The following is a 57,315-nucleotide window of genomic DNA, read 5'->3' on the forward strand; positions in this document are numbered from 1 at the left end:
GGCTGATCCGGTGCGGTTGTCGGAGGACCAGGAGAAGTTGATCGTGGGGTGGCGTCGTGGTGTCGGCGGGAAGGATTTCCTGGTCGACTACATCAGCCACATCCTGACCCCGGAGGGGTTCGCTGCATTCACGCTCCGCGGCGGAAAGGGTGGTCTGAAGTCCGACAGGGCTCGGGAGGTGCTCTCGAAGTGGGCGGAAGGCCTGAACGGCCTCTCGCGGCGGGACGCAGGCCTGAACAACAACGACGGATCCCCGCTCATCCAACCGGATGTTGTCACGTTGTCCGGCATAACCCCTTCCGACAAGAAACCACTGATCACTGAGAGCTCGGTCAAAAGATCGTGGCTTGGGAGCGATCCGGTGGTGTTGTCGGAGGACGAGGAGAAGTCGATCATCGGGTGGCGTCGTGGTGTCGGCGAGAAGGATTTCCTGGCCGACTACATCAAACACATCCTGGACCCGGTCATGTACGCGAAATTCATTATCCGCGACGGAAATGGTCGCCTGAAGTCCCTGGTGGCTTGGGCCGTGGTCCGGCGGTGGGCGGCAGGTATGAAGGGCCAGAACGACGACGAAAGATTTCCGCTCACCGAACCGGATGTTGTCAGGTTGTCCGGCACAACCTCTGATGACCGCAAACCACTGATCGGTGAGCACGCGGTCAGGAGCTCGTGGGCTGGGAGCGATCCGATGTCGTTGTCGGAGGAACAGGAGGAGTCGATCATCGGGTGGCGTCGCGGTGTCGACGAGAAGGATTTCCTGGCCGACTACATCGAACACATCCTGGACCCGGTCATGTACGCGAAATTCATTATCCGCGACAGAACGGGTGGCCTGAAGTCCGGCAGGGCTCGGGAGGTGCTCTCGCGGTGGGCGAGAGGCCTGAACGGCCTCTCGCGGCGGCAGGCAGGCCTGGACGGCGTGAGCGGCAACGACGGATCCCCGCTCACCGGTCCGGATGTTGTCGAGTTGTCCGGTAAAACCCCCGATGGCACGTCCCCTGATGACAAGAAAGACCTGATCAGTAGGAGTGCGGTCAAGAAATGGTGGACCGGGACCGATCCGGTGGTGTTGTCGGAGAACCAGGAGAAGTCGATCGTCGGGTGGCGTCGCGGTGTCGGCGGGAAGGATTTCCTGGTCGACTACATCGAACACATCCTGAGCCCGGACATGTTCGCGAAATTCATTCTCCGCAACGGCGCCGGTCGCCTGAAGTCCCCGGTGGCTTGGGCCGTGGTGTGTCGGTGGGCAGCAGGCTTGAACGGCCTCCTGCGGTGTGAGGCGGGCCTGTACGGCAAGAATGGCACTGACGCATTCCGGCTCACCATAGCGGATGTTGCCAGGTTGTCCGGAATGACCTCCGGCAAGAAACCGCTGATTGGTGAAATCTCGGTCAAGGATTTGTGGGATAGGGCTGATCCGGTGTTGTTGTCGGACGAGGAGGAGGAGTCGATCGCCGGGTGGCGTCGCGGTGACGACGGGTCGGGCACCCTGGTGGAGCACATCGAAAAAATCCTGGGCGAGGTCAGGTTCGCGGTATTCACGCTCCGCGACGAAGACGGTGTTCTGAAGTCGCGGGTGGCCCGGGACGTGGTCTGGCGGTGGGCGGCACGCCTGAACGGCAAGCACGACACCGACGAATCCCGGTTCACCGCACCGGTTGTCGCCGCGTTGTCCGGCACAACCCTCAACGACGAAGCACTGATCAGCGAGGACACGGTAGACACAACGTGGAGTGCGGACCCGGTGCGGTTGTCGGAGTACGAGGAGGAGTCGATCGTCGGGTGGCGTCGCGGTGACGACGGGCCGGACACCCTGGTCGGGCACATCAAGAACCTCCTGAGCAAGGAGAGGTTCGCGGTATTCACGCTCCGCAATATAAAATTGAAGCATGCCCTGAAGTCCTGGGTGGCACGGGACGTGGTCTGGCGGTGGGCGGCAGGCATGAACGGCGAGAACGACCACAAGGGATCTCCGCTCACCCAACTGGCTGTCGCCGAGTTGTCCGGCAAACCCCCCTCCGACGCCAGAACACTGATCAGTGAGAATATGGTCAAGAAGTCGTGGATTCGGGCTGATCCGGTGCGGTTGTCGGAGGACCAGGAGGAGTCGATCATCAGGTGGCGTCGCGGTGACGACGGGAAGGATTTCCTGGTCGACCACATCAAAGACATCCTGGACCCGGTCATGTTCGCGAAATTCATTATCCGCGACAGAACGGGTGGCCTGAGGTCCGGCATGGCACGGGACGTGGTCTGGCGGTGGGCGGCAGGCCTGAACGGCGAGAATGGCAACGACGGATCCCCACTCACTGCAGATGATGTCGCCGCGTTGTCCGGCAAACCCCCCTCTGACGACAAAACGCTGATTAGCAGAGACATTTTCTATAAAGCGTGGGTTCGGGTGAAGCGCCGTGAGGTCGACGTCGGCCGCGGTGACCATCCGGTGTCGTCAGGAAGCGAGCCCGGACTCCATCCGGCGTCAGCGCCGGTGGGGGCCGAGGAGCCTGCGAGCTGGTCTGGACCGTCTCAGACGCCGATGTTCCCGGTGGGAACGTACGGTGATCCTTCTGCAGATCAGCTGATGATGGACGCTGTCGACGGGCCAAGTGAACCCGGCGCAGACCCCGGCATGGATCCCAGGCCAGACGGGCAGGACACGGACGCCTTCTTCTCCGTCCCGGCCGAACTGGCCGGCGGCCTGGCCAGTGAAGTCCTCACCGGAAACCACCCGACCGGCAATCACCAAAACAACGATTACCTGAAGGACGATTACCTGATTGGTGACGGCTCGGCTGGTGATGGTCTGAGCGATAGCGGTCCAGGTGTGGTTGGTGATGGCCTGGTCGATGGGTATTCCGGGTCGGGGCGGGGTGGTCTGGATGTCGGGGGCACGCCGATGAGCTGGTATGGGGAGGCAGGGCCGGATGGTGTGGTGGAGCCGGTTTCCGGGGGCGGGGTTCCTGATGGCCATGTGCGGGTGCTGGAGCAGTTCATCGGTGATCTGGAGGCGTTGGCCGGGCCGTCGTCGGGCGTGGTCACTCCTGCGGTTCCTGGGGGTTCGGCAGTTCCCGCGGTTCCCTTGGCCGGGGAGAACACGCACCAGGCTGAGACCGGTGTCGTCATGGGAGGAAACGATGGCACACCCCAGGAACGGGTTTTCTCGCCGGCGCTGGATCTGCTGCAACAGCAATGGGTGAGCCAGTTCTACTTCGGAGGGGATGGCGCCGAGGGGGTATTTCTTGATGCGGGATTGGGAGCGGTCAGTGCTCGTGTTCTTCTCGCGGGGACGGCGGACGCCGGCCGTGTCGGCGCATCCAATGTGTCCGATGTGGACTCTGGATGGGCGGCTGGGGCTGATGACGGAATCGGGATCGGCAACTCTTTTCCGAGCCGCGGGGGTGATGCACCGGTTGATGGTGCTGTGGGGATGGTGGGCGGAGGTGGCCTGATCGGCCTTGACGTGGCTGTTCACCCGGAAATGGGTGAACAGCCCGGCTTGGAGAACGGTGCTTGGTGGTGGCTCGGTGATCGATCGGCGATGTTTCCGCCGGGTGATGGTGGCATGCAGGTGGAGGGCGGGGCGTTGTTCGCCGGTGCGGTGGGTTCGATCGAGTTTCCCGCTCAGTGGGAGGAAGTGGTGGCCCTGGGCGGGTTCCCTGCGTCCGGGATGGACTTGTTCTCCCCGTTCGCCGGGCATGTGGGGGTTTCTTTCCCCGCGATGGGCGAACTGTCTGGCAGTGAGGAGGTGGGGCGGTCTGGCCTGGAACACAGCGACGGTGATGTGGAGAGAGCGGGTCTGGGTGAGAGGGAGCTCCGTCCGGTCGGTGGTGTGCCGTGGACGGAGAACGAGGGCAACCAGGATGAGGGAGCGGATGAGATCGGCTTTGGCGAGGTCGATCTCGGGGAGTTGCCCCTCGGTTTACCTGGTTCGTCCGGTGTGGACTCTTATGGCTGGGTTGGGACTGATGTCGAGATCGGTGGCGCTCTTCTCCCGTGGCAGGGGCCGGGGCAGGGTGGTGAGCTGGTTGATGGTGGTGAGGTGGCTGAGGGGGATCATCTGTGGGTTGCTGCTGGTGGGGATGTGGGGTTCGGCAGCGTGGTGGGGTGGGATGGTCCGGAGCCGTTGCCTTCGCACGTGGGCTTTGTCATTGGTGAGACCGAGGTACCGGTCCAGGTGGTGCCTGAGGTGGAAGGGGACGAGCCCGACGGTGTCGCGGGCGATGCCCGGTTGGAGTCGTTCGACTCTGCTGCGTCTTCTGTACGGGTGATCGGGCCGAACGCCCGGTGGGTCTCGTCGGAGTTGCCGATTCCGTTGGCGAACTCCGTGTTGTACGTCGGTGATGGTGGTGAGTTGTTGGTGGCTGAGGGGACGGGGCGCGTTTTGCAGATGCGGGGGCATGGAGGGCTGGTCCGGAGCGGGGCGCGGCGGCTGACGCGTGATGCTGCGACGTCGCTGTGGGATGGTTATCGAATGGTTGCCTTCGAGTCTGCCAAGCGCTATCGGTTGCGTGAGGGGGAGTTGGGCGCTCTTGTCGGTGAGATTGCCGAGTTGGCTGCGGAGCGCGTGGTAGCGGGGGGAGATTCCAGGTGGTTGCCGTTGGATGTTCGCATGCATGTTCGTGGCTGGTCTGGTTTGTCGTTGCGGGACGTCGTCGCGGTGTGGGGTCAGGCTGGGATGGCCATGCGGGCCGCGTTCGTGAGCCGGGGGCTCGACCTGGCTGAGGCGGTGGTGATCACGGTCTTTCCCCACTATTCCCAAAAAGGCTCTCGAGGGGTCGATTTCGAGGTGTACGAGCCGTTGTCGGCGGAGTATCGCGCTGGTGAGTCGCTGCGGTTGCCGTTCGTGGATTCCGCGAGGGGACGTTGGGGGCTGTCGGGAGCAGAGCGGGCGGAGCTGCGGTTGTGGTTCGAGTGGTACGTGGGGCGGTTGACCAGTGCGGCGAACCATGATCGGCCCCGTGCCGTCGTCCACACGCGGACCCGGAATGAATCGTTGGACAGGCGGGCGCGGTCGGTCGGTGATCTGGTTTGGGAGGCGGTGGAGTCGGCACTGGTGAAGGTGGCAGCGGGTCCTGAATGGAATGTGGAGCGGGTGATCCGGGATTACGTCCAGTTCTACGGTGGCACCATTGACGGGTTCGCGGGGGTTTTCCTCATCGCGGAAGAGAATGTGGATGTCAGGATGGAATCGTTCGACTCTGCTGCGCCTTCTGCGCGGCTGATCGGTCCGACTGTCCGGTCTGTCCCATCGCAATCACGGAGGTCGCTGGCGAGGACCGTGCTGTACCTCGGTGACGGCGGGGAGATGTTGGTAGCAGGGGAAGGCGGGCATGTTCTGCCGCAGGCCGGGGGCGAAGAGCTGACCTGGAGGGAGATCCAACGGTCGGTTTTGGCTGGACGCGGCAGGCCGGTTGGTGTGCATCGGACGGTTGCCTTCGATTCTGACCCGGCTTATCGGTTGCCTGAGGGAGAGTTGGACGCTCTTGTGGGTGACGTGGTCGAGTTGGTGGTGACGCGTGCGGCGGAGAGGGGGGACGTCGGATGGCTGCCGTTGGACGTTCGCGTGCACGTTCGTGGCTGGTCTGATTTGTCTTTACGGAACGTCGTCGCGTTGTGGGGCCAAATGGAGACGGTGATGCGCGCCGCGTTTGTGAGCAGGGGGCTTGATATGGCCAGGGAGGTGGCGATCACGATTCTTCCCTACAACGGGCAGCGGACAGGACGTCCTCGTCGAGGGGTTGATATCGAGGTGTTCGAGCTGTCGCCGGTGGAGTACCGCGATGGCGATCCTCTGTTGTTGCCGTTCCTGCCGGGCAGGATAGGACTGTCGGGGTTGGCGCGGGCGGACCTCGAGTCGTGGTCAGTGATGTTCGTGGGCAAATTGACGAGCGTGGTTGAGCCCGATGGGTGGAATGTGGTTGTCCACACGCGGGGCACGGACGAGCGGGCCGGGAGGGCAGTCGCGGATCTGGTGTGGAAGGCGGTGGAGTCGGCGCTGGTAAAGGTAGCGGCAGGTCCTGAATGGACGGTGGAGCGGGTGGTCGGTCGGCACGTCCGACACCAGGTCAGTGTGGTTGAGTCCGCTTTCGGGGTCCGCCTCGTCGAGTCCCATGATGGCTGGGCGGCGAGTGTGGGAAGGGCTGGTGGTGTAGGTGGGCCGCGTGAGGTGTTGTCGGGGCGGGGGCGAGAAGAGTTCTCCGATTCGGGCATAGGCCTGACCGACGCCCAGGGGGACGGGCAGCGGCTGGAGACCGGGTTGTTCGGTCCCGCGCCCTTCACCTCGTCCGAGCCGCGCACGCGGACCGCTGATTCCGCAGTCCCGACCCAGGGCGGCGCTCAAACCTGGGGCGCTCGTCCTGACGTGGTGGAGTCGTCCTCGCGCGAGGCGGTGGCAAGCCATGGCCCTGTACTTCTCGGTGCCGACGGCGATGCTCATGCGGTAGTCGCGGCCCGCGGTGGTTCTGGGGATTCTGCGGCTGGCAGGGGGGCGCCGTCGGGTGCGGTGCCGATTGTTGGCAGGGATGGGCGTGAGGTTGGTGCGTTCTATCCGGAGTCGGCGTGGGATCGCGAGATGGTGGCGGATGGAGTGGTGAGGGTTGCGGAGGATTTTGTGTCCAGGGTGGCGGTGATGGGTGGAGATGGTTTCATACCGGATGCATTCGGCTCCATGGACGGGGACTGATACCTGGGTGGAGGTGTCGCACGGTGGTGGGCTGGGAGTGAGTGAGCGGGATCCGGTTGCGAGGGATGAGATGATGCGGTCGGTGGTGGCGCGGTTCGATGTCGCGTTGCCGGATGGCGCGTCGTTGGTGTGTGTTGGTTGTGACAGTGCGGATTCGTGGTTGGTGCATGGTGTTGCTGAGGGGTTGGGAGCGCGGCGTGGGGCTGGAGTCGCGGTGTATGCGTTCACGGGTGAGGTGTACTTCCACCCGTCGTTACGGGTCGTGACGTCGGCGGAGGCCCAGGTTGTACGGATGGGTATGAACGGTGTGGTGCCGGTGATGCCGGGTGCGGTGGGGGCTCTGGTTCTGCCCGCGATCTGCCGGAAGGGTTGGCGGACAACCCGTTGATGCGGCGTCGGGTGTCCTCATTGGCTGACAAGGTGAAGCATCGGCTCAGCGGAGGCGAGTCCTTGTCCGCTGAGCCACCCCTGATCGGTGTGCCGATGCCTGTTCGGTCTTCCCGAACGTGATGTGGTCTCGCAGCGTTTCGTGCCCTCCGGGGCTGATCTCGCTGTTGCTGGTCTTCTTCTCGATGGCAGTGACTGGCGTGCGTACGTGATGCGGCGGCACAGCGAGTTGCGGGCCGGACTCGCCGGTAATGCGAACAATCCACGCTTGTCCGCGATCATCCTGCATCAGCTCGACCGGTTGGCTGAGGATGAGCGTGTGCTCGCCGCGCTGGACGCACGGGCGGAGTGGGCGGTGTTGCGGCCGTCGGAGATGGCGGCGATCGTGCTGGCGGCACGTCAGTCACCCGTCGACAGGGAAAGCGGCCTGCCGTTGCTCGATTCCCACCGCGTCGCGGCACGCCGGAACATCATCGAGGTCTTCGAGAGGAACAAGTTCACGCCGCCGGATGAGCGGCGTGCCGACGAGCTGCTGCTGCGGATTCGAGACAAGTTGTTCCAGGACGCGAGAGTTCTGGTCAACATCGGATTGCATGCTCGGTTCGGCGACGAGCCGGGGCAGTCACAGACAGTTCTCGACCGGTTCCTCGCCGATCACACCTTCAAGACCGTGTGGCAGACGGGCCGGGCGCAGGTCAGCACACAGGCGCGACAGGGCCCGGTCGCGGAGATGCTCGGGCACGTCTGGGCTGTCGGCCGTCACGGCGAGGACACAGGAACGGGGCCGCAGTTCACACCCCGCGATCCCGATTCCCTGCCCAAGTTCGGCTCGCTGGGATTCCCGCTGTTGGAGCGGGAGGGAACGATGCGTGGCGCAGGGCCTTTCGTCGCGGTGCTGAAACCTCATGTCAGGGAGCGAGCAACGTTGACCGGAGCGGACAGCCTTCTGCTGGGCACGACGAAAGCTGACGAGTTCCGTACCGCTACCTGGGAGGCGATCATCACCGCTCTGCCCCATGTCGAACATGACAGGATGGCGATGTTGCTCGGTCTCGCCCAGGAGCCTCAGTTCGCTCGGTTCGTCGAGGTGGAAGATCCGCTTTACTCGGTGTTCGAGGCCCAGATGTACGGTCCCGTGACCCTGGCGGACGTCGAAGAGTGGATCATCACTTGGCAGCTCGTCACTCCCAGGGCATTGATGCGAGCAGAGATGATGAGCAAGTCGAAACCCCGCAAGATCGAACTTCTCGACCACGACACCGCACTCCGGATGAAGACCCGGCTTGAAGAGGTCGCGGCTGAGCACGGTTACGACTACCACGTCATACTCAGGCAAAAGGACGTCCCGTCCGCTTCGAGGTGGCACGGTCACGAGCGAGGGCCGTTCACTGATCCTGGTTTGCCCAGGGACAAGGCAGTCGCGGACCTGCGTGTGGCAGGGCTCTTGCCAGATGCCGATGAGTTCTATGGCGCCGAGCGAGAGCTTGTCGACTACACGGCCTGGTTGATCAGCACGCGCAAGCAGAGCGACGAGTTCATCGCCGAGTTGTTCCACCAGTCGCGGCGGCTTCTCGCCCGACGAGGACTGGTGCCCAAGGTTGCGACCGCGCCGTTGTCCGCGGAGCAGCTGAAGCAGGTCCGCAGGGTGGCTCTCGCCTTGTTCGGCAGCCGGAAGCTGGAGAGCGGGTCGCGGAGAGCTATACCCGTTCCCCGATCGATTCCCCGGTTTCAGCTGGTGGTACGGCTTTGTAGGAGAGCCGAGGGCGGAGGAGAGCTCTGCCCGTCCGGTGCAAGAAGATCCGCCTCGCCGACAGGCCTTGGGCTTGGACGAGACAGAGCAGATTGACGATCTGTGGGGCAAGCTGCTGCCATCTGAGGTGAACGCGCTGCTCAGCGAAGGCCGTCGGGTCGTAGACCGGCACCTGCACCGGCCTTCGGTGTACGTCGAGGTGCGCGATCAGGTGAACATCGATTATGACGACATCGTGCGGACCGCGGTCTATCGTAGATGCCCGGAGCTGCGCGGCTTTTCTGGCAGATGTCGAGGGCGGCAAGTGTGGCCGCACGGCCGCGCCGCCGTCCAGACCGCCCGACGGCGCCAGCCAGTCGTCCTCGTCGTCGCCTACCGTTGTCACCTACCCACCTACCGGGTCGTCGCGTGGCAGGTTCGCAGTGGTGTCCGTGCCGGCTGTGCGAAACGGGTGGCCGACGCGCCGCACCACCGAGGCGGTCGCGCCCGCATGCACTCGTTCGCGTGCCAGTCGAGTTGAGCGAGTTCGCGACGGACCACATCAGGCCGGCGGCATCCGATCCCGGAGAATCACAGCCCGAGTCAACAACGACTCCGAAGCCAACCTCTGGCGGTTCGCACGCGCTGTAGCGCTACCGTAGTTTTCTGCGCCGGAAATCCGTCGATAAAATCGGGCGAGAAACTCGAGAATCTCTTCGACGGTCTTGGTTCAGACGGGCGGAGGTGGGTGGGTGTTCCAGTCGGTGATCCAGGCGCTGATGTCTTTCTCCAGCGCCTCAACGCTCTTGTGCGCGCCGCTGATGGCGCTCTGTGAATAGGGTCCTGGCGCAGACTGCGTGATCAACATTTGTTGGGTCAGACTCGGCAGAGGACCTTCTTGCGGAGCAGGTCGAACTTCGCGCGCCCGTACATGCTTCTCTTGAGCGATTTCAAACGCGACACGCGCCTTCCACTGGTCCGGAGTTGTGCTTCATGGTGAGTCCGTTGACAACCGCGGCGCGGTCGCGTGTGAGTCCAGCGGTGAACGAGTGCAACTGCGGGAGGTCATCTGCTTCCACTGCGGCGATCCATGCGTCGAGGCGTTCACCGTGCAGGCCCGTCATCATCTCCGCGAAGGACGTGACGTGGTAGGCCAACCTCTCCAAGGCTGAGCTTCGGGCCAGGATCTCGTTGAGCCGAGCGCCGTCATGATCGTCGAGGTTGTCTGGACGTTGCAGCATCCAGCGGGTCACGTCTCGGACCTTAGGTGGGGCTGGGGTGGCAGGTGGCGCGGCGCCGACTGTCCGAAAGAGACGGAGGTAGCGGTTCAGAGCCGGATAGCTGCCCGTGTAGCCCTGCTCGCGGATCTCGGCCAGCAGGACCGTCGCGGTCGTGCACCCCTGGTTCCACCGCTCGCGCAGGTACGGCTTGAACCGCTCCAGGACGACCATCCCGCTGCTTGATCAGCAGCTCCTCAACGCTCGCGGCCCGTGCGAATCGCCGCACGGTCTTGCGATCCAGCCGCAACGACCGGGAGATACCGCTGATCGACTCGCCCTGGGCCAGCAACTGCCGCACTGCCTCGTGGTGCTCACGGATGCGGACGACCACGGCCTGCGCCTCGACGCGGTCGATATCCGCGGCGATCGCGATCTGCTCGACGTCCAGCGAGGCAACAGGATTTGAGGCAGGCTCGACGATGTCGTGATCGGGATCGCGAAGGTCATGGCGATGCTGCCTGATCGTTTTCTCGACATAGCCGGCCAGGCCATGCCAGAGGTGCCAGCGGTCGGCTACTTGCTGCGCGCCGGGTGCGCCCAGGCGCGCGCCTTCGGAGTATGCGCCGGCACGATCACGACAGATGATGGTCACGCCAGGGTTCGAGCGGAGCCAATCGGCGAGGCTGTCCGCGGTGCGGTCGACGAGCAGTTCAATCGGGCGGCGGGTGGCCATGTCCAGCAGGATGGTTCCGTAGCTGCGGCGACGTTTGAAGGCGAAGTCATCGACGCCTAGCAATGTGACCGGCCCACTCGGCGGGTCAGGAACGGCGCGGATCAAGCGCAGCAACGTGTCCCGGCCGGTGACCAGGCCGAGGCGACCGGCCAGCCGAGCTCCGGCACGAGCGGCCACCGCCAGTCCGATCGTTTGCAACATCCCGCGTAGCTGTGGGCTGCGCCGCGCGTGCGGGCTGGTCACGCCGTCTACCTGTTCGGCGAATGTCTTAGTCGGGCAGGTCTGGTTATCGCAGAAGAACCGGCGCATGCGCAGTCACAGCACCACCGGCAGTCCCGCCACCGGCACGTCAGCCACGCGACGGTGGTAGCGGCTATGAACCCGGTGCGCCGCGACACCACATGATGAACAGGCATTCGCGCTCGCCTTGGCACACGCCCAGATCCGCACGCCAGCCTGAACCTGCTCGACCTTCTCGACCGCCACTCCGGCCAAGTGCGGCAACAGGTTCGCTAACCAACCATGATCACACCCAGGTCATGATCACAGATCGGTGGAACGACGTTCGAACGGACCCCGCAGATGTTGATCACGCAGTCTGCGACAGGACCCTTTTTACAGAGCGTCATCACCGCGGTTGGTCTTCCGCTCGGCCGGTAACCCGGAGGCCGTGCTCGGCTCCTGGCGTGCCCTCGGTTCGTCACAATGAGTGAATGCTCGGCAGCGTGGAAAGTGGTCTGCCGCGTTCGAGTGAGGGCGTCGAGCGGGGGGCGGTCAACATGTTTGGAGGCAAATAATTGCGGTGTTCCATCAGGTGGCACCGCGCGTTGTCGCCGATCTTCAGGGCTGTGACAGTGATTGAAGATGCGAATGACAGCTGCTACAACCATTGGCGCAGGAGCCTCCGATCGCCACGTCGCTCATGCGGGGCGCGACGCGGGCGCTCGAGCTTGGGTTGATGTCGTACGCGAGCGCGGGTCAGCGTGCTCACGAACCAGATTCATTGCCACGGTCACGCGAAACAGAGTTTTTTCGAAAGTCAAGAGTTTGTTTGTGCAAAGAATCTTCTCGTGAGTTCGCCTGCGCTCGTTCTGTCACCTCGTCTTCAGAGGTGCAGGGCCGAGGGCAAAACGATGATCGGCTGAAGGTGCTGATGAAAAGCGATGGAGGGCTTCGATGGGGGACGCGACATTGGTACGGCGCGTCCTCGACGTCCACACTTCGCTCGTCGGGCGTCGGACTGAGCTTCAACGCATAACTGCGGCGCTCAGGTCAGCTTCGGCCGGTACCCCGTCGGTGCTGTGGATCGAGGCGTTTACCGGCATGGGCAAGACTGCCCTGCTCGAGGCGGCTGCCACGGCCGCGCTCGAGTGCGGATTCCAGATCGGCAGAGCGGCGGCATCGCCGTTGGAGCAACGTACTCCTTTCGCCGTAGTGCGGCAGCTTCTCGAGACGATGCACTACGAGCTTCCTGCCGGAGATGCCTCCAGTGCTGCACGGTACGGACACGACGTGATCACCGGCGCCTTTACCGACATGGCGAGCGGCGGTTTCGAGGAAATGCTTTTCCGCAAGGCGGTTCATGGTATCCGCCAGATCACGGCTCACCTCACGCAGCGCGCCCCACTCTGTCTGATCATCGACGACCTGCAGTGGGTGGACGTTCCGTCGTTGCACTGGCTGAACCACTTCGTCCAGCGCGTGGCCAAACTTCCGGTGGCGGTTCTGATGAGTCGGACCTCCGGTGTGCACGGCGGCGACCCGCTCCTGCTCGCAGAACTGGGTGCCCACTCGGAGCAGCTGAAGCTCGAAGGGCTCTCCGAACAGGACATCGCCCACCTGACAGAACCGGTGCTCGGGCGGACACCGGATGATGAGCTCACGGCCGCTCTGCGCAGCGCTACCGGCGGTATTCCCCTGGTGCTGCGCCATCTCCTGGCCCCGACGCGGGAGAGATCCGCGTCGACGGACGAGGTGACCGCCTCTCAGCTGACCAGCTCCGGACTCGAGGAGCTCGGCTGGGCGGTTCTCGCGCGGCTCAACCGGCAATCACATGACCTCGTCCGGTTTGCCAGGGCGGTCGCCGTTGTCGCACCACCGAGCATCGAACTCGCGGCCGCGATCACCGACCTCGAGCTACCTGCCGCCGCGGATCACGTGAGGCAGCTCGAGGGTATGGGTTTCCTCGCGCCAGGAGGCAGGCTCGTGTTCGTCCGTTCAATCATCCGTGACGCGATCACCAGCGTGGTCCGCCACACCGATCGCGATGAGCTGCACGCCAGGGCCGCACAGCACCTGCACGGGACGTGGGCCGACAACACCTCAATCGCACGCCACGTTCATCAGACGGCCTGCCGGCTGGGCGTGTGGGCAGCCGAGGCGCTACGGGCCGCCGCCGGCACCTTGATCGCCGAAGGGGATCTGCGAACCGCGGCGACCTACTTCACCAGGGCACTGCGGGAATATCTGCCCGACGGCCTCAGAAGCGACTTGTTGCTCCAGCTCGGCCTGGTCGAAATGTACTTCGATCCTCGCATGGCGGCGATCCACCTCGAAGAGGGGATGAGCGGCCTTGAGGATCCGGAGACGATTGGCGACGCGGCCTGCCGACTGGCTCAGGTGCTGTACCTCGCCGGGAGTTACGGCAAAGCGGAGAAGGTGCTCAACCAAGCCATCGAGAAGATCGGGTCTCGGCAGCAGAGGATCACGGATCTCCTCCGTCTCGTGCTGCGAGTCACCTTGCCGTCCACGGTCAGGCGGGCCGAGCCGGTGGACCTGCGCCACTTCGACGAGAACAACTGGCGCGGAGGAAGTGCTCGAAGTCTGACTCTGGCCGCATTGCGCACGGAGCACGCCCAGAACCAGGGCAAAGATCTCTTCTTGACCAAAGAAGCGGCATTCGCCGCGATGTCGAAGGGCGCAGCGGCGATCGCGGAACACCCGCAACGATTGATCGCCGTCATCAACGCGCTCGTCCACACCGACGAGCTGGACCGCGCGCTGCGGTACTGCGATGAGATCGTGTCCGAAGTCGACCGCTCAGGGGTATCGCTGATCGGGCTGCTCGGTCACGTTCTCCGCTCTCAGGTGCACTTCCACCGCGGATCGCTGAGGGATGCCCTCGCGGACGCCAGGCATGGGATGTCGTTGGCACGGTCCCTGTCGTTGCCCCAGCACCACCTCGGCTTGGTCTACGCCGTTGAGGCTGAAGTGCGTTCCTTGCTGCATCTGGGCGAGACGAACGCGGCGCGAGACGCACTGCGTGTGTTCGGCATGTCGAAAGCGCTGCCGGACAGTTGGCACCACACGGTACTTCTGCACACCCGCGGGTTGTTGCGTATGGCCGACGGTGACATCGAAGGCGCACTCGCCGACCAGATCGAATGCGGGGACCGGCTGGAAGCGTGGGGTATTCGCAATCCTGCGATCCTTCCCTGGCGGTCGTGCGGTGCGCTGGCCAGGTTTCAGCTGGGTCAGCGACCGCAGGCGCTGGACTTGGCGCTGGAGGAGCTCAAGTTGGCGCGCGAGTGGGGTGCAGCGACAACCGTCGGCCGCGCGCTGTTGACAGTGGGCAAAGTGACTGATGGTGTCGCGGCCATTCCTTGGCTGACGGAGGCAGGCTCCGTGCTCGGCAAGTCACCGTCGCAGCTCCTGCGGGCCAGCGTGCAGCAGGAGCTCGGTGCCACGCGGGGGAAGCTCGGGCAGCACGAGGTCGCCCGGCAACACCTCGCCACAGCGAAAGAGCTGGCCGAGCAGTGTGGTGCCGCGTCGGAGCTCCGCACGCTCGCGGAGTGGCGGGATGAAACGGCGGGTCCGTTCACCGCGACGCCGTCGGTGCGGCGGGAAGTACCATCTCCTCTGTCGCCGCACGAGTACCGTGTGGCCATGTTGGTCGTCGCGGGCAACTCCAATGACGAAATAGCGCAGAAGCTTCGCGTCTCCCGGCGCGCGATCGAGTTCCACCTCACGAACATCTATCGCAAACTCGGCGTACGTCGCCGGATGCAGCTGTCTTCGGCATTGCAGGCATTGTCCGAATGACGTCGTGCCGCAACGGAGGGACCCCGGTCTCGGGTGTCGAACGGTGATGCGTGCACGGCCACGCGATCTCATGGCGTGGAGTGCCGGGTCGAATTCTGCCGTGCGTCACTGAGGCATGTTGTCATGTCGATGAAGCGGCTGCCGGGCACGCATCAACGGACGGAACACCCTGAGGATCATGTCGCGAGTCTCCGCCGGCGAGATCAGTGCGTCGACTGCTTGGCGTGAGGTCGCCAGCAGTGGCGATAGTGCTTCGGCACGGTAGTCGTCGAGCAGTTCCTGTCGTTTCCCGGGATCCGCCGCGAGTTCGCGCCGGAACAAGATCTCCACCGCCCCTTCCGCCCCCATGACACCTATCTCGGCAGTGGGCCACGCGAACACGCGGTCGGCACCGATTTGCTTGGAGTTCATGACGATGTACGCGCCTCCATACGCTTTGCGCAGGATCACAGTCACCCTGGGCACGGTGGCTTCAGCGAACGCGTACAGCAGTTTGGCGCCACGACGGATGACACCGTCGGTCTCTTGCGATTGGCCGGGCATGAAGCCCGGTGTGTCGACCAGGGTGACCAGAGGAAGCCCGAAGGCATCACACATCCGCACGAAGCGTGCGCCCTTCTCGGCCGCTCTGGTGTCGAGCGTGCCCGCCAGCACGTTGGGCTGGTTGGCCACCACGCCCACCGGCATGCCGTCCATGCGGGCGAAACCGATGACGATGTTGGAAGCGTACTGGGCTTGCAGTTCGAGAAAGCTGTCCTCGTCGACGAGTCCTCGCACGACCTGCCGCACGTCGTAAGTCTGCCGCTGCCGCGACGGTACCTCGGGCGTCAGTTCCGGACTCTGCCCGAAGTGGATCGGCAAGTCGTCCCAACAGGAGCTCGGCAGATACGACAACACCTTGCGCACCAACGGGAACGCATCCTCCGGACGTTCAGTCACGAGGTGCGCCAGCCCGGACGTCGTTGAGTGGACGTGTGCGCCGCCCAGGCCCTCGGCGGTCACCTCCTCACCGGTCACGCTGCGGACGACCTTCGGGCCGGTGAGGAACATGAACGCTTGCCGGTCCATCACGATCAGGTCCGTCAGTGCCGGGGAGTAGGCAGCACCGCCCGCGCAGGCGCCGAGGATCACGCTGATCTGCGGTACACGGCCGGACAAGGCCACGTTGCGGCGGAAGATCGACGCGTATCCGTCGAGCGCCGACACCCCTTCCTGAATTCGAGCACCGCCGGAGTCGAGCACGCCCACGACTGGGCAGCGTGCCCGTTCGGCCTGGTCCAGTACCTGGGCGATCTTTTGTGCGTGGGTGGCGCCGAGCGTGCCACCCAGCACAGAGACGTCTTGGACGAACACGGCTGCGGCACGGGCGTCGATCTCGGCGGTGCCGGTGACCACCGCGTCGCCGGCCGGGCGCTTGGCCTGCATGCCGAACGCACTGCACTGGTGCTGTGCATCTGCGCCGAACTCGACGAAGCTGTCGCGGTCGACGAGCGCGGCCAGCGCTTCGCGGGCAGTCGGTTTGACCGGCTTCGCCGGCGCGGGCGCGGTTGTGCTGTCAATTGTCGGAGACGCCATGAGATTCCCTGTTCTGACGTGAAGCTCGCGGAATCAGGTCAGTGGTAGACCGGGGATGGGCAGCAGTTGTGCGTAGGCCTCGACGTAGTCGTCGGACGCTATGGGAGCGCGCAGCACGTCATTGGTGATGCCGAAGGCTTCCACGACGTCCTCCGCGTACGGAAGGAGACGCTCGTCGAGACGCGTGATGAATGACGGGATCTCCCGCACTTGAGCGCGGTTCAGAGTGCCGGCGCACAGGTGCCAGGCCGCGTCCCTGTCGAGCTCGGCCATGGCGAACCGCAGTAGCAACGATGTGAGCACCACACCGATCTCAGGGAGGTTCGCCCGCTGTGTCACGGCGTGGAACTCCTCCAGGGCGCGCCGGACGCCGTGCAACCTGCCCAGCTCGGCGGCGAGCGGCCCAACGCGGTTCGTCCGTTCGAACGGGTCGTCGCCCACCTTGCGAGCCGCATGCGCGCGCTCGTACACCACGCGTTCGCGGTACCGGAACAGCCGTATCAGGAACTCCGGGTCGTCGAGTTCACCCGTACCAGGCTGGTCCGCAGGCGGTGTGTAGCCACGGCCGAGCAGCATCTCGTTTGCGGCATCCAGCAGGACGACCTGGTTGTCGCCCTCAGCGGTGACCGCGCCCTGAATCAAAGCCACGTAAGGTGAGATTCGGTTGTGCGTGAACATGCCTCGCGCGCCGCATCGTTCGATGCAGGTCTTCACCACGTCCTGTGCTGTCCACGTGACGAGTGCCTTGGTGATCGCGAACGCTCGCTTGGTCTCAACCGAGGCGAGCGAGCGCAGGCTCGCGCGCCGCCGTGTGTCGTTGAGCAGCACCGTGACGGCGCAAGTCCTGGCGAGCGCGTCGAGCAACTGGGCCTGGTGCGTGGAGAAGGCCATCACCGGCACCGAGCGGCCTCCGGACACGTTGACGCGCCTGGTTGTTCCGTGCCGCACGGCGATGAACAGGCTCGCGCGTGCGGCCGCCGCGGCGGCAGAGGTCAAGCACAGTTTGCCCGTTTGGACTCGCGTCATCGCCCAATTGAATCTACGGCGCAGTGACCTCACGGCACCAGTGCGGCTCCCGTCGGGCATGATCACCGGCTCCGGGCCGTCGAGCAGCGCTGCGCGGGGAACCCGGACATCGCGAAAGGTCGTGACGGCGTTGTCAAGCGCCAGGCCGGGCTTGTCACCCAGCGACTGGACGTCGATACCGCGACACGGACCGTTCTCGTCACGGATCCGCACCACGAAGGGAAAAACTCCCTCGTCGGCACTGTCGATCTCCAGTCGTGCCAGAACTACGGCGATCTTCGGCACACCGTCCAGTCCGGTGTTCGGCATGAACTTGCGTGCCTCATGACTCGGCGTGGTGAGCACGAAATCGTCGGTGGAGGGGTCGTACACCGCACGGGTACGCAACTCGGCGACGTTGTTGCCGTAGCCGAGTTCAGTCGCCAGGAAGACACCGATGGAGTCCATTCGCGACAGTTCGTCGAGCACAGCGGTGAGTTCGGGGCGTTCGGCGCCGAGTTCCAGAATCGTGCCGAGGCAGAGGTTGTAGTGGATGGTGAGCACGGACACCAGGGTTGGGTCGAGCACACCCGCCCACTCGTGCAGGACCAGAAAGCGCTCGAGGTCGCCGGTGACGAGATCGCGAGCCGGACCGAGCTCGGTGTTGAGGTGCTGCAACCGTCGGTAGGCGAGCGCGGCGTTCTCAGTCGGCGACAGGCCCTCGACGTGGTCGAACGGTTGAGCCGAGAAGAGCTTGGCGAACCTGTCGTGTTCCTCGTCCGCGCCGGACCGCAGCAGGCTGCGCAGCTCGGCCGCCCGGTCGGCGGCAAGCCGTGCGGGCGCCTCGGATCCGATTTCGTGCTGGGCCACTTCGTCTGCTCCTTGGCTTTGTGTGGCTGGAGAATCAGGGCGCGCCGATCAACAACGCGGCGTTCTGACCGCCGAAACCGAACGAGGTGCTCATGGCGACGCCGATCGACTGCCGCCTCGACACCGAGGCGAGGTCGAGGTCGATCTCCGGATCGATGTTCTCGAGGTTGGCCGTGGGCGGGATCATCCCGTGCTCGATGCTGAGCGAGGTGTAGACGGCCTCGGCCGCGCCTGCCGCGGCCAGCAGGTGGCCGGTCACGCCCTTGGTGGAGCTGACAGTGACCCCGTCTCCGAACACCGCCCCCACCGCCTTCGCCTCGGCCTGGTCGTTGAGCCTCGTCGACGTACCGTGTGCGTTGAGGTGGTCCACATCCGCAGGGACGAGCCCCGCGTCGCCCAGTGCCGCCGCGATTGCCGCTCGTGCGCCGGTACCTTCAGGGCGCGGACTCGTGATGTGGTGGGCGTCAGCGGAAGCACCGTAGCCGAGCACGCGGCTCCGGATGAACGCCCGCCGCGCGCGGGCATCGCTCTCCCTCTCCATCACCACCACGGCCGCGCCCTCGGCAGCCACGAATCCGTCGCGGTCCCGGTCGAACGGGCGGGACGCCCGGACAGGATCCGCCGATTGCTTGGTCAGCGCACCCATCCTCGCGAAGGCCGAGAGGATCAACGGCACGAGTGAGGCGTCGCTGGCACCGGCGATCGCGATGTCGCACGCGTCGGCCTGCAGCAACTGCCGCGCCGTGCCGATCGCGGTGGCACCGGAGGCGCATGCGGTCGACACCGTCAGGTTGGGGCCGGTTGCGCGCAGGTGGATGGCGAGCTGGCCGCTGACCATGTTCACCAAGGACATCGGCATCGTCAACGGTGAGATCGCCGCCGGTCCTCGATTCAGGAAGGCGACGTGTTGTGCCATCAACGTTTCCACACCGCCGACCGATACGCCCATGACGACAGCCACCCGGGTGCCATCCCACTCGTCGCTTCGCAGGCCCGCGTCCTGGACTGCCTCCTCCGCAGCCACGAGGCCCATTTGGCTGTACCGGTCGAGCCTCCGCGCGCCGTGCCCGAGCAGCATTCGCCCGTCGAAGTCCGTGACAGGGCAGATGACTTGGATGCCGAGAAGCCCGAGGTCAGGACCGAGCACCGCGGTCGGCTCGCCCGAACAGACGCGCTTCCAGTTGTCATCGACACCGATGCCGGCCGGAGTCACCATTCCTCGACCGGTGATGACCACTTCAGGGCGCGAGGTCATGCAGGGACCTTGCTGTTCATGAGCGCCGCGACGTCGGCGATGGTGGTGACCGATGTGAGTTCGTCATCGGAGACAAGCGTGTTGTACCGCTCACCAACGATGACACCGAACTCGACCACGTCGAGGGAGTCGGTCAGTACCTCTTCCAGCGAGGTGTCTTCGGTTATCGCGCTCGCAGGAACGGCGAACCTGGTCGTGAGGATCTCGGTGATCGTCTCGTACACGGTGGGCAAGGCAACTCCTTCTGTACTCACTGTGGCGCCCGGTCCGTTCGCGCACCGGAGCGTCGACGTCTGCAACTACTGTGCGCCAAGAGACGGCCAACGTGGCCTGTGGACGACCGCAGTCCCATGTCGCCACACCGCCACCGGATCTGGTGACCAGACTCACGCGTTCGGGTGCATCCGTTTCGGTGGGTGAAGTGGACTCGCTGCTGCTGCTGAACGAGTCATCGGCGAATCACCTGTGGCCGTGCAAGCGATACCTGTGGAGTTCCACAGGAAAGTTCTGACCGGTCCTGCCTAGTGTCGCCGACGTGTTACCGGTCCGGCGCGCTGTCCGGAACGTTGTCGGTGGTTGGGCGGATGTGGTCGTCGAGCGATGGAGCCGTGAACAGAACGGGCCGCGCTTCCGAGCGAAGTGAGTTCCTCTACATCGCCTGTGCGAGCAGTGGGAGAAGGTATGACAGCGGATGATCGCCGCGCTGCGGTCTTGTGTGGAATCGGCGCGTGGGTGCCCCCCAGGGTGGTGACCAACGACGATCTCGTCCAACGGTTGAACACAACCGACGAGTGGATCCGAGCACGGACCGGGATCCGGGAACGCCGCGTGATCGAACCGGGCATGTCCACCTGTACGCTCGCGGTGGAGGCCGGCACCCGCGCGTTGAAATCTTCGGGCGATGCTGTCGTTGATCTCGTCATCGTGGCCACGACCACCCCCGACCACCCCTGTCCGTCCACAGCACCGGAAGTCGCCCATCGCCTCGGTCTGACCGGCGTACCCGCGTTCGACCTCAACGCCGTGTGCGCGGGATTCGTGTATGCGCTCGCCACGGCCGCCGGGCACATCGCCGCGGGCAGCGCCGAGCGCGTCCTGGTGATCGGTGCGGACGCGTTCACCACCATGCTGAACCCGAACGACCGCACCACTGCGGCGATCTTCGGCGATGGCGCCGGCGCAGTGGTGCTACGCGCGGGAACCGCGGACGAGCCGGGCGCGCTCGGTCCGTTCGACCTGGGGTCGGACGGCTCCAACGCGGACTTGTTGATCGTCCCTGCGGGTGGTTCGGAACAACGCGGTTCCGGACTACCCGTTGATCCCGCGGACCTCCACTTCCGCATGGACGGCCAGCCAGTGTTCCGCAACGCCGTCATGAGGATGAGCGAGTCAGCCGGCAAGGTGCTCGAACGTGCCGGGTGGCGCATCGAGGACGTGGACCGGTTCGCTTGTCACCAGGCGAACGCGCGCATCCTCTCGGCTGTGGCTCGCAATCTCGCGGTGGAGCAGGACCGCGTGGTCATGAACGTCGACCGCGTCGGTAACACCGTGGCGGCGTCGATCCCGCTGGTGCTTGCCGACGCGGCTGCGACCGGCGACATCGCCCCAGGTCATCGCATCCTGATCACGTCATTCGGAGCGGGGCTCAGCTGGGGATCCACTGTGCTGACCTGGCCTGAGGTCGAGATCGGCTGAAGTTCGATGCCGGGGGATCTGTTGCGCGACAAGAACTCAACAACGAGCGGGAGAACACCCATGACTGCCAACAACACACTGGACCGGTTGACGACGTTGCTCGTGACGCACTTCGGCGTGTCCGCTGAGCGCGTGTGCGGTGCTGCCACCTTGGAGGAGCTGGATTTCGACTCGCTCGCCTTGGTCGAGCTGGCGATGATCGCGCAGAAGGAGTTCGGCGTCGAGGTCGACGAGCAGGAAATCGTCCTCCACCAGTCCGTGCTGGGTGTCGCCGGGCTCGTCGACGCCAGGAGGGCGGCGCCTTGACATCGAGGTGGGACAAGGGGTTCCGAACAGCGGCCCCTGCCCGCGGTGCTCGCGTGCATCGGTTGATCCGGCGGGTGCTCGGCGGCCAGGTCGACCTCATCTCGACCAAGCGTCTTGCGGGGCACCCTCCCGAGGCCTCAGACATTGGGGTCATGTGCACGTTTCTGGTGTTACGTGGCGGCGTCGTACCTGTCGTACCTTCGACAGCGACATCCGCATCGATCTACCTGGGAATCGACGTAGGTGCCGTCACGAAGGCTTCGAGAACCGGCGTGTTCCGCGCTGCTGTCGGCAACTCGCTGGACTTCGGTGGCCAGACCGCTGTCCTGGTCACACTGACATGACCGCGCGAGTCTTCTCCACCCCCGCGGGCCTGCTTGAAGCCGTCGGAGACACGCTGGGTACGAGTACGTGGCTGCCCGTGGAACAAGCCACAGTCGACGGGTTCGCGGACGTCACACGTGATCGCCAGTGGCTCCACCAGGCCGGTCCCGAAGCCGAGGCGGGCCCCTTCGGAGGACCTGTCGCACACGGATTCCTCACGTTGTCGTTGCTCGTTCCCATGCTCGACGAGATCCTCCGTGTGGAAGGTGTCTCCGCTGTGGTCAACAAAGGAGTCGACAGGTTGCGCTTCACCACACCGGTGCCCGTGGGCGGGCGAATCCGTGCTACCGCCGCGTTGGCTTCGGCGAGGACACGCCCCTGTGGTTTCACCGAAGTCGTCCTGTCCGTCACGGTCGAGGTTCAGGGCAAGGCTCGGCCGGCGTACACCGCGGATGTGCGGATGCTCTACCGAGACGCCGCTCCGCCCAGCGGAGTGCGGTCCATCACGCAGGATCCACCGCAGAGCCACCACGGTTGACCGAACCTCCGGTGTAGCTGCACCAGGTCGCGTATCTTGGCAACGCCCCAAGTGGCGTTGGGTTCTCTGGCGGAGCCGTTGGAACCACAGATGGAGCGGCCCTGTCCTGGCTCCGCACGCGTATTCGCCACGTATTCGCAGTGGGCGGATGGGACGTGGTCGTGGTGCGGAAGGGCATCGATTCCGCGGGAACGCGAGTGGGCAGCGATCTTTGTGGTTTCCTCGCTTTCGCGTCGAACTAGTTCTCTTACCGAGGAGATGTCTGTGTCCGGAATGTCGATCACGGCACCTGGAATGCACTCCGCAACCACTTGTCTCGGCAACACGCAAGTATGGTGAGGCAAGGGGGTGAACCACGTTGGAGTCGCGCTCGGGATGCTGTACAGCACATGGACCGGTGATGTCTCAGTGGCCTTCGACCGGTCTATGGCGTGGTGGTTGCCTGGCTGCCAGGCCGTCATCCAGAAGCCCGGTGAGAAGATCGAGGTGATTAGCGCAACCGGCGGGCGATCACCGCGGGTGAGCAGACAACGCTGACGCCGCCAGATGCATCCGAGCGCTCCCGGCCTCGACCTCATGACAAGCAAGCCGGTCAACACCGTGGTCGGCGCTCATGAGCAGTCCGGATGTTTCTTCTCGACCGGCACCGTCGCTTGCATCGTGAACGACACCGAGGCGTTTCCGGTTCGGATGACGCCGACCGGCCGACCAATGTCAAGCTGGTGGTGAGGGCCTTCGAAGCCTTGCCCACGAGTACGGCGGGACATGTCACTCTGGTGAGCATCCAGACCGTTTTGGACGGCAAGGCCTGACCTGTCCGAGCCTCGCTCGACCACAAGCTGTTTTGCATGATCTGGAAGTGGATCGACATCGCTGTGAGAGTGCATCGGTAATTGATTCCAACCGGTGGACGAGCTGACCACTTGGAGGTAGGAGCCATTGCGAGCTCCGGTCCTGCTCTTCGCTCAGTCGGCGCGGCGGATCTTCCGCGTGGAAATTGCTGGAACGCGCGTTGTGTGTGGAGGCGCCGCCGTCGTGAGACGTCGAGCACTCCCAGACTGCGAATAGGGGTCACCTGATTGCGCTAGCGTATCGCTTCGCTCCAATTTGACTTGAAGTGACGATTCCTCCTTGAGCTTCTCTGTCGTGTTCCTGATTGAGATGGGTTTTTCGAAATCCTTGATCTGAGAGGTGACGCATGTCCGAAATTCTGAAGAGCTGGGGAGTCCGGGGGCGGCGTGCTGCCAGGCCGTTCGCGGCCCTCGCTGCATTGGCGCTCGCCGTCGTTGCCAGCGTCGTCGTCGTGACTCCTGCTCAAGCCGGTCCTCCCATCCTGACCTACATGAGGAACTGGGAGACCGGCCTCTGTTTGGCGGTCAACGATAATGGTGAACTCATCACCGAGTCCTGTGTCCTGCCTGTCCTCAGCAGTTCCAGGCAGGATTGGGAGCCTGGTCTGCTGGGGCATGAGGACTATGACTACGTTCGCTTCAAGCACCTTCTGACGGCCGGATGCATCACCGGTGGAAATCCTGTTCGTATTTCTGGTTGCTCTTCCGACCCGCAGAACGCCGGTCAAGAGTGGAAGGCAGTCGGCAGCAATTATGACAGGGTGAATTACGTGAACGGCAACGGTCAGTGTCTCGATAGCAACTATGATGGTAGGGTCTACATGGAGCCGTGCAACAACGGCGGTTATCAGCTGTGGAAACTCGGCTACTGAGGTCTCTGCGTCGTCGGTGGCGTGAGCGTTGGTAACTCCTCTGACCGTGCTGTTGATGCCCGTCGCTGCTCACTGCGGCACGTCTCGCGGTGAGCAGAATCGAGGAAGGGACACATGGCGCGCTTCAGGGCGCGATCCCACAGCTTGTCCAGTTCACCGACGGCAACCGGTCGAGAAGTCAGCGAGCGTCGCCAGCACGGTGATCAAGTTCACCGTGCTGGCGACCTTGCGGGTGGGGCGGCCATCACCGCCGCACATGGGATATGCGTCGATGGAGACCAGGTGTGGTGGGCAGCGTGCGCCCTTGTTGGCAGCGTGACCAACCTGTGGGCAGGGGCATCGGGGCCGCTTTCCGGGCAGTGACGCAGAAGGTTTGCGCTTCCCGCTCCCGGTCAAGCCCAACATCCATCGAGAGCGTTAGCGGGTCGATGTCGCACCCGGCGCGTTGAAACCTTTCAGTTCGGTCTCGGTGGCGGTTGATGCCCTGAATCGATTCGGCATTCCCATGGTCGATCGACCCTCCTCGGCCGAGAGTGTGGATCCGAGGTCAAAGCATTGCGTTTGCGCCGAGCTAGCCGCTACGGTGCTGATTGAAACGTTTCAATTTACCTGAGGGAGATCTCCGCCAACCACGTGTGAAGCACGGGTTCCTCACAGGGAGAGCGGGGCATGTCATGTTCGGTCGAAGTCGTCCGAAGACCGTCCGGGCGGTGATCGTCCTGGTGTTCTGCCAGCTGCTGGTGCTGTCCTCGGTCGTGCTCCCGCGCTCTTGGGCCGTCGGCGGTCTCACGGTCCACGACCTGAGGGTGAACAACACCGCTGTCCCGCTGGCCGTGGACGATCCCCGGCCGGCGTTGAGCTGGAGGCTGCGGTCAGGCAAGCGGGGTGATCTGCAGACCGCCTATCGCGTCCTCGTCGCGAGCGATCCCGGGATTCTCGCGGCCGGGCGGACCGACATCTGGGACAGCGGAAAGGTGAGCAGCGCCGACTCTGTCGCTGTCCCGTACGGCGGACCGGCGCTGGCACCCGAGCGCCGGTACTACTGGACTGTCCGGATCTGGGACGCCGGCGGGCGCGCTGCCGGTCAGGCGCCGGTCACGTGGTGGGAGACGGGCACGTTCGGCGCGGCCGGATGGGCAGGTGCGCAGTGGATCACTCCGGACTCCGGCAACGCCTACTCCTGGCAGGACTTCACCCTGGACGCGGACGTGACGATCAGGTCGGGAGCCGCGAGTTTCCTGTTCCGCGCCAAGGATTCCGACACGTTCGCGATGTGGCAGATCAATGTGGTGACTTCACCCGGCAAGGTGATGTTGCGGCCGCACACCAGGAAGCAGGGCTCCTACGCCCTGCTCGGTGAGGTGGACCTCAGCCCTGTGCTGACGCCGTCGAACGTGACCGCGCCGCACCACGTCCGGATCCGGGCCGAGGGTGGCACTGTCACGACCTGGGTCGACGGGACCCAGGTCGACGTCCGCGACGTCGACCTGGTGGAGCGGGGCACGATCGGGTTCCGGTCGTCGACCAGCCAGGGAGTCTCCGAGATCGCCCAGTACGACGACGTGGTCGTGCGCGACCTCGCGGGGCAGCCGCTGTTCTCCGACGGCTTCTCGGCGTCACCCGATCCGCGGTTTCCCGGCGTGCCGATCGTCGACGGCAGGCTGGAACCGCGCGGAGATCCGACGCTGCTCTCGGCCGAGCCCGACTCACCGTTGCTGCGCAAGGAGTTCACCCTCGATCGGCCGATCGCCAGCGCCCGTGCTCACGTCTACGGCCTCGGATTCTACGAGCTGCGTCTCAACGGCGAGAAGGTCGGAGACCACGTTCTGACGCCGGCCGGCACGCCGTACGAGAAGCGCAGTCTCTACGACACCTACGACGTCACGTCGTCGCTGCGGCGCGGCTCCAACGTCGCGGGAATCTGGCTCGGCAACGGTTATGGCTCCCGGTTCAGCCCGTACGGGTTCCGTTGGCAGGGACCCAAACAGGCGATCGTGGTGCTGGCGGTGACGTTCGCCGACGGCTCCCGCACGACGATCACCACCGACACCTCCTGGCGCTGGTCGGAGAGCCCCATCACCACCAATGACATCTACGGCGGCGAGAGCTACGACGCACGACTGCTCCAGCGGGGCTGGGACGGGCCGGGGTTCGACGATTCGAAGTGGTACTCCGTGCGGACCACGCCGGCTCCGAGCCCGGTGCTCGCCGCGAACGACGCGCCGCCGATCCGCGTCGTGCAGGTGCTCACGGCGACCGCCCTCACCCAGCCCAGTCCTGGGACGTACGTCTACGACTTCGGTCAGAACATCGCCGGGCGGCCGAAGTTGCGAGTCACTGGTCCGTCCGGCACGACGGTGCGCATGCGGACAGCCGAAGAGCTCCACGCCGACGGGCTGCTGGACACGACGACCAACCGGAGCGCGGCGTCCACCGATACGTACACATTGGACGGTTCGGCGGGAGTGCAGACGTACGAGCCGCGCTTCACGTATCACGGTTTCCGCTACCTCGAAGTCACCGGCTTCCCGGGAAAGCCGGACCTGGGCAGCGTGACCGCGCAGGTCACCCGCGCGGACGTCGCGTCCACGGGGTCCTTCGACAGCTCCGATCCACTGCTGAACAAGATCTGGCTCAACAATCGCTGGGCGATGCTGAACAACTCGATGAGCCTGCCGACGGACACCCCGGTCCGCGACGAGCGCACGCCGCCGGGAATGGACGTCCAGGCCTACCACGCGGCCGCCATCCGCGAGTTCGGCATGGAACGGTTCTACGCCAAGTACCTGGCCGACCTGCCACCGGGAACGGCCCTGCCCAACGACGCCCACAACGCGCAGCAACCCGACATGGGGGGCGGTTCGGTATCGCTCGCATGGTCGCTGTACGAGCAGTATGGCGACAAGTCGTTGCTTGCCAGGAACTACCCCGCGATGAAGGCCTTCGCCGATGTCAACGCCGCCGCCTACCCCGGCCACATCTGGCCGGAGGACCGCGGTTTCGGTGACTGGTGCCCACCCGTCCACGGCCCGGAGGCGGGCAACGGCCAGGGAAGCCCGACCGCGGGCCAGTGCTTCAGCGAACGTTCGATCGTCAACACCGCCCTGTCCTACCGGCAGACCGCGGACGTCGCGCGTGCGGCCGAGGCCCTCGGTCTCCAGCAGGACGCCGAGCGCTTCAGGCAGCTGGAAGCCTCGATCGCGGCCGCGTTCAACGACCGGTTCCTGGATCCCACGAAGACCTTCTACGGCAGCGGACGCCAGACCACCAGTGTGCTCCCCCTGGCGTTCGGCATGGTCCCGCGGGACAGGGTCTCAGCCGTGGGAGCCCGCCTGGCCGAAACAGTGCTGGGCAAGGACAACGGCCGCCTGGACACGGGCATCTTCGGCACCCGCTACCTGGTCGACGCACTCGCCGCGGTCGGCCGCGTCGACGTGGCCAGGATGGTGCTGAGCCAGACGACCTATCCGGGGTTCGGCTACCAGATCAGCCGGGGAGCCACCACCCCCTGGGAGCAATGGACCTACGAGTCCAACATGGAGACCCACGACCACGCCATGTTCGCCGGCGTCAACGCGAGCTTCTACACCCGGCTCGGCGGTATCACCCCCGCCTCACCTGGTTATGCCACGATCGCGATCGCTCCACAGGTGCCCGGCACCCTCGCCCGCCTGTCGACGTCGATCGACACGGTCCGGGGGAACGTGAGCTCGTCATGGACGAACGAGAGGTGCGGGTTCGACCTCACGGTGAGAGTTCCGGTCGGCACCACCGCCACGGTGTCGGTGCCCATGTTCGGTGCTCCCGGGGTTCGCGCCACAGCGGGTGCGGTCAAGCTCGCCGTGAATGGGGACGTGCAACCGTACTCGGTTGGTTCGGGAACCTGGAGGTTCACCGTGAACCGCTGTGCCTGACGGCCTGGGGCGGCTGGTCTGATGTGGACGCTCTCCTGCACGCCGCACGGCTAGGACTGCATCTGATTTGGGGTTTTTGTGGGCGAGCACGTCAAGTTTGATTATTCGGCGGTAGCAGATCACCACGCAGGCGAGCTGGGCGAGTGCCAGGAAGTGGGTCGCTTTGCGTTCTTAGCGGCGTGCCAGCCGGTGGAACCGGGAAGCCCATTCCAAGGTCCGTTCGATGACGTACCGGTGGCGGCCCAGCTTCTTCGGCGACTCGATCTCCTTACGAGCGATCCGGGCGATGATCCCCCGGCGGCGCTACTTCCCACTGGTGCACGACGATGTGATGGGCGAGGCCGATGACGCTCAGTTGATGTCGTTGCGCGCGTTCGGTCATCACGTCGGGCTGGCCTTTCAGCCCGTTGACGACGAACTCGGCCTCTGGGGCGATCCGGCGGTCACCGGTAAGGCGGTCGGCGCAGAACTGCTGCGTTACAAGAAGAGCATGCCCGTGGTGGCCGCGATGAACTTCGAAACCGAGGCAGGATCAGAACTCGTCGCCCTCTACGAGAACCGGTGTATCACCGACCAGGTCAGCCCCGCCAAGGCGCTGAAGTGCGTCGAGCGAGCAGGAGGCCGCGCTTGGCGAACAGCTTCGAACTCATGATCCGGGCGTGCCTGGACTGCCACCTGTCGAGCGCGAGGTGGGCGGCTTGACGATCAGCCGCAACGTCTCACCCGAGACCCCAGCCGCGCCGCGATCACCGCCTTCGTGTCCAGGCCGGCGCCACACAGAAGTCGATGCGGTCCGTGATCTCGGCGTGCTTGCAGCACTCCCAGGCGGTGTCGGCTCGGGGCTCCGTGACGTTCCAGGTGGGTATTTGCCACTGAGGGCACAGCTGCGAGCGAAGGACAGCGCGCACAGGCAGGTGAACGTACCGGTGTCGAGCACATGCCAGGCGACAGACACATCATGAGCTGAGATGGACCGGGAGCGACATCAGTTTTCGCGCGATCGCCATCTCCACCCACGGCAACTCCTCCACCGGGGTCGTGATTCGCAGCTCCGGGTGACGCCGCAGCAGAGCGCCGATTGCCGTCTCGGCCTCCATCCTCGCCAGACTCGCCCCGAGACAGCGGTGGATCCCGAACCCGAACGACAGGTGCTGGTTGCTGGCACGGCGCACGTCGAATCGGTGCCGATCAACGAACTTGGCCGGGTCTGTGTTGGCGGAAGGCAGTGAACACAACACGATCTCGCCTGCAGGGACCTCGGTGGCGCCGAGCAGCAGCGACTCACGGGCCATACGGAACGCCGTCATCCGCAACGGCGGGTTGAGCCGCAGCGCCTCATCCACGGCACCGCCCAGCAGCATCATGTCCGCCCGCACGGCATCGAGCTGCTCTGGATTGGTCAGCAGCAGGTACAACGCCTGGGCGATGAGTTGCGTTGTCGCGGTCTGCCCGGCGATGAGCAGTACGAACACCGTCGCACTGAGCTCGTCGTCGCTCAGCTTCGCCGTGACCAGTTCGGAGATCAGGTCCTCTCCCGGCTCCCTGCGCTTGCGTCGCGCCAGTTCGCTGATGTAGTCCAGCAGCGACTTGGTCGCGTCCAGCAGGCTGTCGCTGGCCAGCAGCACTTCGGACACGAACACGTCCGACCAGCGCTGCACGTCCGGGCAGTCGGCATCGGGAATGCCGATCATCGAGCCGAGTACGAGCGTGGGTAGCGGCCTGGCGTACTCGACGACGAGGTCGATCTCGCCTGGGGCGTCCATGTCGTCCAGCAGCCGCTCGGCGATCTCCTTGACCACCGGTCGCATGGCGCTGGTGCTGCGGCCGGTGAACCGGTGCGCGACAAGCTTGCGCAGCCGGGTGTGTTGCGGTGGGTCGTTGTTGAGCATGTCCTGTGCCACGATGTCACGCACGGTCGCCGGCAGCCCTGCGAGCGGCGCTTTGTCACCCATAGCACCGGTGTCGTTGGACAACCGGGTGTCACCCAGGACCTGTCGGGCGAGAGCGTGCCCGAAGACCATCCACACGCTTCGCCCGTCGGGGAGTGCAACCTGCTCGACGGCCGTCATGCCAGCACCACCGGCAACGAGTCGAGTCGGCGCATGAACATACCGGGCCGCCAACGCACGTCCTCCGGAGGTGTCGACAGTGCCGTTTCCGGAAACCGGGCAAACAGCCGACCGAGGCCGACGACGGTTTCCATCCGGCCGAGTTCGGCACCGAGGCAACGATGAATGCCGTGGCTGAACCCGAGGTGGCCCTTGGTGTGGCGAGTGATGTCGAACTTGTCGGGGTCGGCGAACTGATCCGCGTCCCGGTTGGCCGAGCCGGTGGAGATCAGCAACAGTTCGCCGGCCGGGATGGTCACACCCTCGAGCTTCAGCGGGTGGTCGACATAGCGCGGGGTGAGCATCCGGAACGGGGTCTCGAACCGCAGGATCTCTTCGACGCACGAGGTCATCAGCTCCGGGTTGGAGAGCAGGCGCGTCAGCTCCGAGGGATGGCGGAGCAGGACGAGGACGCCGCTGCCGATCGCGCTGGTCGGCTCCAACCCGGCGATCAACAGCAACGTGATCATCGAGATCAGCTCGGGATCGTCCAGCAGGCCGGACGAGGCTGCCCCTACGAGTTCGGTGAGCAGGTCGTCACGCGGTTGTTCGCGTTTGAGCGCGATCAGCTCCCCGGCAAAGGCCTTCAGCTGTCGACCGGCGTCCTCGACCTCAGGTTTGCTCGGCGCGGTGAGGATCGCCGTCTCCCATGCCGGGAATTCCGCGCGTGAGTCCTCCGGCACGCCCAGCATCTCGGACAGGACGATGGTGGACAGCGGCCGGGCGTACCGGTCGACGATGTCGATCGGTACGCCGACTGGCAGGTTGTCGAGCAACTCGTCGGCGAGCCGTTCGAGCCGGGGCCGTTTCGTCGCGAGCCGCGACGGGGTGAAGAACTTGGCGACGATGCCGCGCATCCTGCGGTGGTCTGCGCCGTCCTGGTCCAGCATGCTGCGGCGCAGTTCACGAGGCAGCTTGGGCCGCCGTTCTATGTCCACCAGGTTCTGTCTGACGACCGAGTGCCGGTGCTTGACCAGGTCACGTTGCAGTGTCGGGTCGGACAGCAGCGCGCGGGCGTCGTCGTAGCGGGTGATCACCCACATCCGGAAACCACCGTTCTCCACCGGGATCGCGGCGTGGTCTCGACGCAGGGATGCGAGCATCGGATATGGATCGCTCATGAACGACCGGTTGAGCAGCTTGACGGGTTCGTTGTTCACGACGGTTCTCCTGCTCAGATTCCGCTTTCGGGATAGCCGATGTGCGGAGCCGACACGGCGTCCAGACGGAGGCGGATCTCGGTGGGCAGCTCCAAGGCGACCGTGGCCGGGGCCAGTGACTCGCGCAATTGGCCGGCAGTACGGGCGCCAACCAGTGGCGCGACCACGCCGGGCTGGTCACGCACCCAGGCAAGCGCCACGGCCAGCGGCGGCACGGACAGCTCGTCCGCCACCGTGGCGACCTCCTCCACGATGCCGGCGGATCGATCGTCGATGTAGCGTCCGACGTACCACCTGAAGAAGCGGCTCTCCAGCCGCTCGGTCGGCACTCCGGTGCGGTACTTGCCGGTCAGCACGCCCCGGCCGAGCGGTGCCCACGGCAGCACCGCCAGTCCCGCGTCCAGGGCGGCGGGCACGACCTCACGCTCGATTCCTCGCTCCAGCAAGGAGTATTCGACCTGGCACGACGCGAGCGGCGCGACTCCGTCAAGCTTCTTCCACGTCGCCGCCTTCGCGGTCTGCCAGCCTGCGTAGTTGCACACGCCGATGTGGCGAACCTTGCCTGCCCGCAGTGCGGCATCGGTGGCGGCCAGGGTTTCCTCCAGCGGCACGGCCGGATCCCAGGCATGCAGCTGCCACAGATCGACATGATCGGTACCCAGTCTGGCCAGTGATTTGTCCAATGCGGACAGGAGGTGCGAGCAGGAGGCGTTCTGCCGACGGTCTGGATCGTCCAGTACGGCAGCGGCCTTGGTTGCAAGCACGATGTCTTCACGGCGGACGACCGCGCCCAGCAGCTGGCCGACGATCTCCTCGGCTCGGCCGCCACCGTAGATGTCAGCGGTGTCGACCAGGTTGCCCCCTGCCTCTGCGTACGACCGCAGCTGCGCGGCGGCCTCGTGTCGATCGGTGGTGGTGCCCCACGTCGAAGTACCAAGTCCGAGAGCGGAGACCTTCAGATCGGTCGCGCCAAGTTGACGTTGCTCCACGGGAACTCCTCATCACGATCCAGAGTGAAAAGCCAGCTGTTGCGGAACGCATGATTGTCAATCGTGTCTGGTCGTTGAAAACCCGCGTGCGCCCGCCGAAAAGCACTGGATGAGCACCGTCATCACGCCTCCGCCGCGATCGCGTCCAGCACGTCAGCAGCTGCGCGCACATCGTCGTGGAGCGGGCGGTCGGGATCGATCGGTGCGATCTCGTCGGCGAGCCTCTCAATGACTTCCGCGCAAACCGGCGCGGTGGGCTTGCGCGCACCGACATGAACCGCTTGCCGCAACGCCAAGGCCAAGGAGCCGTGGAGCAGCCGAAGCGACTGAACGTGGTCAAAAGCATTGAATGCGGCTTGCGTCCCGAATGGGACGACATCCTGGTTGTGAAGGTTGGTCGGCAGGCTCTGGATTGACGCGGGTGTAGCTGTACGCCGCATGTCGGCGACTATTGCGGTTGCCGCGATCTGCACACCTTGAACCCCGTGTTGTCGTCCGGGCTCGGTCGCAAGTACCGGTGGTAGGCCACCGTTTCGGTGGGGATCGACAAGAAGGTCGAGCTGCCGTTCGGCGAGGTTGCCTGTCTGCACCGCGGCCAAGGTCATGATGTCGGCGGCAAAGGCGACCGGCTGGCCGAAGAAATTACCGCCATGCAGAACCTTGTCATGTTCGGCAAAGAACAACGGATTGTCGCTGATGCCGTTGAGATCCGCCAGGATCACCTGGTTTGCGTGCCGAACACTCGCCCTGACCGCTCCGAGAAGCTGAGGAGCGCAGCGAATGGTGTACGGTTCCTGCAACGGCCGGTTACCGGTGGGTACGGTCCCGGCCAGGGCTGACCGAAGAAACTCGGCCTCCTCGACGACGTCCGGGTGACCGAAGGCGTCAAGGAGGAGGTGTTCACTGAAGTCGACACCACTACCGAGCTGGTCGACAAGCACCGCGGTGAGCAATCCGGCGGACCGGTGCGAACGGATGAACTGGGCCATCGCCAAGCCGGCCGCCGCCGTCGTCAGCGACACTCCGTTCACCAGGCCCAGTGCGTCTCGCCCGTCGAGCTCGAGTGGTCGCAGGCCGCAGCGGGACAGCGCGACGCTCGCGGGCATCCGTACTCCGTCAGCATAGGCGTGCCCGCGGCCCTTCAACGCCTGCGTGACGTGTGCGAGCGGGATCAGGTCACCGCTGGCACCAACAGAACCGAGCCGGGGCACAGCAGGAGTGAAGGTGGTGCGCAGCATCGCGGCGAGTGCGTCGAGAACGGAAGCCGATACGCCAGACCGGCCCATTGCGAGTGACGACAGCCTCGCAAGTACCGCCGCACGCACGATCGGAACAGGTAGGTCCGGCCCTTGGCCCGCTGTGAGATGGGACAGCAGATTCTCGCATTGTTCGGAGTCCGTGTCCCGGCCGACGAACCCCACCAGAGGGCCGAATCCCGTAGTGGCCCCGTAGACAGCTCTTCGTTCAGCGAGGCATCGCATAACGAATTCCCGTCCACTGGCGACGCGTTCCCGGACGGCTTGGTCGAGAACGACATCGACGGGCTCCGAAGCAGATTCAAGGTCGCTCAGCGTTCGCCGGTCGGAGACTGAAAGAACCGAAACGGGGCGCATTGTCGCGTCTACAGCCATTGTGCTACCGACCTTCCAGGTCGCTCTTGGCATGTTTGCAACGTGTACATGTAGACATTCGCTTGCGAGACCCTGAAGTCTGTGATCCAAGCTGGACGCGGGCAAGTCCGCGTTCCGTCTGGTGGGACACAAGTTTCGGGAGAAGTGATCAGCTTGACTGAGCGCCGCCAAGGGGTTGACCGCCGACCTCGCACACGAGGTGGGCGCGCACCGCGGAATCATTTGTCTTGTTGGCGAGACTTCCGATCAGATCTTTCTGGTCGCAAGATCAGATCGGTGTGGCCTGAGGAGGATTTGAACGCGGAAAGATCATGGCTGCACTGGCATCGCGACCAAGATTGCCGATGCGATTAAACTGCGCTCGGTGCTTACCCGGCGTTGTTGTCGTGAGTTTTCTGACGTTCTGCTGGATTAGTTGAGCGGTGGCGAGGATGTCGTCGGTGGTGGCGGTCCAGTGGAACGATCGGGCGTTGGTGTTCCAGTGGGTGACGTAATCGCCGATGCTTGATCAGGGCCGTGACGGTGCCGCAGCGGATTGCCTGGCGGGTGATGATCCTGAACCGGATCTCGATCTGGTTCATCCGCAACGACCCGATCGGGGTGAAGTGGAAGGTCATCCGCAGGTTGCCCGCCGCCGGTGCACTTCTTTTCGTGGAGGGCCCTGGTTTCTGTTAATAATGAGCTTTTTCATCCTGTGGCGACTTTGTGGTTGTGCAGGACGTGGATGGTTTTGGCCAGTCGGTGGGTGCGATGGGGGCAGCGGTGGGGCTCCCGCAGGAGGTGCCTGGTCTGGTTGTAGCCTTGGTGGCCCTTGTCTCTGGAGGCGGTCAGCCCGGTGTAGTGCGCGGGGCCGCGGGGGTTTCAAGTCCGGCTGGCGGCGGTGTCGCGGGTGCTGCCGGGCAGGCTCCCGGATAACCGCGAGGTCGTGCGGTCTGGGGGAGGCGATCATCTGCGGGTTGATCCCGTGCAGCTTGTGCTTGCCGTGGTGTCGGGGACCGATGAGCCAGTGGCTTGGCGGTTTCGCCGGTATAGCACCAGCAGGTCGTGGCCGAGGCCGTGAATGCGGTGTCGAGGTCGGCGAATGTCTCGCCTTCTCGTGGGTGCATCAGCACCGGCAGTGCCTGTTGTTCTGGGTTGAGCTCGCGTCACGCCGATCTGAGCTGCTTGCGATGGGCGTGGGCCAGGCTGGGCACGAAGGTCGGGGTCTGAGGTGACGGCGTGGCACCGTAGAACAGCACGTGAAGCTGCTGGGCATCCGCGAAACGATCTTTGCCGGAAGTTCTCCTACCAGAGGCTTCGTCACATCCAGGCGCTGACACGCCAGCGTTCGTCAACCTGTCAGAACAGTAAATCGACGCTTTCCGCACATTGCCGTCGTCCTGCCCGAAGCCTGTAACGATCATGAATTATCGACATCACGCGACTGAGGTGTGAGCGTTCGGCGCCGGGACCGAACGTGCAGAGATGCTTGTACTTGTCTGCAGCCGGCAGTCGACTGGTTGCTGGTCTGTCAATACTTGAGCGGTGATCTCGTATGTCAGGTCCTTGACAACCGTCCTGGTCGCGGCGCTTGCTGTGTTCATCATGATCACGTTCGGCACGACACTGATCGAAGCCTGGGACGACGGCTACTACGTGTCGACGGCGAAGCTCGAGCCGATCCGCCAGGTTCTGGGTGTACCGAGTGTCGTGGTGCACTGCGGAACCAATGAACGACGTCACCTCAACGCGGACAACCCGATCACCACGCCAGGTGCTCCAGCTGCTGCGCATCACCTGCACGAATATGTCGGCAACACATCGACGGACGCGATGTCGACCAACGCAACGTTGAACGCCTCCGCCAGCACATGCGAGAGGGGCGACCTGTCCAGCTACTTCTGGCCGGTGCTGAGGCTGACGGACGGGGCGGCTCACGACGTGCATCCGGGGGACGGAAGTGTTGACGGCAATTTCGGTGAGGTTCTGCCACCGGAGAACGTGGAGGTTCGCTACGAAGGAAATCTGGCTGGACAGTTGGTTCCCATGCCGCGATTCCTGCGGATGATGACGGGAGACGCGAAGGCGGTCACAAACGGTTTCGGTGCCGACACTGTGGCCAGGTGGGGATGCTCTGACTTCGGTGGTCGCTTCACGACGAAGTACCCACTTTGTGGTGATGGCGCCCAGACATTGCGCGTCTACGAGTTCCCCAGTTGCTGGGACGGACTGAATACCGACAGTTCGTCGCACCGTTCGCACGTGGTGTTTCCGCTAGGCGGTGAGGTATGTCCTGTGGGGACGTTTGCAATTCCACGCCTCATTATCACCGTAAGCTACAAGATTCCTCGCGGTCGTCCGTTCGCGATTGACAGCTTCCCTGGCGAACTGCGTCATCCGGCAACAGATCACGCGGGGTTCATCAATTTGATGCCGGAGGCTGAAATGAGTTCGGTCGCGATGCGGCTCAAGCAAGGAAATTGAGAAATTTTGCCAACGGTGGTTCGCGGAACGGCAGCAAAGCGCAGAAGGCTGCCGGTGCGTGGTATTTTCTTCGCGCTGTTCCGTGAAACCGTGCGATCGCAGCGCACCTGTTGGGGTGCGATGTGATCAACAAAGCGGCTGGTGTCTGATCGGGTTGCAGAGTTCGGATATCGGTTTTTCTGCCGACCTGTAAGCGCCGCTGACCTGTCGCGGCGCGGCCATGGTCCGTTTGCGACGCCTGTTCGCAGACATGGGCGATCCGCGGCGATCGGGCGCGGTGTCGCCGCCTGATGGCCGGCTGCCGTGTGTGGCGACCGTGCGGAGCAAGTCGCGTCAATTGAAACGCGTCAGCGTGAGCGAGGTGGTCATGTGCCGGATCGGCGGTCAAGAACGCGGTGATCCGGGTCTTCGAACTTAACCGGGCAGTGTGATCATCGGTGGCGGACCGTAGCCGGGCGGGTTGGACACGAAAGACCTCCGGCGCGAACTCGTACGACAGTCAGGCCTTCGAGCCGCTCGTACGCGGCATCCCGCCGATCCGATCGCGCCGCGGGCCGGGAGGGGAAGTTCCTCCCGGCTACCCGACTCATTGGCCGCCATTTGGTGAGGCGGTGAGCAGGGGGAGCTGTTCCCGTAGCGCCGTCAACGAGGCCATGATCGGTTGGCGACTTCAGCCTCGTCACTGGTTCCGGTTTGGCGTTGTTCGATGAACCATGCGGCGAGTTGGACGCGTTTGGTGAATCCGAGTTTGACGTGGACGTTTTGGACGTGCCCTTCGACGGTGCGTTCGGCGATCACGAGCCGGGAGGCGATGTCTTTGTTGGACAGTCCTTCGGCGACTAGTTCGGCGACCTGTCGTTCCCTGCGAGTCAGCGATGCCAATGGATCATCGGCGGCCGCCTGCTGCCGAGGCCGGGGACTTGTCAGTGAGTTTTCGCCCAGGGCGTAGGAGATTGTCTGGGCGACGTCGATTTCGGCGCCCTGTTTGAGCGCGGCCTCGAACGCCTGGTCACCCAGAACTTCACGCGCCTGCCGTTCACATTGGTCGTGCGCGGCGCGGAACTGCGAAAAGCCCGCCAGCGGTTTGCCACCGCCCTCGATCGACATCTTCTCTGCCGCGGCAAGCAGGCTCGCGGCTCGCTCGCCGTCGCCCATGGTTCCCGCGATCCAGGCCAAGCGCTCGAAGAGGACCCCCATGCCCAGCTTGTCGTCAAAGGCGTGAAGGTCACGCAGGGCCTCGCGCGCGTGCTTGCGAGCCGATGTCAGCTCGCCTCGTCTCGACTCCGCGAAAGACAGCGCATTCAGCACGTACGCCCGTGCCATCCGCTCGCCGTGCTTTTCGCAGAGATCGCAGGCTTTCAGAGCCAGCTCGATCGCGAGATCGAGGTCGCCGCTGAAACCGACTGTCCCGCTCAACCGCTGGTAGGTGAGGACCATGATCGTGTTGGGCTCGCCCAGGGTCTCGAACAGGTTCAAGGCCTCTTCGAGCAGCGCCCGTCCTCGGGGCAGGTTGTCAGCGGACCATTCGGCTGTGCCCAGGGCGAACAGCGCGTGGGCCAGCATGGTCTGGTCATCGTGCGACTGGGCCCACCGCCGGCACTTGGTGGCCATCTCGATGGCGGCGACGGGATCCTGCACAGCGGCGAGGTCGGCGGCGGCACACAGGGCGGTGGCTCCTGCCCGGCTCAGCGAGTCGTCGAGTGCAAGCATCTCGTCAAGCCAGTGCCGTCCCTCGGATCTGAGGCCACAGCCGAACCAGAAGTAGTACAGGGCTGTGGCCATCCTCAGTCCCGCTTGGGATTCGCCGGGGGTGGTCAGGCAGTGTTTCAGGGCTACCCGCAGGTTGGCGTGCTCACGCCGGGTCCGGTCGGTGATCTCCCGTTGGTTTGGCCCGAACCACCTGGCCGCGTCGTGCTCGGCCAGACTCAGGAAGTAGTCCCGATGCCGCCGACGCAGCATCCCGTCCTCGCCTGCCTGCCGCTTGCCTTTGCCGTATTGGCGGACCGTTTCCAGCATCCGGTAGCGAACGGGGGCGCCGTTGCTGGGCTCGTCCCTGACCAAGATTGACTTGTCCATCAGTCCGGCGATCAGGTCGATCACTTGGCTCTGATCGATGATGTCTCCCGCACACACGGCTTCGACCGCATCCAGATCGCATCCGCCGGCGAACACCGACATTCGTGCCCACAGCAGCTGTTCGGCCGGCGAGCACAGTTCGAAACTCCAGTCCAGCACTGCGCGCAGCGTTTGGTGCCGTGGCAGCACAGCGGGGCTGTCGGCGGTGAGCAGCCGGAAGCGGTCGTCGAGTCGGCGCAGGATCTGTTGCGGGGAGAGGATTCGTACCTGCGCCGCGGCCAGTTCGATCGCCAGTGGCAGCCCGTCGAGTCGCTGGCAGATACTTGCCACGGTGGCAAGGTTGGCCTCGGTCACCGTGAATTCGGGCACCACTGCTGCCGCCCGGTCTGCGAACAACCGAACCGTGTCGTTGGTGGCCAATCCGTTCGGCGAAGCCGAATCTGTATCCGGCAACGTCAGTGGCGGCACGGGCAGGATGTGCTCGCCGGGGGTGCGCAGCGCTTTGCGGCTGGTGGCCAGGATCCGCAGTCGTGGTGCCGCAGCCAGCAGCTCACTGGCAAGTACCGCGCAGCTGTCGCTGAGATGTTCGCAGTTGTCCAGAACGAGCAGTGCCTGTTTGCCGCGCAGGTATCCCGCCAACACCTCTCTCGGTGGACGCCCGGACTGATCCTGCAGCCCTACCGCGTCCGCAACGGCCTGTTCCAAGAGCACTTGACGCTGCAACGGCGCGAGTTCGACCAACCACGCTCCGTCGGAGAACGCTCGGCGGGTCTGGGTCGCGACCTGCAGCGCGAGTCGCGTCTTACCGACCCCACCCACGCCGGTCAAGGTCAGCAACCGGACCTCGGGCAGCACCTTCTTCGCCGCCGCGATCTCCCGGCGGCGCCCGATGAAGCTGGTCAACTCGGCCGGTAGATTGCCTTTCGGACGCTGGACCATCACGGCGCCACCCTTGACCGACATTTGTGGTGACAGGTAGTAAAAGCGCCTGCAGAGCACGCGTGACAACGAGCGCTGTTCGTCGAACTCATGTTCGACGCCGCAGCGGCACGGTAACGAGGGCGAGTCGCCGGACGGGACGATCGTCGAAGGGGCGACGCGCCCGTCGGCGGGGGGCTAGAGGTGCGACGGTCCGAGTTCTCAGGACTGGTCGGTTCGTTTGCGCGCGAGCGTGAGGCCGTCCGCGATCGGCAGCATGACCGCCTCGACGCGGTCGTCGAACCGGATGTGGTCGTTGAACTCGTCGATGGCCTTGGCGTTGCCCGTCGGGGACTCGCCCGAAGCTTCGCCGTAGTAGAAGGTGTTGTCGGCGAGCAGCAAACCGCCGGGGCGCACGCGCGGCACCAGTAGTTCCCAGTACCGCTGGTAGTTCACCTTGTCCGCGTCGATGAAGGCGAGGTCGATGTGCGGGGTGTCCGGCATCGCCGCCAAGATGTCCGCAGCCTGGCCGAGCCGGACCTCGATCCGGTCGGCCACTCCTTCGTTCTCCCATGCCTGCTGGGCGATTTCGGTCCATTCGCGAGAAAGGTCGCAGGTGACGATCCGTCCATCCCCGGACAGTCCCCGGGCCATGGCCAGCGTGGAGTAGCCGGTGTAGGTGCCGATCTCCACGATCGTGCGCGCGCCGGTGAGCTGCACGAGCAACGTGAGAAGCACTCCTTGCTCGTGCGGAATCTGCATCTCTGCGGACGCACCCAGTTCCGCTGTCCTGTCGATGAGCCACTGCTGTGTTCGAGTGGGGGGTTCGGTATGGCGCAGCAGGTAGTCGTAATGTTGCTGATTCATCACGATGGTCTTCAAAGCGGGCAGCTGCAGATCGGTCATTCGAGCAACCTCCGAAAGTTGACGTGATCAGGCTCCCGAGGTTTCGTGGCACTCGGTGCACGGCGGCGGTGCAGGTACAACGAAGCATCACTACGTGAAGGGCACGCGGGCGCGATGCGCACCAGGTGGTTCGCCGCGCTGCCTTCGACACCCGTGTGATCAAATGCGCCAAGGGCCTGCTTCCTGGTCGCGCTGAGATGTCGTTGGCTGGTCTCGGTCCATCGCCCGCGTGCGGCATGTCGATCGCACCTCCATGTCGCGATGTACCCGCGAACCTGTCACCTGCCCGCTCAGGGTGGTGCATGGCTGACCCTCGATGTGGCCGTGTTCCACCGAGTGGAATAGCCGGTCTCCGATCCGTTCGAAAGAACAACCGACGGTTCACTGGACGCAGGTGTCGCACGCGGACGGCCGCCGGTGCCGGTACTCGGCATGGACGTCGATGTCGTCACCGGCGAGCCGATGGCGGGTGAGTCGTGTTCATCCTGGTCTGGACGCATTGGTGTGCAGAGGTACGCGGTCGTGACAGGCCGACCGCTCTCGGCCTGTAGACCTGTGGGTGCGGCAGGAGCCGCCTCGCGTCGCACCCTCGCCTGCCCGCGCGAGGGCTGACCGCCCTGAGCGAGAGCAACTACCACGAGACCAGCACGTGCATGATCACGTCTGCGGAACTACGAAGTCGCCGCTACATGAAGAGCTCGCTACCTGTGATCCAGCAGTACAGGTTTACCTCGCGACGGCACCCTGGTGATGCCGTGCCGACGGGAACCGGCTGGATACCGGCCGACGGCAGACACGTCATAACGCCGCAAAACCTCGCTCAGAAACATTGTCACGGGTTTCCACATATTTCCGCCACGGGTCGATTCGCTGCAGTGCAGGGAAGAAGTAGCCTGCCAGTGAGGTGATCTCAACGAGTTTCAGGTGAGTCGGCCGTGTTCGAAATGGGTGAGTACGAGTGCGGCTTTGACGATGTGGCCGATCTTGCGGGGGCTGGCGGTGAAGTGCTGCAGGGCGCGCCAGCGTCCGGTGAGCAGGGCGAAGCCTCGTTCGCCGAGGCAGCGCAGGCCGCGGAGCAGGGCGTTGTAAGTGCGGGTGTCCGGGTCGAGGGTCTGGCCGTTGGTGGGCTGCTTGACCGGCGTGAACACCCCGATGCCCGCCCCGTCGTAGCCGTTGTCGGCCAGGGTGGACAGGTCGAGCTGGGAGTAGGCCCAGTACAGGGCTCCCAGCACATGTTCGCGGGCCGCGGTCAGGTCGTGCACCGAACCGGGCTCGACATCGCTTACCTGCAACGGGAAACCGTCCGGTGACAGCAGCGCCTGGATGTTGCCGCCGGGCTCGTGCACTTTGCCGGAGTACCACAGGTTGATCTGCTCGCCTTTCGCGCTGGTGGTCTTCTCGGCGAGACGATCGGCGGAGAAGATCTTGCCGTCGAGAATGACGTGGGCCAGACCTTCCCGATGGGCTTGCCGTAATGCTTCGTGCAGGTCCGGGGCTTGATCGGCGAGCACGGTGATGACCTCGTCGAGGTAGCGGTAGCCGGTGGCGCGGGAGATGCCGTGGTCGCGCGCCAGCGCCGTGATGTCGCGGTTCTCCCGGAACCAGCACAGGGCGAACACCGCGTGCCGGAAGCAGGTCAGCGCTCTGGTGCCGGTGCGAGTGCCGCGGTCACGGCGTTCGGCGCGCAGTAGGCGCCCGAGGTACTGGGCCAGTTCGCGGGGCACGTCGAGTGTGGCACGATAGGTGATCACGGGGAGCCTCTGGCGTTCGGACTTGATCTTCGCAAATCCAGTCCTACCAGGAGCTCCCCGTCCTTCTGCTCCCAGGCCCCGCAGCGCGTCGAAGCGCCTGCGCGAGCATTCCACCGAACATCGTCAGGCCTTCAGCGCTGGAATCTCCGTTGGTGAGATCACCTCAGTATCGTCGGTGTGACGTTGGACAAGAACTCTACGTTCTTCTTGAGAGGGTCTCGGCAGTCGGTGCAACATCGCCGAACAGAATCTTGAAGCTCACCTCGAGGTACAGTTTCTCGGTCAGCTCCAACAGTTGGAGTGGTTGCCCCAACGCTCCACCTCGTCGGAAATGATTGCGGTGATTGTGGATCGATAAGATCGCAGTTTTTCTCTGCTGGTCTGCCGCAGCGAGATCTGACGGGTGTGTGCATGTCGAGCGGTTTCCATGAGCATCAGAGATGATGAGCCCATCGGCGGCTCGAAGATGGCGTTGGCCTCCCCGTCGTACATCTTCTCGGGTTTCGTGGTGAAGACCTGGCGAATGTGCTCGTTGTTCGCCAGTGCGACCAAATTCTTCCCGTGAACCCCTGTTCGCATCGACCAGGTCGGGCCGTGCTTCCGATTTAGCCAAGTGGGAAACTTTTCAGGGAAGAACGCCATCAGTAACGACTGGAGCTGAGGTGGCAGGGTCGGCTCAGGAGGTGCTGCTTGTTCGCGACTGGTCGTGCCGCAAGTTCCGTCGCCGTGCACCTGGCCTCCTCGATCATTGAGAGTCGATATGTTTTCTCTTCGTCGAGAATGGGTATTTCTAAATTCTACAACGTTTGCCGCCGAGTCTCGGGGAAATGGAGTCGGTTGGGCAATTGGGTTTGCCCTTTCGCGTGCTTCTTGCGGTGCAACACCGCAAGCACGCTGTCGGACTGGGCTGAGCCTTGCCATCCTGGGCTGGATGTTTCTTGCGGAACAACAGCTCGGTGAGCATCGGCGTGTCAGTGGCTGGATGTGGTGAAGTCACTGGTATCCAGAGCTTTCGCTCAAGATCGTTGTGTGGATGCCAGGGCTTCACGTGTTGTCCTGCCGTGCCGTGCCGCCGTTGTCACATCAGACCTGAGCTTCGCACCCGGCCTGGTCCCCGCCGCGTCGGCCGAGTGGCCAAAATCATCCACGTCCTACAAGGCCACCGCAGGATGAAAAGGCTCCCTTGATGCTCGATTGGGTGGCCTCTCCGGTGAATGGATGAGCCGCCGGGATGTAATCCTGAACCTCACGGACGAATCTTGTGCCACAGTGCCTTCAGCTGGGGCCGTCATCTGGCTGCTCAGCTGCGGCAGGTCTACGGTTGAGCGAGGATGCCACGTTCAAGGCGCAGCAACAACAATCCGAGTTGAACGCCGGCCTCACCAAGAGGGCGGTAGCGCGCCAGCAGGGCCAGCTCACGACTGTAGGCGAACTTGGGGCAGCCCGTGGTTTGTCTCGCGGTGCCGATCCGCTTCGAAAGATCGGCACGCATCCGGATGAGCTGAATGATCTCGGCATCGGTCTTGTCGATCTGCTGCTGCAGATCGTTGATCATTGATTCGTTTACGTCTCGCTCCGTGGTCGACGCAACTTCGACGGTTTCCGTCACTGTCGCTCCTCGATCGGTCATAACAACGGTGTTGCATGTATCGCACAGCATGGTGTTCTTGGTTGCCGACGCGGGGATCATGCGTTCAGGCCGGTCCGTTCATCGCGCCGGATGCCACTGATTTCGGACCGTGTACCGAACGCGGCACCTGAGCGGGTCCAGGCAATGCCGAGAGCAGGGCGCGGTGTGTAGTGCTGGGTGAGGTGTTCTTGCTCGCTTGTGCTCAGTTCGAGATCAAGGGCGGCGACGGCTTCGGTCAGGTGGTGCAGTCTGGTCGTTCCGACGATCGGTGCGGTGATCCCTTCCTGTTGCATGACCCACGCAAGAGCCACTTGTGCTCGGCTGACACCGCGCCTTTCAGCGACTGCGGTGACAGCGTCGATGATCGCCTTGTCGCCTGTGGCTGTCCTGTCGTACAGGCGACTGGCGGACACGTCCATGCGACTGCGTTCGGTCTCTGCGCCAGGAGCACGCGTCAGTCGGCCTCGTGCAAGCGGGCTCCAGGGGATGACGCCGACGCCCTGGTAACGGCAGAAGGGCAGCATTTCGCGTTCTTCTTCGCGCTGGAGCAGGTTGTAGTGGTTCTGCATGGACACGAACCTGGTCCAGCCGTTCAGGTCGGCCGCGTGCTGCATCTGGGCGAACTGCCACGTCCACATCGAGCAGGCGCCGAGGTAGCGCACCTTGCCCGCCCGCACAAGGTCGTGAAGCGCGGCCATGGTTTCCTCGATCGTCACCTGCGGATCGAATCTGTGTATCTGGTAGAGATCGATGTAGTCCGTGCCGAGGCGCCGCAGGCTCTCGTCGACCTGGGTGAGTATCGCGGTTCGTGACAGGCCTCCGTCCTTCGGGCCGGAGCCCATCCTGCCGAACACCTTGGTCGCGATGACCACCTCGTCGCGCTTGGAGAATTCGCGCACCAGCTTCCCGATGATCTCCTCGCTGACACCGCAGGAGTACACGTTGGCGGTGTCGAACGCCGTGATACCGCACTCGATGGCCTGCCTGAAGAACGGCCTGGCCTCATCGAGGCCCAAAGACCACGGGTGGGTCCCGCGGCCGGGATCCCCGAAATTCGTGCCCCCCATCACGATCCTCGACACGGTGAGACCGCTGTTCCCGACTCGGACGTACTGCACGGCACATCACTCTCCCAACATCCCGTTGCGCTCGGCAGCTCAAGAGAAGTTCCAGACGCGACTCCGCCGGGCCGGGTCACCCTCCGCCAGAACCGATTCGCGCCTCGAGATCCCGCAACCACGCCACCACCACGTGGCCGGCCGCCGGAAGCATGGTGAGGTGACCGCCTGGCGTCGTCGCCGCCACATGCGGTAGCTGCCACGTGGCACCGTGGACTTCTGCTGCGACGTGCAACACCGGAATGCCGACCTGAGCGGGCGCCCACCCGTCGAGCAGACGCAAGTACGCACCCATGGCCGTCAACCGGGTCATGCCGGCCTCGTCGATACCGCGTGCCTCTTCTCTCCGCACAGACGCCGCGAGGGCCTTTCCGGCTTTCCCAGGGGCGAACCTGGTGGAGGGCCACGACGAGTCGAGCAGCACCAGTCCTTTCAGACCTCGGCGAACAGCCGCGGAGCCCGCTCCGAGCCGCTCGGCGATCAGATGTGCGATCCAGCCACCGGACGAGTACCCGCACAACACGTAGGGGCGGTCTTTCACCAGTTCTGTCACCGTGGCGATGTGAGCAGCGACCAGGGCATCCACATCCGCGGGTACCCTCTGCCCTTCTGCGAAGCCGGGATGTGCGATGCCGTGGACGTCGGCAAACCCGGCGAAAGCCTCCGCGAACTCGGTGAACTTGGCCGGGGTGGTCATGGGGAGCATCGACGAAAAGCACATCACCGCCAACGGGCCTGGTCCGCTCGCGAGCTTGATCGTCCGTGGTGGGATCGTCTCTGCCTCGGTGAACACTGGACGCAGCACAGACGCGGCACGGACCATCTCCTCGGCGGCGCCGGGATTCTTCCTGCACAGCTGCCGGTAAATCTGTTCGAAGCCTCTGGGCAACGCGCCGTTGACCACGACAGTGAGGTGCTGTGCCAATTCCCTCGGTGTCGGATGGTCGAACGCGATGCTGGCCAGCAGTCGCAAGTTGATGCATTCAGCAATCTCGTCACGAAGCCGCTCGGATGCCGCGGAATCGAACCCGTATTCGCGGAAAGTCATGTCCGGCGCGATGAGCTCCTCGGCATCCAGGACGCGTGCCGCACACTCACGCACCAGCGAGAGCATGTCTGACGAGGTCATACCGCCTTGGTGTGCAACGTCCTGTGCGGTCGCCAGATCCGTCGACCGTCCACAGCAGATTCCGCCGGGCCGGTCCGGTCCGGTGTTCCCGACCATGACGGGTTCTGCAGGTGCCTTGTGGTCAGCCATGCCAGCCCGCGCAAGGTGTCCGGTGGTGTCGAATGCGACGTGCCGGTCGTCGGTGGACAGGCAGGGCCCTCTCTCCGCCGGTCCTCGGGGACTCTCAGGACGTAGATCTGTCTTGGGCGCAGGACGTACTCGATCTCGTGAACGACTCATCCCGTCCTCCGATGTCGATCAAGTCTGCGACCCGGTCTGGGCGGACGAGCCCGCCGACGGAGTCCAACCGTGCAAGGTGAACTGCAGGACCTTGAGTGTGAGCGGGTCGGCACTCGTGGTCCACATCGGTGTCAACCGATCGCAGGCTCGGACAGAAACAGATCGACAACATGACAACCGAATCTCTGTTGAGTTCTCCTGGAGATGCACTGGTGCAGAGCCGCTCATCGCCACTCCGGGAGCAGAGGCTGCCAGATACGAGGATTCGTGTCAGCTCCGGCATCCCGCTCCCCGGGACGCTTTGGGAACAGGTGGGGCCGCGACGCCGCCCACTCCCGTGTCTGTCCCGTGACGGCGTCTCGGTGTGATCGATGATCTTGGTGTGGATCAGGTGATCGGTGCGGACCGGCCGGAGCGGGTGCCGGTGTTCATGGGCTTGTCGGTGCGGGTGTTCCGCAAGCTCGTGCGGGTCGTGGCCCGGCGGGGTGGTGACCAGACCGGCACTGGCCGGCGGTGGGGTTTGCCGCTGGCGGTTGCTGGTGGCGGTGTACTACCAGACGAATCTGACGTTCCGGCAGGTCGCGCTGCTGTTCGGGATCTCGGAGTCCGCAGCGGGCGCATCGGCGCCGAGCTGTGTCGGCGCAGGGCTTTTCGGACTACCGGGATCCCCGCAAGGCTGAGAGCGATATGCGCGGAAGGGCAGGTTCGTGGTACGTCGGGGTAAGTGGTGTGCCCTCGCGGGGCAGGGTCAGGGACTCGCGGCGGTAGCGTAACCGGCTGGCTCATCGCCACTGTGACAGCTCTGTCGCCCGACCGTACCGCCGCGCTGGCGGAGCCGGTGGGATGAAACAGGAGGTACAGATGCACCCCGCGGAGGTTCCAGCCAGGAACATGTCCCGCCGGACTTTCGTGGCCGGCGCCGTGGCGGCGGCCACCGGCCTGGCGACCTCGATCGGAAAAGCCGTGGCCGTGCCGGTTTCGGGGCACAGCAGCACGGCTGGGGGGCGTCGGGTCGCTGTCCTCGGCGGTGGGATCGGCGGGCTGACCACAGCACACGAGCTGGCCGAGCGGGGCTTCCAGGTCACCGTCTACGAGCGCAAGGCGTGGGGCGGCAAGGCACGCAGCATCCCGGTGCCCGGCACGGGCCGCGACGGTCGCCTCGATCTTCCCGGTGAGCACGGGTTCCGCTTCTTCCCGGGTTTCTACCAGAACCTTCCGGACACGATGAGCCGCATCCCGGTGGCGGGGAACCCGCACGGGGTACGGGACAACCTGGTGGTCACCGACCGCGGCATGGGTGCCTGGAACGGCAAGGCCTTCTACATACCCACCTCTCCGGCCGCGCCGAGCAACTTCACCCCGCAAGCCCTGTGCGAGTACTTCATGGCGACGTTCACGGCTGCGGGCTCGGTACCGCCACAGGACGCCGCCCTGATCGCCAGCAAGGTGCTGACGTTCCTCACCAGTGGTCCGAAACGCCGGTTGGAGCAGTGGGAGAACACGAGCTTCGCCAGGTGGATGCGAGCCGACACGCTGTCGCCGAGCGGCCGTGCGTTGCTGGTGGACTTTCCGACCACGGGGCTGGTCGCGGCCAAGGCGGGGCAGGCGAACACCCGCACCATGGGTCTGATGATGGAAGCCGCGATCCACAGCACGCTGAGGCGGGGCGGTTACACCGCCCCGGACCAGTTGCTCAACGCCCCGACCAACGACGCCTTCATCGATCCGTGGCTGACCCATCTGCGGGAACTGGGAGTGCGGTTCAACCTCGGCTGGACTGCCACTGGTCTGACCTGTGACGGCGGCCGGATCACCGGCGCCACCGCGATCGGCCCGACGGGGCCGGAGCAGATCGAGGCGGACTGGTTCGTCCTCGCCGTCCCCGTCGAACGGGCCATCCCGTTGCTGGACGACGCCGTCCTCACGGCCGATCCGGGCTTGCGGCGCCTGCGCAACCTGGTCACCAGCTGGATGAACGGCGTCATGATCTACACCAAGCGCGAGGTACCGATCTGCAGAGGCCACGTCGCCTACGTCGGACAGCCGTGGGCCCTGACTTCGATCAGTCAAGCCCAGTTCTGGGAGCGGGGTTTCGCCGACCGCTACGGAGACGGCACCGCCGCCGACTGCCTCTCCGTGGATCTGTCCGACTGGGACACCCCAGGCATCCTCTACGGCAAACCCGCCAAGCAGTGCACCCGTCAGGAAATCGTCGACGAGGTCCTGGCGCAGATCCGCGCAGCCCTCCCCGGCGGAAACTCGGTGTTGCCCGATTCGATCATCCACTCCTGGATGGTCGACCCCGCCATCACCGGGCAGGGCACCCCGAACGTCGCCAACGACGAACCACTGCTGATCAACACCCCTTCCTCCTGGGCGAACCGGCCCGAAGCGACCACGAGGGTGCCGAACCTGTTCCTCGCCGCGGACTACGTCCGCAGCAACGTCAACCTCGCCACCATGGAAGGCGCCAACGAAGCCGGTCGTGCCGCGGCCAACGGCATTCTCGCCGCATCAGGTTCCGCGGAACGCCCGGCGAAGATCGCCACTCTGTTCGAGCCGCCGGAGATGCAGCCGTTCTGGTTCAAGGACGACATCGACCACACCCTCGGTCTGCCCAACCAGTTCGACCTCCTCGCCCCCGACTGGCCCCGATCCTGAACCGAGGAGAGCACATGCCTGAGCAGGTCGCGATCATCGGTGCCGGGTTCTCCGGACTGTGCATGGCCATCACGCTGAAACAGGCCGGTATTCCTTTCACGGTCTACGAAAAGGCCGACGACCTCGGCGGGGTGTGGCGCGACAACACCTACCCCGGCGCGGGCTGCGACGTTCCGTCGTACCTGTACTCCTACTCCTTCGCAACCTGGCGGGACTGGAGCCGGGCGTATCCGGGGCAACCCGAAGTACTGCACTACCTGCAAGACATCGCGGACCGCTACGGAATCAGATCACACATCCGGTACGGCACCGAGATCATCGACGCGCACTACGACGCCGTGAACCAGCGCTGGGTGCTGCACAGCACTGATGGTCGGCAGCATGACGCCCACGTCCTCGTCCCGGCCGTCGGACAGCTCAACCGGCCGAAGTACGCCGACTACCCGGGACAGGCCGACTTCACCGGCACCACGTTCCACTCCGCCCGCTGGAACCACGACCACGACCTCACCGGCCGCGACGTCGGTGTGATCGGCACCGGCCCCAGCGCAGTCCAGTTCATCCCCTCCATCGCCGGCAAGGTCCGCAGCCTGACCGTGTTCCAGCGATCCCCGAACTGGGTCATGCCGAAATGGGACTATCGCTACGGCCCAGGCCACCGGGCCCTGTTCACCACCGCACTGGGGCGCCTCGGCTACCGCGGTGCCTGGTACCTGGTCGGCGAGACCGTCCTCTACTCCGCCATCCGAGGCGGCCGCCTCGGCAAACTGGTCGAGCACCTGTGCGAGCGCCAACTGCGCACCCAGATCCAGGACCCGCACCTGCGGGCGAAACTCACCCCCGGATTTCCGTTGGGCTGCAAGCGCATCCTCATCTCCGACGACTACTACCCGGCACTCGCCAGGAAGAACGTGGACCTCGTCACCGAGAAGATCGTGCGGTTCACCTCGAGCGGAGTGCTCACCGCCGACGGCAGTGAGCACCGTGTCGACACCCTCATCCACGGCACCGGCTTCACCGCCACCGACTTCCTCGCGCCCATGACGATCACCGGCCGCGACGGCCGGCGGCTGCGTGAAGACACCTGGGCCGACGGAGCGGCCGCGCATCTGGGCATGACCGTCCCCGGCTATCCCAACCTGTTCCTGCTCTACGGACCCAACACCAACCTCGGCAACAACTCCGTCATCCTCATGATCGAAGCCCAGACCCGCTACATCCGCGACTGCCTGACAGCCATGGCACGCACCGGCCGCCGTGAGATCGAGATCTCCCAGCACGCTCACCAGCGCTATCAGCACGGACTGGCAACTGCCTTGGAGGCCACCGTGTGGCAGGCGGGCTGCGACAGCTGGTACAAGACCGACACCGGCAAGATCACCAACAACTGGCCCTACCGAGCCGGTCGATACCGCCGGCAGACCAGACGCCCCGTCCCCGAACACTTCCCGATCGGTTTGATCTCCGAAGGATGAACGCGCAGCCGGCTTCACCTCGTCGAGATCGCGCGGGCTTCTTCCTCCGCGTCACGGCGCCATCGGCATGCAGACCGGTGCCGGCCGATGATCCGGCCAACGCTCGCAAGCAGCTGCACCTGAGGAGTTCACCTTGACCACGAGCAGCCGCGACGTCTTCGAGAGCCCCGCTGAGGAACGCCGCGCGACCAGCATGCCCCTCGCGGTGCGCGCGTCTTCCTTCGGTATCGACGCACGCGCTTACGCCGAACTTCGTCCGTCCTATCCGATCCAGGCCGTGCGCTGGGGCCTGGGCGGTGCCACCGGCCGGATCCTCGACCTCGGGGCGGGCACCGGCAAGTTGACCGAAACCCTGGTCGCGCTGGCGTCCGACGTCGCGGCGGTCGAACCGGACCCGTCCATGCGCGCCGAGTTGGAGCGACTGTTGCCGCAGGTGCCGGTGCTGGACGGGGCCGCCGAGACGATACCCCTCGGCGACGGGTCGGTGGACGCGGTGTTCGTGGGTCAGGCGCTGCACTGGTTCGACTTCGACCTGGCGTTGACGGAGATCGCGAGAGTGCTCCGGCCGTCCGGTGCGCTGGTGGCGTTGTGGAACCACGACGATGTCGGCGTGCCCTGGGTCGCTGAGTTCGCCGCCCTCGCTCGCACCACGACGGTGAGCCGTCACTGGTCGGACCCAGCCGGTTCGCTGCCGAGGCACTCCCGGTTCACCGCATTCGAACGCCGGCAGTACCCCAATCCACACCAGTACACTGTGGACTCCCTGATCGCGATGGTGTGCACGCAGTCGCAGATGCTGCTGGCGACAGCGGATGAGCGGCAACGGAGGACGACCGCGTTGCGCACCTTCCTGGCCGGGCAGGCCGCCACCGCGTCCGGTGAGTTCGACCTGCCCATGACGACGACGGTGATCCGCGCGTTCACATCGTGATCGCACCGACCGCCAGGCCGAACTGACGGCACGTCGACGTGATGCCCGCGACGATTCCGCCGCGGTCACTTCCGGTCTGCCAGGTGGCCAGCCTGGTGATCATCGGGTTGGCCAGGCCGAACCCCGCACCGAACAACAGCTCTCCTGCCATGGCGTGGAAAGTCGTTGAGCTTCCGGTCAGCCGGGACGACATCAGGTCTGCCGTGAGCGTGGCCACTGCACCAAGCGTCAGGCAGACTCCGGCACCGCGCAGTCCCCGCAGTTGCCGGGAGAGCCAGGCGAACAGCGTTGATCATCAACGGCATCGGCAGGGTCATCCACCCGGCGGGCATCGCCGACAGACCACGCACGTCCTGCCAGTACGTTGCGGTCCGCAGCAGGAAACCTCCGAGAGCGACGAACAGCGCGACTGCCGCGAGGGCTGACACCCACAGAGTGGTGATGCGGAACAGACGGGGTTCTACGAACGGGTCCCGGCTGCGCAGGCCGTGACCGACGAGCGCCCCGGCGAGCACGAGGGCAACCGACGCCCAGACCAGACCGGCTGTGCCGGTCACCGCGACCGCCCGCACCAGGGCGAAGAACAGCAGGACCACCACCACGTGGCCGACCGGGTCGACTCGACCGGTCCGCGGCGCCGTCGACTCCGGGATCACGACAGTGGCGGCGACGAACACCGCGCCGGTGAGCACAGCGATCGCGTAGAACACCGCGTGCCACCCGAAGGCTTGTACGACCGCGCCGCTGACAAGAGGTCCGGACGCCATGCTCGTGCCCATCACCGACCCCCACACGCCAAGCGCGCCTGCCCGCTGCTCAGGTGTCGGGAAGACGGTCAAGACGATCGAGAGGGACACGGGGGTCAGCATCGAAGCTCCGATGCCCTGCACCACTCGGCCGGCGATGAGCAGCCGATGGTCCGGTGCGATGGAGCATGTCGCCGCGCCAGCCGCGAAGACGAGCAACCCCAACCGGAAGACGCGCCGTCGCCCCAGTCGATCGGCCAAGCCCCCGAACAGCACGAGAAGACTCGCCAATGCGAGCCCGTAGGCGCTGGCCACCCACGGCAGCACGGTGGCGAGGACGTCGAGATCTCGCCGGAGCACGGGCAACGTGAGAGCGACAGCGGTCGCGTCCAAGCCCAGGCCCCGGCAATGTCGCCCTGCTGGGTTTGGCGGATTCGGGACCGTCTGCCGGAAGCAGGGCCGGAGCCGGTTCGCCACCCTGATGGTCGCGTTCTCATGGACGTGAACAGGCAAGTTGGCTGTAGTTGGGGTGAAGCCAAGACGATGTCATCGGCACTTTTCTGCAACCAACCTGGTGCGGCCGGCACAGGAGAGCGTTTCCACGGCTTCCTCGAATCAGAGGCCTCGTCGCGCCGTCAGGATTCGCCAACGGAGTCCTTGCAGACGCCATCAGCCCAGCCGGACACGACTTTGCCGGGGCCCTGCGTCCAAGCCGATGAGGAGCACGCTCAGAGTGCAGACCGTCAGCACGACGGAGCTGCGCTCATGGCTCACGAGGCACGCCTGACATCACATGGCACGAACAGCTCCATCGAGGCGATGTGCCGCGCCACCCGGTGGAAGATCACTTCGCGCAACACGCCGGCCCCGTCGACGCGGGTGTTCATTTCGACCACTCCGGCCGCAGTGCCCAGCCGGACCCTGCGGTGGGACCGGCCGGTCAGGTGGCTGGCGAGCGAGGAGGCCAGCGTGCCGGGCGTGATCATCGCTGCGGCGAGCGCCACGGCCGAAGTCAGCCCGATCGCCGGGTGCGGTGTGAACATCGACATCATGCGGACGGACAGGTCGTAGCAGTGCGGTTCCACGGAGTGGCCGGAGGTGGTCGTGTAGCGGATGGGAGGAGCCACCAGCCCGACCTTCGGAATGGCATCGCCCGGCGGCATCAAGCCCATGCGTACCGCACCCTGACGGCGCAGGAGGACGAGCTCGGAGGCCACCTCGTGCAATCCGTTCTGGAACGGATTCACGTCCAGGCTGCGCGCGTTGACGAGCATCGCCGGCGCGCCTGCGTCGATGAGGGTCGCCTCGACCGGGCCGACCAATTCCACCGCGTGGCCGGAAGGCAGCAGTTGTCCGCAGGTGCTGCCCACAGGATCGACGAAGCTGAGCCGCACGGGTACGCCGGTGCGGCTGGCCGAGCCGGGCACGACCGCCTCTCCGAACCCAGGTGCAACGGCGTCCTCGGTGTCGATGGTCGCGGTGAGCCGGGCACCGGTGTTGACGTTGAGCATCCGCACCATCGTGGTACCCACGCGAGGCGTGACCAGACCGTTCTGCAATGCGTAGAGGCCAACGGCGGTGGCGCAGTTGCCGCAGTTGCTGCCGTACTCGACGACCTCCTTGCCGATGCCCACCTGAGCGAACAGAAACTCGACGTCTACATCGGACCGTGAGGATGGCGCGACGATCGCGGCCTTGGAGGTGGTCGACGTGGCACCTCCGATCCCGTCGACCTGGCTCTCGTCGATCGAGCCGAACGCGGACAGCAGCAGGTCGTTCAGTCCGACTCCGAGCTCCGCGAGATCCTCGGCGCGGAAGATCACGCACTTGCTGGTGCCGCCGCGAACGAGTGACGCCGGAATCCGGAGTAGTCGTCGTTGGGAGGCAATGGGACTACTGCTCAGGGCAAGCCGCACGACGACCATCTCCGCTCGAGAGTGCAGCTGCTTTCGCGCCGGCGACATCTCCGTGTGCGCGAGGAAGCGCTCATCTCTTTCTGTTCGGGAAACGCAGTTCGTAGAGGAGTCATCAGCCGGTCACGAGAGACGATCATGGTGCCTCTGTTCAGGAGGAGGAACGACCCAGATTTCTACGCGCCCAAGCTCGTAGACGTTGCGCCCGATGTCGTGTCTGCGGTCATGCGGCAGGTGATCGCAGCCTGTATCGCACGCGTCCTCGCTGTGGTACCGGTATCCGATGCAGTAACAGCCGCTCGCCAGGGCAGGTGTTGCGGCGGTTGCGGATGGCCGAGTCCCAGAGCCGTTCCCACACGAACTTCCTCACGGCCCCTCCAGATGTGCCCGCATACCGGGGAAGCCCCACCACGTCGGTTCAGACGGGCAGGTGACTGCGACCAAAACGAAGAATCCCGAGTAGGCGGACCGGGAACCAGACGAGGGGCTGGGGTGTGCCCTTTCGCCCTCCTCCGGGTGTCCCTTCGTACTGGGACCACCCGTGGCGATGATCTCGCTGGAGGTCTTCGCCGTGGAGCAACGAGGCGCGGGTCAGAGCAGACCCGCGGTGAAGGGGAGTGACGCGGAAGCCGGGTTGCTGGAGTTGGCTGACGAGTCGGAGGTGTGTGTGGGTGATGGGGTGGTGGTGCCGCGGGTGAGGAAGCGGGCGGGGCCGAGGTCGTGGTGGTCAGATCTTGGCTCGCCTCCGTGCCTGTGCGTGCCCGGTGAGGATGTGTGGGGCGCGCTCACCGGCGATCAGCGCGTCGATCATGGCGCGGCTGGAGACGCCGAGGGTGTGGGCGGCGACCGTGAACAGCGGGTCGGCGTTCGTCGGCCAGAGTGGGTGAAGGTGTCGTTTTGGGTGCCCCAAAAGGCTTGGTCGAGTGGTGCATGGTGGACATCGGATGCTTCGCGGCCTAACTTCCTCTCGGTCAACATTTAATGAATCGGACCCTGAGGGGTGAACATCATGCGTAGAACAAAGAGTAAGATCGGCAATCTGCTGCTTCTCGTCTCGGTTGCCGCATCTTTTTTCCTGGTCGCCGCTGGTAGTGCCTCCGCGGACGACCTGGCCGCCACAGCCGACATGGTCGACTGTGGCGGCCGTTCGGATTTTCTGCACGTCTACGGCCGTAATGGCTACGGCCCGCAGGAGCGTTGCTATGCGAACGCAGGGAAAGCGGCGCAGGCCTTGTGGGTTGACCGGATCTCCACCGGGAACAACGACATCGTGTATCGGGATTACAACGGTGAGATCGTGCGAATCGACCGATGGACCGATATTTCGTTCCCGAACCGCCCGCCATACGTCGATTACATCATCATCTTGTAACCTTGGGTTGAACCTCGTTGAAGCTTTCCGAGCAACTGCCGGTGACGTTGTGCGCCAGTGGCCGATGACGCGCCGGAGCTGTGCAGCAAAAGGCGCGGAACCCCGGTATGAAGTGGTCCTCTCGCAGATGAACTTCGCAGGGGTTCGCGCTCGATGAGCGTTGCATACATCGCTGTCCTGGGCGCATCTGAGGGCACCGTCCTGTTCCTGTCCACTCTGCTGTGCGCCGAGCGGGGACGACGGGATACCCGCAAGAGCACCCGCGCGCTGGGAACCCGCAAGCAGGCGGTGCTGGTGCTGCGCTGGTTCCTGGAGGACACCCGGATGCCAGCCCTGGCGAGGGACAACGTGATTGCCGTGTCCACCGCGTACGCTTATCGGGACGAGGGTGTCGCGGCTGGCAGGCCGTCGCTGCGCGGGGCGTTGCTGGCGGCCAAGACGGCCGGGTAATCGCATGTGAATCGTGGGCGGCACGCTGATGCGCACCGACCGGATCTCCACGCCCGACCCCACGGCAGAGGTGGACCTGTGCTGGAGCGGTCAACACGACCATCACGGTGGGAACATCCAGATCGTCTCCACCCCGGACGGATGTTCCCCGCGGACTTCGGCGTGCGGCCTGGCCGCTAGCAGGACAGGAGCGCCGCCCGCGCCGATTCCGAGCTGCTGGCCGTGATCACCGACGGCACCTTGGCGCTGACCGACCTGGGCTGCGAAGGCGAGCCCAAGACCCGCACGATCCCGGTCCAGAGGCCCAAAGATGGGCAACTCAGTGCGTGCAGATCAATAACACACTGACTTCGATTTTGTGGACGCCGATGTGGTAGCGCACATCTGAGGGCGCAGGAGCTCTAGTTGATCTTTATGAAGGGGTCCTTCGTCCACCTGAGGTGGGTGAAAGCGCCCTTCATGAAGATCAACACTCGCCGATATGTTCGACATGTCCACGAGCATCGCGGCGACGCCCGCACGGGCGAGCGGGTCCGAAGCTCGAATCAGCACCTGGACCCGGCGCACCGTCCCTCCGCATTTCACTCGATCGTTGGTTCGCACAGCCTCACCGCGCAGACTTCTTTCCTCTCAGCGCGTCTATACGACGGTCTTGTCCGATCCCCCGGCGCGGGATATCTCGGCGAACGGCGACATCAAGACACCCCTGCAGGGCGCTGGGAGGTCCGCGCCGCGGTCTGTCGTCGTCTGGAGCAGTCACCCGCTGCGACGTCGACCTCGGACACGTCGCGTCTGTGATCTGCGGCGGCATCGGCCGAGCTGAACACCGCGGCCGCAGGGCAGAGCAAGCCCGGCAAACAGGTGCGTGCGAACGCGGGCTTTGGCGGTGTCGATTGGTCACACGGGTTGGCCTGCCCGGAGAACTGAACGGTTGCGTCTCAAGGCATGGTCCGGCTTCCTGATCGGATGACCTGGTTGTCGCGAGAGGGTGCCCCGATGACCCGTGGCGGGCCGCGTGCTGGTCCAGCAGCGCCTGCAGGGCAGGGGTGGCGTCCGAGTTATTGATCGCCGAGCAATTACCCGTGTCGGATGGAATTTCATGGTGACTACGGGTTCGACCAGCCGAGACGACTCGTCACGTTACCTGCTGCTCGTCGTTCACCAGTGAGTTTGTGGCGGATCTGCCCGTCTGGGTCCCGGCGCCTGGCTCACCTTCACGGGGCATGCCCGTGTCGTGAGGAGAGTTGTGTCAGTTCGGGAAGTCTTCCCTGCATGGCTGGCTCAAGAGGCGAGGCGTGATGAGGGTGCTGTGCGATTGTGGTGCGGCAAGTATCGGGAGAATTTCCTGGTTTCGGCAACGTCTTCCATCGCACCGCTCACGAGAGGGAGCCTCATGACCTGCGCTGTCCGAGCACCCAGCCTTTTTTGCTGGCGTGCTGGTGGCGGGTTGTTGTTGTGGGGGGTGGGGTGATGGGTGTTGAGCTTGATCCTTCGTTGGATTTTTTGTGGGTGCTGTTGGGTGGGGGGTTGGCGCCGAGGGTGTTGCCGGGGTTGTTGCGGGGGTTGGCGGAGGGGTGGGATGGGGTGGGGGTGGTGTTGCGGGAGTGGG

Annotated in this window: 39 protein-coding genes and 3 pseudogenes; 21 read left to right on the forward strand and 21 right to left on the reverse strand. The window is 64.7% G+C overall.

The annotated features are described in order from the left end of the window. The first annotated feature begins 43 nt into the window (after window positions 1–43). The 3 genes from ABZV40_RS37430 (at window position 44) to ABZV40_RS37440 (ending at window position 9,342) form a co-directional block, all read left to right on the forward strand. Window positions 44–6,685 (forward strand): hypothetical protein, encoded by a 6,642-nt coding sequence (locus tag ABZV40_RS37430; RefSeq protein WP_355453002.1) that lies wholly within the window; start codon window positions 44–46, stop codon window positions 6,683–6,685. A gap of 655 nt (window positions 6,686–7,340) precedes the next feature. After that, window positions 7,341–8,918, forward strand: a complete 1,578-nt coding sequence (locus tag ABZV40_RS37435) for a hypothetical protein (RefSeq protein WP_355453004.1) — start codon at window positions 7,341–7,343, stop codon at window positions 8,916–8,918. Continuing rightward, window positions 8,896–9,342, forward strand: coding sequence for a hypothetical protein (locus tag ABZV40_RS37440; protein ID WP_355453007.1), 447 nt, complete (start codon window positions 8,896–8,898; stop codon window positions 9,340–9,342). Before ABZV40_RS37435 ends, ABZV40_RS37440 begins: the two co-directional genes overlap by 23 nt. Window positions 9,343–9,751: 409 nt before the next feature. On the opposite strand, the gene ABZV40_RS37445 is transcribed toward ABZV40_RS37440, so the two are convergent. From ABZV40_RS37445 to ABZV40_RS37455, 3 genes are read right to left on the reverse strand one after another with little or no spacing between them, the layout of a single operon-like run. Beyond that, the gene (locus ABZV40_RS37445) at window positions 9,752–10,054 is read right to left on the reverse strand and encodes a transposase (protein ID WP_355453009.1); all 303 of its coding nucleotides are present in this window, start codon (window positions 10,052–10,054) and stop codon (window positions 9,752–9,754) included. A gap of 10 nt (window positions 10,055–10,064) precedes the next feature. After that, window positions 10,065–11,063 (reverse strand): transposase, encoded by a 999-nt coding sequence (locus ABZV40_RS37450; protein WP_355453012.1) that lies wholly within the window; start codon window positions 11,061–11,063, stop codon window positions 10,065–10,067. 6 nt (window positions 11,064–11,069) lie between these two features. Beyond that, window positions 11,070–11,240 (reverse strand): transposase family protein, encoded by a 171-nt coding sequence (locus ABZV40_RS37455; protein ID WP_355453015.1) that lies wholly within the window; start codon window positions 11,238–11,240, stop codon window positions 11,070–11,072. 690 nt (window positions 11,241–11,930) lie between these two features. Here ABZV40_RS37455 and ABZV40_RS37460 point away from each other — a divergent pair. Next, a complete protein-coding gene (locus tag ABZV40_RS37460) occupies window positions 11,931–14,795 on the forward strand; it encodes an AAA family ATPase (RefSeq protein ID WP_355453018.1) in 2,865 nt (954 codons plus the stop codon). Window positions 14,796–14,900: 105 nt separating this feature from the next. Here the strand turns inward: ABZV40_RS37460 and ABZV40_RS37465 are convergent, their stop codons facing one another. From ABZV40_RS37465 to ABZV40_RS37480, 4 genes are all read right to left on the reverse strand, one after another. After that, the gene (locus tag ABZV40_RS37465; protein ID WP_355453021.1) at window positions 14,901–16,370 is read right to left on the reverse strand and encodes an acyl-CoA carboxylase subunit beta; all 1,470 of its coding nucleotides are present in this window, start codon (window positions 16,368–16,370) and stop codon (window positions 14,901–14,903) included. 33 nt (window positions 16,371–16,403) lie between these two features. After that, complete coding sequence (locus tag ABZV40_RS37470) at window positions 16,404–17,939, reverse strand: acyl-CoA dehydrogenase (RefSeq protein WP_355453024.1); 1,536 nt, start codon at window positions 17,937–17,939, stop codon at window positions 16,404–16,406. Between the two features lie 340 nt (window positions 17,940–18,279). After that, a complete protein-coding gene (locus ABZV40_RS37475; RefSeq protein WP_355453027.1) occupies window positions 18,280–19,500 on the reverse strand; it encodes a beta-ketoacyl-[acyl-carrier-protein] synthase family protein in 1,221 nt (406 codons plus the stop codon). Next, window positions 19,497–19,724 (reverse strand): acyl carrier protein, encoded by a 228-nt coding sequence (locus ABZV40_RS37480; RefSeq protein ID WP_355453030.1) that lies wholly within the window; start codon window positions 19,722–19,724, stop codon window positions 19,497–19,499. The genes ABZV40_RS37475 and ABZV40_RS37480 overlap by 4 nt, the downstream gene beginning before the upstream one ends. Before the next feature lie 457 nt (window positions 19,725–20,181). On the opposite strand from ABZV40_RS37480, the gene ABZV40_RS37485 reads away from it, so the two are divergent. From ABZV40_RS37485 to ABZV40_RS37520, 8 genes are all read left to right on the forward strand, one after another. Continuing rightward, on the forward strand, window positions 20,182–21,195 hold the full coding sequence (locus ABZV40_RS37485) for a beta-ketoacyl-ACP synthase III (RefSeq protein ID WP_355453033.1): 1,014 nt from the start codon (window positions 20,182–20,184) through the stop codon (window positions 21,193–21,195). Window positions 21,196–21,255: 60 nt separating this feature from the next. Beyond that, window positions 21,256–21,501: an acyl carrier protein gene (locus ABZV40_RS37490; protein WP_355453036.1), complete on the forward strand. Its 246-nt coding sequence runs from the start codon at window positions 21,256–21,258 to the stop codon at window positions 21,499–21,501. 53 nt (window positions 21,502–21,554) lie between these two features. Beyond that, complete coding sequence (locus tag ABZV40_RS37495; RefSeq protein ID WP_355453039.1) at window positions 21,555–21,845, forward strand: hypothetical protein; 291 nt, start codon at window positions 21,555–21,557, stop codon at window positions 21,843–21,845. Then, window positions 21,842–22,363, forward strand: coding sequence for a MaoC family dehydratase (locus tag ABZV40_RS37500; RefSeq protein WP_355453042.1), 522 nt, complete (start codon window positions 21,842–21,844; stop codon window positions 22,361–22,363). Before ABZV40_RS37495 ends, ABZV40_RS37500 begins: the two co-directional genes overlap by 4 nt. 626 nt (window positions 22,364–22,989) lie before the next feature. After that, window positions 22,990–23,175: a hypothetical protein gene (locus ABZV40_RS37505; RefSeq protein WP_355453045.1), complete on the forward strand. Its 186-nt coding sequence runs from the start codon at window positions 22,990–22,992 to the stop codon at window positions 23,173–23,175. Window positions 23,176–23,561: 386 nt separating this feature from the next. Beyond that, window positions 23,562–24,086 (forward strand): hypothetical protein, encoded by a 525-nt coding sequence (locus tag ABZV40_RS37510; protein WP_355453048.1) that lies wholly within the window; start codon window positions 23,562–23,564, stop codon window positions 24,084–24,086. A gap of 710 nt (window positions 24,087–24,796) precedes the next feature. Beyond that, window positions 24,797–28,000, forward strand: coding sequence for a family 78 glycoside hydrolase catalytic domain (locus ABZV40_RS37515; protein ID WP_355453051.1), 3,204 nt, complete (start codon window positions 24,797–24,799; stop codon window positions 27,998–28,000). 223 nt (window positions 28,001–28,223) lie between these two features. Continuing rightward, window positions 28,224–28,652: a polyprenyl synthetase family protein gene (locus ABZV40_RS37520; RefSeq protein WP_355453054.1), complete on the forward strand. Its 429-nt coding sequence runs from the start codon at window positions 28,224–28,226 to the stop codon at window positions 28,650–28,652. Between the two features lie 304 nt (window positions 28,653–28,956). On the opposite strand, the gene ABZV40_RS37525 is transcribed toward ABZV40_RS37520, so the two are convergent. From ABZV40_RS37525 to ABZV40_RS37540, 4 genes are all read right to left on the reverse strand, one after another. After that, complete coding sequence (locus ABZV40_RS37525) at window positions 28,957–30,069, reverse strand: cytochrome P450 (RefSeq protein ID WP_355453057.1); 1,113 nt, start codon at window positions 30,067–30,069, stop codon at window positions 28,957–28,959. Further along, the gene (locus ABZV40_RS37530) at window positions 30,066–31,268 is read right to left on the reverse strand and encodes a cytochrome P450 (RefSeq protein ID WP_355453059.1); all 1,203 of its coding nucleotides are present in this window, start codon (window positions 31,266–31,268) and stop codon (window positions 30,066–30,068) included. Before ABZV40_RS37530 ends, ABZV40_RS37525 begins: the two co-directional genes overlap by 4 nt. Before the next feature lie 14 nt (window positions 31,269–31,282). Beyond that, window positions 31,283–32,257 carry an aldo/keto reductase gene (locus tag ABZV40_RS37535; protein ID WP_355453062.1) on the reverse strand — a complete coding sequence of 325 codons (975 nt, stop codon included), beginning with the start codon at window positions 32,255–32,257 and terminating at the stop codon, window positions 31,283–31,285. A gap of 122 nt (window positions 32,258–32,379) precedes the next feature. Next, entirely contained in the window at window positions 32,380–34,110 is a 1,731-nt protein-coding gene (locus ABZV40_RS37540; protein ID WP_355453065.1) for an aromatic amino acid ammonia-lyase, read from the reverse strand. A gap of 294 nt (window positions 34,111–34,404) precedes the next feature. On the opposite strand from ABZV40_RS37540, the gene ABZV40_RS37545 reads away from it, so the two are divergent. Further along, window positions 34,405–34,563 carry a hypothetical protein gene (locus ABZV40_RS37545; RefSeq protein WP_355453068.1) on the forward strand — a complete coding sequence of 53 codons (159 nt, stop codon included), beginning with the start codon at window positions 34,405–34,407 and terminating at the stop codon, window positions 34,561–34,563. Window positions 34,564–34,575: 12 nt separating this feature from the next. Here the strand turns inward: ABZV40_RS37545 and ABZV40_RS37550 are convergent. Next, window positions 34,576–35,126 (reverse strand): annotated as a pseudogene (locus ABZV40_RS37550) (hypothetical protein). A 307-nt stretch (window positions 35,127–35,433) separates the two neighbouring features. Here ABZV40_RS37550 and ABZV40_RS37555 point away from each other — a divergent pair. After that, a complete protein-coding gene (locus tag ABZV40_RS37555; protein ID WP_355453071.1) occupies window positions 35,434–36,351 on the forward strand; it encodes a DUF1996 domain-containing protein in 918 nt (305 codons plus the stop codon). A gap of 476 nt (window positions 36,352–36,827) precedes the next feature. Next, window positions 36,828–36,908: pseudogene (locus ABZV40_RS37560) on the forward strand (IS5/IS1182 family transposase); the annotation flags it as partial. Window positions 36,909–36,993: 85 nt separating this feature from the next. On the opposite strand, the gene ABZV40_RS37565 reads toward ABZV40_RS37560, so the two are convergent. The 7 genes from ABZV40_RS37565 to ABZV40_RS37595 form a co-directional block, all read right to left on the reverse strand. Next, complete coding sequence (locus tag ABZV40_RS37565; protein WP_355453112.1) at window positions 36,994–39,366, reverse strand: LuxR C-terminal-related transcriptional regulator; 2,373 nt, start codon at window positions 39,364–39,366, stop codon at window positions 36,994–36,996. A gap of 201 nt (window positions 39,367–39,567) precedes the next feature. Continuing rightward, complete coding sequence (locus ABZV40_RS37570; protein WP_355453074.1) at window positions 39,568–40,251, reverse strand: O-methyltransferase; 684 nt, start codon at window positions 40,249–40,251, stop codon at window positions 39,568–39,570. 920 nt (window positions 40,252–41,171) lie between these two features. Continuing rightward, complete coding sequence (locus tag ABZV40_RS37575) at window positions 41,172–42,002, reverse strand: transposase family protein (protein ID WP_355453077.1); 831 nt, start codon at window positions 42,000–42,002, stop codon at window positions 41,172–41,174. A gap of 282 nt (window positions 42,003–42,284) precedes the next feature. Further along, window positions 42,285–42,734, reverse strand: coding sequence for a cytochrome P450 (locus ABZV40_RS37580; protein WP_355453080.1), 450 nt, complete (start codon window positions 42,732–42,734; stop codon window positions 42,285–42,287). A gap of 583 nt (window positions 42,735–43,317) precedes the next feature. Beyond that, the gene (locus ABZV40_RS37585) at window positions 43,318–43,611 is read right to left on the reverse strand and encodes a chorismate mutase (protein WP_355453083.1); all 294 of its coding nucleotides are present in this window, start codon (window positions 43,609–43,611) and stop codon (window positions 43,318–43,320) included. 77 nt (window positions 43,612–43,688) lie between these two features. Beyond that, window positions 43,689–44,714, reverse strand: coding sequence for an aldo/keto reductase (locus tag ABZV40_RS37590; RefSeq protein WP_355453086.1), 1,026 nt, complete (start codon window positions 44,712–44,714; stop codon window positions 43,689–43,691). Between the two features lie 112 nt (window positions 44,715–44,826). Further along, the gene (locus ABZV40_RS37595; protein ID WP_355453089.1) at window positions 44,827–45,864 is read right to left on the reverse strand and encodes a thioesterase domain-containing protein; all 1,038 of its coding nucleotides are present in this window, start codon (window positions 45,862–45,864) and stop codon (window positions 44,827–44,829) included. A 724-nt stretch (window positions 45,865–46,588) separates the two neighbouring features. On the opposite strand from ABZV40_RS37595, the pseudogene ABZV40_RS37600 reads away from it, so the two are divergent. The 4 genes and pseudogenes from ABZV40_RS37600 to ABZV40_RS37615 form a co-directional block, all read left to right on the forward strand. Beyond that, window positions 46,589–46,772: pseudogene (locus ABZV40_RS37600) on the forward strand (transposase family protein); the annotation flags it as partial. Window positions 46,773–47,049: 277 nt separating this feature from the next. After that, window positions 47,050–48,819 carry an FAD-dependent oxidoreductase gene (locus tag ABZV40_RS37605; RefSeq protein ID WP_355453092.1) on the forward strand — a complete coding sequence of 590 codons (1,770 nt, stop codon included), beginning with the start codon at window positions 47,050–47,052 and terminating at the stop codon, window positions 48,817–48,819. Window positions 48,820–48,833: 14 nt separating this feature from the next. Continuing rightward, entirely contained in the window at window positions 48,834–50,294 is a 1,461-nt protein-coding gene (locus tag ABZV40_RS37610; protein WP_355453095.1) for an NAD(P)/FAD-dependent oxidoreductase, read from the forward strand. A 133-nt stretch (window positions 50,295–50,427) separates the two neighbouring features. Next, on the forward strand, window positions 50,428–51,225 hold the full coding sequence (locus ABZV40_RS37615; RefSeq protein WP_355453098.1) for a class I SAM-dependent methyltransferase: 798 nt from the start codon (window positions 50,428–50,430) through the stop codon (window positions 51,223–51,225). 65 nt (window positions 51,226–51,290) lie between these two features. Here ABZV40_RS37615 and ABZV40_RS37620 read toward each other — a convergent pair whose 3' ends face one another. Together ABZV40_RS37620 and ABZV40_RS37625 are read right to left on the reverse strand one after the other, a co-directional pair. Continuing rightward, window positions 51,291–52,364, reverse strand: a complete 1,074-nt coding sequence (locus ABZV40_RS37620; RefSeq protein WP_355453101.1) for an MFS transporter — start codon at window positions 52,362–52,364, stop codon at window positions 51,291–51,293. 377 nt (window positions 52,365–52,741) lie between these two features. Continuing rightward, the gene (locus ABZV40_RS37625; protein WP_355453104.1) at window positions 52,742–53,935 is read right to left on the reverse strand and encodes a PrpF domain-containing protein; all 1,194 of its coding nucleotides are present in this window, start codon (window positions 53,933–53,935) and stop codon (window positions 52,742–52,744) included. Between the two features lie 958 nt (window positions 53,936–54,893). On the opposite strand from ABZV40_RS37625, the gene ABZV40_RS37630 reads away from it, so the two are divergent. Continuing rightward, window positions 54,894–55,256, forward strand: coding sequence for a beta/gamma crystallin domain-containing protein (locus ABZV40_RS37630; protein WP_355453107.1), 363 nt, complete (start codon window positions 54,894–54,896; stop codon window positions 55,254–55,256). Window positions 55,257–55,409: 153 nt separating this feature from the next. Next, a complete protein-coding gene (locus tag ABZV40_RS37635) occupies window positions 55,410–55,706 on the forward strand; it encodes a hypothetical protein (RefSeq protein WP_355453110.1) in 297 nt (98 codons plus the stop codon). Window positions 55,707–57,315 lie beyond the last annotated feature (1,609 nt).

Source organism: Lentzea sp. NPDC004782, from assembly GCF_040609115.1.
Classification (GTDB): domain Bacteria; phylum Actinomycetota; class Actinomycetes; order Mycobacteriales; family Pseudonocardiaceae; genus Lentzea.

Excerpts from the sequence above, each read along its gene's own strand:
- ABZV40_RS37475 (WP_355453027.1), bottom strand. The coding sequence starts at position 19,500 with ATGACCTCGCGCCCTGAAGTGGTCATCACCGGTCGAGGAATGGTGACT.
- ABZV40_RS37525 (WP_355453057.1), bottom strand. The coding sequence starts at position 30,069 with ATGACGGCCGTCGAGCAGGTTGCACTCCCCGACGGGCGAAGCGTGTGG.
- ABZV40_RS37630 (WP_355453107.1), top strand. The coding sequence starts at position 54,894 with ATGCGTAGAACAAAGAGTAAGATCGGCAATCTGCTGCTTCTCGTCTCG.
- ABZV40_RS37465 (WP_355453021.1), bottom strand. The coding sequence starts at position 16,370 with ATGGCGTCTCCGACAATTGACAGCACAACCGCGCCCGCGCCGGCGAAG.
- ABZV40_RS37605 (WP_355453092.1), top strand. The coding sequence starts at position 47,050 with ATGTCCCGCCGGACTTTCGTGGCCGGCGCCGTGGCGGCGGCCACCGGC.
- ABZV40_RS37540 (WP_355453065.1), bottom strand. The coding sequence starts at position 34,110 with ATGATTCCGCGGTGCGCGCCCACCTCGTGTGCGAGGTCGGCGGTCAAC.
- ABZV40_RS37510 (WP_355453048.1), top strand. The coding sequence starts at position 23,562 with ATGTCCGAAATTCTGAAGAGCTGGGGAGTCCGGGGGCGGCGTGCTGCC.
- ABZV40_RS37500 (WP_355453042.1), top strand. The coding sequence starts at position 21,842 with ATGACCGCGCGAGTCTTCTCCACCCCCGCGGGCCTGCTTGAAGCCGTC.
- ABZV40_RS37450 (WP_355453012.1), bottom strand. The coding sequence starts at position 11,063 with ATGCGCCGGTTCTTCTGCGATAACCAGACCTGCCCGACTAAGACATTC.
- ABZV40_RS37570 (WP_355453074.1), bottom strand. The coding sequence starts at position 40,251 with ATGACCGATCTGCAGCTGCCCGCTTTGAAGACCATCGTGATGAATCAG.
- ABZV40_RS37635 (WP_355453110.1), top strand. The coding sequence starts at position 55,410 with ATGAGCGTTGCATACATCGCTGTCCTGGGCGCATCTGAGGGCACCGTC.
- ABZV40_RS37460 (WP_355453018.1), top strand. The coding sequence starts at position 11,931 with ATGGGGGACGCGACATTGGTACGGCGCGTCCTCGACGTCCACACTTCG.
- ABZV40_RS37610 (WP_355453095.1), top strand. The coding sequence starts at position 48,834 with ATGCCTGAGCAGGTCGCGATCATCGGTGCCGGGTTCTCCGGACTGTGC.
- ABZV40_RS37490 (WP_355453036.1), top strand. The coding sequence starts at position 21,256 with ATGACTGCCAACAACACACTGGACCGGTTGACGACGTTGCTCGTGACG.
- ABZV40_RS37520 (WP_355453054.1), top strand. The coding sequence starts at position 28,224 with ATGACGTACCGGTGGCGGCCCAGCTTCTTCGGCGACTCGATCTCCTTA.
- ABZV40_RS37485 (WP_355453033.1), top strand. The coding sequence starts at position 20,182 with ATGACAGCGGATGATCGCCGCGCTGCGGTCTTGTGTGGAATCGGCGCG.
- ABZV40_RS37505 (WP_355453045.1), top strand. The coding sequence starts at position 22,990 with ATGTTTCTTCTCGACCGGCACCGTCGCTTGCATCGTGAACGACACCGA.
- ABZV40_RS37625 (WP_355453104.1), bottom strand. The coding sequence starts at position 53,935 with ATGTCGCCGGCGCGAAAGCAGCTGCACTCTCGAGCGGAGATGGTCGTC.
- ABZV40_RS37595 (WP_355453089.1), bottom strand. The coding sequence starts at position 45,864 with ATGCTCTCGCTGGTGCGTGAGTGTGCGGCACGCGTCCTGGATGCCGAG.
- ABZV40_RS37565 (WP_355453112.1), bottom strand. The coding sequence starts at position 39,366 with ATGGTCCAGCGTCCGAAAGGCAATCTACCGGCCGAGTTGACCAGCTTC.